General features: G+C 64.9%; 50 protein-coding genes (2 of these 50 cut by a window edge). 21 read left to right on the top strand and 29 right to left on the bottom strand.

Annotation, left to right across the window (positions count from 1 at the left end):
* A protein-coding gene (locus tag CJ028_RS11995; protein WP_105035467.1) for a 2-hydroxyacid dehydrogenase crosses the window boundary here: on the top strand, nucleotides 1–381 show its end. 540 nt of this gene lie to the left of the window's left edge; 381 of the gene's 921 nt are visible here — the last part of the coding sequence; the start codon falls outside the window, past its left edge; the stop codon is at nucleotides 379–381.
* Here CJ028_RS11995 and CJ028_RS12000 read toward each other — a convergent pair.
* Together CJ028_RS12000 and CJ028_RS12005 are read right to left on the bottom strand one after the other, a co-directional pair.
* The gene (locus tag CJ028_RS12000; RefSeq protein WP_240607225.1) at nucleotides 378–1646 is read right to left on the bottom strand and encodes an ABC transporter substrate-binding protein; all 1269 of its coding nucleotides are present in this window, start codon (nucleotides 1644–1646) and stop codon (nucleotides 378–380) included. The genes CJ028_RS11995 and CJ028_RS12000 overlap by 4 nt on opposite strands.
* A gap of 114 nt (nucleotides 1647–1760) precedes the next feature.
* Nucleotides 1761–2504, bottom strand: coding sequence for a dienelactone hydrolase family protein (locus CJ028_RS12005; RefSeq protein WP_105035469.1), 744 nt, complete (start codon nucleotides 2502–2504; stop codon nucleotides 1761–1763).
* 90 nt (nucleotides 2505–2594) lie between these two features.
* Between CJ028_RS12005 and CJ028_RS12010 the strand changes: the two genes are divergently transcribed.
* Both CJ028_RS12010 and CJ028_RS12015 read left to right on the top strand, forming a co-directional pair.
* On the top strand, nucleotides 2595–3305 hold the full coding sequence (locus CJ028_RS12010) for a FadR/GntR family transcriptional regulator (protein WP_105035470.1): 711 nt from the start codon (nucleotides 2595–2597) through the stop codon (nucleotides 3303–3305).
* Nucleotides 3306–3317: 12 nt separating this feature from the next.
* Nucleotides 3318–4691 carry an alpha-hydroxy acid oxidase gene (locus CJ028_RS12015; protein ID WP_105035471.1) on the top strand — a complete coding sequence of 458 codons (1374 nt, stop codon included), beginning with the start codon at nucleotides 3318–3320 and terminating at the stop codon, nucleotides 4689–4691.
* Nucleotides 4692–4751: 60 nt separating this feature from the next.
* Here the strand turns inward: CJ028_RS12015 and CJ028_RS12020 are convergent, their stop codons facing one another.
* From CJ028_RS12020 to ddaH, 10 genes are all read right to left on the bottom strand, one after another.
* Nucleotides 4752–5123, bottom strand: a complete 372-nt coding sequence (locus CJ028_RS12020) for a type II toxin-antitoxin system death-on-curing family toxin (RefSeq protein WP_105035472.1) — start codon at nucleotides 5121–5123, stop codon at nucleotides 4752–4754.
* The gene (locus CJ028_RS12025; RefSeq protein ID WP_240607226.1) at nucleotides 5120–5326 is read right to left on the bottom strand and encodes a ribbon-helix-helix protein, CopG family; all 207 of its coding nucleotides are present in this window, start codon (nucleotides 5324–5326) and stop codon (nucleotides 5120–5122) included. The genes CJ028_RS12020 and CJ028_RS12025 overlap by 4 nt, the downstream gene beginning before the upstream one ends.
* Before the next feature lie 53 nt (nucleotides 5327–5379).
* The gene (locus CJ028_RS12030) at nucleotides 5380–8199 is read right to left on the bottom strand and encodes an NHLP bacteriocin export ABC transporter permease/ATPase subunit (protein WP_105035473.1); all 2820 of its coding nucleotides are present in this window, start codon (nucleotides 8197–8199) and stop codon (nucleotides 5380–5382) included.
* Nucleotides 8196–10358: an NHLP family bacteriocin export ABC transporter peptidase/permease/ATPase subunit gene (locus CJ028_RS12035; protein WP_105035474.1), complete on the bottom strand. Its 2163-nt coding sequence runs from the start codon at nucleotides 10356–10358 to the stop codon at nucleotides 8196–8198. Before CJ028_RS12035 ends, CJ028_RS12030 begins: the two co-directional genes overlap by 4 nt.
* 3 nt (nucleotides 10359–10361) lie before the next feature.
* Nucleotides 10362–11195 (bottom strand): biotin/lipoyl-containing protein, encoded by an 834-nt coding sequence (locus CJ028_RS12040; RefSeq protein WP_161498972.1) that lies wholly within the window; start codon nucleotides 11193–11195, stop codon nucleotides 10362–10364.
* Nucleotides 11196–11331: 136 nt separating this feature from the next.
* Nucleotides 11332–11829, bottom strand: coding sequence for a hotdog family protein (locus tag CJ028_RS12045; RefSeq protein WP_161498973.1), 498 nt, complete (start codon nucleotides 11827–11829; stop codon nucleotides 11332–11334).
* A 40-nt stretch (nucleotides 11830–11869) separates the two neighbouring features.
* The gene (locus CJ028_RS12050; protein ID WP_161498974.1) at nucleotides 11870–12145 is read right to left on the bottom strand and encodes a Nif11-like leader peptide family RiPP precursor; all 276 of its coding nucleotides are present in this window, start codon (nucleotides 12143–12145) and stop codon (nucleotides 11870–11872) included.
* Between the two features lie 641 nt (nucleotides 12146–12786).
* The gene (locus tag CJ028_RS12055) at nucleotides 12787–13755 is read right to left on the bottom strand and encodes an acetylxylan esterase (protein WP_105035478.1); all 969 of its coding nucleotides are present in this window, start codon (nucleotides 13753–13755) and stop codon (nucleotides 12787–12789) included.
* Between the two features lie 226 nt (nucleotides 13756–13981).
* Entirely contained in the window at nucleotides 13982–15247 is a 1266-nt protein-coding gene (gene rocD, locus CJ028_RS12060) for an ornithine--oxo-acid transaminase (protein ID WP_105035479.1), read from the bottom strand.
* Nucleotides 15248–15276: 29 nt separating this feature from the next.
* On the bottom strand, nucleotides 15277–16131 hold the full coding sequence (ddaH, locus tag CJ028_RS12065; RefSeq protein ID WP_105035480.1) for a dimethylargininase: 855 nt from the start codon (nucleotides 16129–16131) through the stop codon (nucleotides 15277–15279).
* 225 nt (nucleotides 16132–16356) lie between these two features.
* On the opposite strand from ddaH, the gene CJ028_RS12070 reads away from it, so the two are divergent.
* Nucleotides 16357–16794: an Lrp/AsnC family transcriptional regulator gene (locus CJ028_RS12070; RefSeq protein WP_092106650.1), complete on the top strand. Its 438-nt coding sequence runs from the start codon at nucleotides 16357–16359 to the stop codon at nucleotides 16792–16794.
* A gap of 73 nt (nucleotides 16795–16867) precedes the next feature.
* On the opposite strand, the gene CJ028_RS12075 is transcribed toward CJ028_RS12070, so the two are convergent.
* Nucleotides 16868–17632 (bottom strand): ABC transporter permease, encoded by a 765-nt coding sequence (locus CJ028_RS12075; RefSeq protein ID WP_105035481.1) that lies wholly within the window; start codon nucleotides 17630–17632, stop codon nucleotides 16868–16870.
* Nucleotides 17633–17745: 113 nt separating this feature from the next.
* Between CJ028_RS12075 and CJ028_RS12080 the strand changes: the two genes are divergently transcribed.
* From CJ028_RS12080 to CJ028_RS12090, 3 genes are all read left to right on the top strand, one after another.
* Nucleotides 17746–18123, top strand: a complete 378-nt coding sequence (locus CJ028_RS12080; RefSeq protein WP_105035482.1) for a GntR family transcriptional regulator — start codon at nucleotides 17746–17748, stop codon at nucleotides 18121–18123.
* Nucleotides 18124–18191: 68 nt separating this feature from the next.
* On the top strand, nucleotides 18192–19187 hold the full coding sequence (locus CJ028_RS12085; RefSeq protein WP_129590476.1) for a hypothetical protein: 996 nt from the start codon (nucleotides 18192–18194) through the stop codon (nucleotides 19185–19187).
* Complete coding sequence (locus CJ028_RS12090; protein ID WP_439099042.1) at nucleotides 19184–19546, top strand: GntR family transcriptional regulator; 363 nt, start codon at nucleotides 19184–19186, stop codon at nucleotides 19544–19546. Before CJ028_RS12085 ends, CJ028_RS12090 begins: the two co-directional genes overlap by 4 nt.
* 106 nt (nucleotides 19547–19652) lie before the next feature.
* Here the strand turns inward: CJ028_RS12090 and CJ028_RS12095 are convergent, their stop codons facing one another.
* From CJ028_RS12095 to CJ028_RS12110, 4 genes are all read right to left on the bottom strand, one after another.
* Nucleotides 19653–20642: an NAD-dependent epimerase/dehydratase family protein gene (locus tag CJ028_RS12095; protein ID WP_105035484.1), complete on the bottom strand. Its 990-nt coding sequence runs from the start codon at nucleotides 20640–20642 to the stop codon at nucleotides 19653–19655.
* A gap of 10 nt (nucleotides 20643–20652) precedes the next feature.
* Nucleotides 20653–23364, bottom strand: coding sequence for an alpha/beta fold hydrolase (locus CJ028_RS12100; protein ID WP_105035485.1), 2712 nt, complete (start codon nucleotides 23362–23364; stop codon nucleotides 20653–20655).
* Entirely contained in the window at nucleotides 23364–24386 is a 1023-nt protein-coding gene (locus tag CJ028_RS12105) for a 3-oxoacyl-ACP synthase III (protein ID WP_105035486.1), read from the bottom strand. The genes CJ028_RS12100 and CJ028_RS12105 overlap by 1 nt, the downstream gene beginning before the upstream one ends.
* 204 nt (nucleotides 24387–24590) lie before the next feature.
* On the bottom strand, nucleotides 24591–28172 hold the full coding sequence (locus CJ028_RS12110; RefSeq protein WP_105035658.1) for a proline dehydrogenase family protein: 3582 nt from the start codon (nucleotides 28170–28172) through the stop codon (nucleotides 24591–24593).
* A 157-nt stretch (nucleotides 28173–28329) separates the two neighbouring features.
* Between CJ028_RS12110 and CJ028_RS12115 the strand changes: the two genes are divergently transcribed.
* The gene (locus CJ028_RS12115; protein WP_105035487.1) at nucleotides 28330–29304 is read left to right on the top strand and encodes a LysR family transcriptional regulator; all 975 of its coding nucleotides are present in this window, start codon (nucleotides 28330–28332) and stop codon (nucleotides 29302–29304) included.
* A gap of 187 nt (nucleotides 29305–29491) precedes the next feature.
* On the opposite strand, the gene CJ028_RS12120 is transcribed toward CJ028_RS12115, so the two are convergent.
* Nucleotides 29492–33205, bottom strand: coding sequence for a choice-of-anchor I family protein (locus CJ028_RS12120; protein ID WP_240607227.1), 3714 nt, complete (start codon nucleotides 33203–33205; stop codon nucleotides 29492–29494).
* Nucleotides 33206–33340: 135 nt separating this feature from the next.
* On the opposite strand from CJ028_RS12120, the gene CJ028_RS12125 reads away from it, so the two are divergent.
* Both CJ028_RS12125 and CJ028_RS12130 read left to right on the top strand, forming a co-directional pair.
* On the top strand, nucleotides 33341–34906 hold the full coding sequence (locus CJ028_RS12125) for a phytoene desaturase family protein (RefSeq protein WP_105035488.1): 1566 nt from the start codon (nucleotides 33341–33343) through the stop codon (nucleotides 34904–34906).
* Between the two features lie 47 nt (nucleotides 34907–34953).
* The gene (locus tag CJ028_RS12130) at nucleotides 34954–35484 is read left to right on the top strand and encodes an SRPBCC domain-containing protein (RefSeq protein ID WP_205684011.1); all 531 of its coding nucleotides are present in this window, start codon (nucleotides 34954–34956) and stop codon (nucleotides 35482–35484) included.
* Between the two features lie 85 nt (nucleotides 35485–35569).
* On the opposite strand, the gene CJ028_RS12135 is transcribed toward CJ028_RS12130, so the two are convergent.
* Entirely contained in the window at nucleotides 35570–36127 is a 558-nt protein-coding gene (locus CJ028_RS12135) for an acyl-CoA thioesterase (protein ID WP_105035490.1), read from the bottom strand.
* Nucleotides 36128–36446: 319 nt separating this feature from the next.
* Here CJ028_RS12135 and CJ028_RS12140 point away from each other — a divergent pair, with 319 nt between their 5' ends.
* Nucleotides 36447–36911, top strand: a complete 465-nt coding sequence (locus CJ028_RS12140; RefSeq protein WP_105035491.1) for a MaoC family dehydratase — start codon at nucleotides 36447–36449, stop codon at nucleotides 36909–36911.
* Between the two features lie 31 nt (nucleotides 36912–36942).
* Here CJ028_RS12140 and CJ028_RS12145 read toward each other — a convergent pair whose 3' ends face one another.
* A complete protein-coding gene (locus tag CJ028_RS12145) occupies nucleotides 36943–37509 on the bottom strand; it encodes a nuclear transport factor 2 family protein (RefSeq protein WP_105035492.1) in 567 nt (188 codons plus the stop codon).
* 165 nt (nucleotides 37510–37674) lie between these two features.
* Between CJ028_RS12145 and CJ028_RS12150 the strand changes: the two genes are divergently transcribed.
* The 10 genes from CJ028_RS12150 (at nucleotide 37675) to CJ028_RS12195 (ending at nucleotide 47134) form a co-directional block, all read left to right on the top strand.
* Nucleotides 37675–38214, top strand: a complete 540-nt coding sequence (locus tag CJ028_RS12150) for a MarR family winged helix-turn-helix transcriptional regulator (protein WP_205684019.1) — start codon at nucleotides 37675–37677, stop codon at nucleotides 38212–38214.
* 122 nt (nucleotides 38215–38336) lie between these two features.
* Nucleotides 38337–39119 carry an electron transfer flavoprotein subunit beta/FixA family protein gene (locus CJ028_RS12155; protein WP_105035494.1) on the top strand — a complete coding sequence of 261 codons (783 nt, stop codon included), beginning with the start codon at nucleotides 38337–38339 and terminating at the stop codon, nucleotides 39117–39119.
* Nucleotides 39120–39133: 14 nt separating this feature from the next.
* Nucleotides 39134–40108 carry an electron transfer flavoprotein subunit alpha/FixB family protein gene (locus CJ028_RS12160; RefSeq protein WP_105035495.1) on the top strand — a complete coding sequence of 325 codons (975 nt, stop codon included), beginning with the start codon at nucleotides 39134–39136 and terminating at the stop codon, nucleotides 40106–40108.
* 26 nt (nucleotides 40109–40134) lie between these two features.
* Nucleotides 40135–41040, top strand: coding sequence for a cytochrome b/b6 domain-containing protein (locus CJ028_RS12165; protein WP_105035496.1), 906 nt, complete (start codon nucleotides 40135–40137; stop codon nucleotides 41038–41040).
* 113 nt (nucleotides 41041–41153) lie between these two features.
* On the top strand, nucleotides 41154–42653 hold the full coding sequence (locus CJ028_RS12170) for a CoA-acylating methylmalonate-semialdehyde dehydrogenase (protein WP_105035660.1): 1500 nt from the start codon (nucleotides 41154–41156) through the stop codon (nucleotides 42651–42653).
* Between the two features lie 2 nt (nucleotides 42654–42655).
* Entirely contained in the window at nucleotides 42656–43798 is a 1143-nt protein-coding gene (locus tag CJ028_RS12175) for an acyl-CoA dehydrogenase family protein (RefSeq protein ID WP_105035497.1), read from the top strand.
* Nucleotides 43795–44883, top strand: coding sequence for an enoyl-CoA hydratase/isomerase family protein (locus tag CJ028_RS12180; protein ID WP_105035498.1), 1089 nt, complete (start codon nucleotides 43795–43797; stop codon nucleotides 44881–44883). The genes CJ028_RS12175 and CJ028_RS12180 overlap by 4 nt, the downstream gene beginning before the upstream one ends.
* Before the next feature lie 41 nt (nucleotides 44884–44924).
* Nucleotides 44925–45851 carry a 3-hydroxyisobutyrate dehydrogenase gene (gene mmsB, locus CJ028_RS12185; RefSeq protein ID WP_205684023.1) on the top strand — a complete coding sequence of 309 codons (927 nt, stop codon included), beginning with the start codon at nucleotides 44925–44927 and terminating at the stop codon, nucleotides 45849–45851.
* Nucleotides 45848–46618 (top strand): enoyl-CoA hydratase, encoded by a 771-nt coding sequence (locus CJ028_RS12190; protein ID WP_105035499.1) that lies wholly within the window; start codon nucleotides 45848–45850, stop codon nucleotides 46616–46618. Before mmsB ends, CJ028_RS12190 begins: the two co-directional genes overlap by 4 nt.
* Nucleotides 46619–46906: 288 nt before the next feature.
* Complete coding sequence (locus tag CJ028_RS12195) at nucleotides 46907–47134, top strand: MBL fold metallo-hydrolase (RefSeq protein WP_105035500.1); 228 nt, start codon at nucleotides 46907–46909, stop codon at nucleotides 47132–47134.
* A gap of 491 nt (nucleotides 47135–47625) precedes the next feature.
* Here the strand turns inward: CJ028_RS12195 and CJ028_RS12200 are convergent, their stop codons facing one another.
* The 9 genes in view from CJ028_RS12200 to CJ028_RS12240 are tightly spaced (at most 52 nt apart) and all read right to left on the bottom strand, a layout consistent with a single transcriptional unit that may run on beyond the window.
* Nucleotides 47626–48642, bottom strand: coding sequence for an NADPH:quinone oxidoreductase family protein (locus CJ028_RS12200; RefSeq protein ID WP_205684025.1), 1017 nt, complete (start codon nucleotides 48640–48642; stop codon nucleotides 47626–47628).
* Entirely contained in the window at nucleotides 48639–50210 is a 1572-nt protein-coding gene (locus CJ028_RS12205) for a class I adenylate-forming enzyme family protein (protein WP_129590477.1), read from the bottom strand. Before CJ028_RS12205 ends, CJ028_RS12200 begins: the two co-directional genes overlap by 4 nt.
* Before the next feature lie 9 nt (nucleotides 50211–50219).
* Entirely contained in the window at nucleotides 50220–51380 is a 1161-nt protein-coding gene (locus CJ028_RS12210) for an acyl-CoA dehydrogenase family protein (protein WP_105035503.1), read from the bottom strand.
* 50 nt (nucleotides 51381–51430) lie between these two features.
* A complete protein-coding gene (locus CJ028_RS12215; protein ID WP_105035504.1) occupies nucleotides 51431–53008 on the bottom strand; it encodes an AMP-binding protein in 1578 nt (525 codons plus the stop codon).
* A gap of 52 nt (nucleotides 53009–53060) precedes the next feature.
* Nucleotides 53061–54392 carry an MmgE/PrpD family protein gene (locus CJ028_RS12220; protein WP_105035505.1) on the bottom strand — a complete coding sequence of 444 codons (1332 nt, stop codon included), beginning with the start codon at nucleotides 54390–54392 and terminating at the stop codon, nucleotides 53061–53063.
* The gene (locus CJ028_RS12225; protein WP_105035506.1) at nucleotides 54389–55441 is read right to left on the bottom strand and encodes a zinc-binding dehydrogenase; all 1053 of its coding nucleotides are present in this window, start codon (nucleotides 55439–55441) and stop codon (nucleotides 54389–54391) included. Before CJ028_RS12225 ends, CJ028_RS12220 begins: the two co-directional genes overlap by 4 nt.
* A complete protein-coding gene (locus tag CJ028_RS12230) occupies nucleotides 55438–56232 on the bottom strand; it encodes an enoyl-CoA hydratase/isomerase family protein (protein ID WP_105035507.1) in 795 nt (264 codons plus the stop codon). Before CJ028_RS12230 ends, CJ028_RS12225 begins: the two co-directional genes overlap by 4 nt.
* A gap of 3 nt (nucleotides 56233–56235) precedes the next feature.
* Entirely contained in the window at nucleotides 56236–57102 is an 867-nt protein-coding gene (locus CJ028_RS12235) for a branched-chain amino acid ABC transporter permease (protein WP_105035508.1), read from the bottom strand.
* A 1-nt stretch (nucleotide 57103) separates the two neighbouring features.
* Nucleotides 57104–57468, bottom strand: partial view of an ABC transporter ATP-binding protein gene (locus CJ028_RS12240; RefSeq protein WP_105035509.1) — the 3' portion only. The gene runs 352 nt beyond the window's last position; only the last 365 of its 717 coding nucleotides appear in the window; its start codon lies beyond the right edge, outside the window; it ends in the stop codon at nucleotides 57104–57106.

Raw genomic sequence — 57468 nt, forward strand, 5'->3', positions numbered from 1 at the left:
CCCGACCTGTTGCCGCAGGCCGACATCGTGGTCGTTGGCGTTCCGCTCACGGCGGAGACGACGAACCTGGTTGACGATGCGTTCCTCGCCCGAATGCGTGATGGAAGCCTGCTCGTGAACATCGCTCGCGGCTCGGTCGCCGACACGGAGGCGCTGCTCGCGCATGCGACGAGCGGCCGCCTCAGGCTCGCCCTCGACGTGACCAGCCCGGAACCGCTGCCGGCGGGGCATCCGCTCTTCGCGCTGCCGAACGTACTCATCTCCCCGCACGTCGGCGGCGCCTCGAGCGCCATGCTCCCGCGCATGGCCCGGCTCGTGCGAGCGCAAATAGAACGGATGCTGCGCGGCGACCCGCCGCTCAACGTCGTGTTGACGACTTAGCGGCCGATGGCCGCGTTCGCGGCGGCCTGCGCCGTGCGCAGCGCCTCATCGACCGGAATGCGGCCGAGGAACATTTCAGCGAAGGTCGACTCGAACGCGTCAGAGGCCTCGGCCCACTTCGCGCCCTGCGGCGCCTGCACACTGCCGTTGGCGAGCACGTCGATGAACGCGCTCACGTCGATGCCCTGCTTCTGCCACGACGCGACATAGCTGGCCTGCGCCCCGATGACGGCCGGCGACGCCGAGCCGTCGGCGCCGATGGCCGCACTGCCCTCGGTGCTGCCGAGCCACTCCAGCAGTTTGCGTGTCTGTTCCGGATGCTTCGAGTCGGCGTTGCCGGCGGCCACGACGCCGTTGGTCACGCTGATCGCCCCGGTCGGGCCGGACGGAATCGCGGCGACACCCCAGTCGAAGCCGGCCCCCTCGCTCACGTTGCTGAGGTTGTACACACCGCTCTGGAACAGGGCCATCTTGCCCTGCAGAAACTGGTCGAGGGCGAAGTCGCCATTGAGGTTGGTATCGGCGGCCGACGGAGCCACGTGATATTTGTTCATCAGGTCGATCACGTACTGAAAGGCCTGGGCGCCCTCGGCGGTATCGAAGACGAACTCGTCGCCGTCCTGCAGGGCGGCCCCATTCGAGCCGAGATAATTGAGGTAGATGGCGTTGAGGTCGTTGGCCGCGTTGTAGCCGTACTGCACGATCTGCGCGGGGTCGAAGGCCGCGCTGTCGGCGGTGTTGCCGTTGACATCAACGGTGAGTTTCTGCAACACGGGCAGCAGGGTGTCCTCGCCAGAGGCGGGATCCCAGTGCAGGTCGCCGACTGTGGCCGGGTCGATGCCGGCGGCCGCGAGGAGTTCTTCGTTGTAGTAGAGCCCGATGCCGGGGTCGGCGAGCTGGGGCACTCCCCAGAGCGCGCCGTCCAGGGTGTACTGGCTGATGACGCTGGGCTGCCAGTCGGCCTGCGCGGTCGTGCCGAGGGCATCCGTTACGTTCACGAGGTTGCCGTTGACGGCGTAGTCGGCGAAGTTGCCGGCGTTCACCCAGAACACGTCGTCAGCGGTCTCGCCGGCCACGTCAACGCGTAGTTTGGTGAAGTAGTCGGCCCACGGCACGACGTTGACCGCGACGTCGATTCCCGGGTTGGCCTTTTCGAACGCCGCGAACGATGTCTCGTACGACTGCGCCACCTGTTCGTCCCAAACGCGCACGGTGAGCGTCGTGTCGGAGCCGGTCTGCGGCGTCAGCGCGAGCGCGGCAGCCACTCCGCCGATAGCGACTACGGATGCGACGGTGACGATGGCGATTATGGTTGAGCGTTTAGCGATGGGGTCCCCTTGGGTCTGTTGGAGGCTACCAGCCGCTGGCCCACCCTAACGCTACCGTGACGTCCCGAGATGCTCGCCGAAGAAGGCCTCGATGCGCGTCCAGGCGTCGGCGGCGGCCACCGGATCGGGTCCGGCGCCGAGAATACGCTTCAGCACGGGGCGCAGCACCCGCGGCCCGGTCTCGGCGTCGTTGAGAAAGGCGTGCCCGGCGCCCGGGTATTCCTTCACGTCGTGCGCGATTCCCAGCCTAGCCAGGGATGAATCGAGGGTGGCCGCCGCGCCGACCAGGGAGCGGTCCGCGCCGCCGAAGCTGCCGACGATCGGGCAGGCACCGAGCAGGTGATCATCGAGGTCCTTCGGGAGCCGACCGTAGTTGACCGAGGAGACGTCGAAGCCGCGCGTAGCCGTGGCGAGCGCAAACCCGCCACCCATACAGAAGCCGAGCACGCCGATGCGTCCCGTGCAATCGCCGCGTTCGCGCAAAAACGTGCGGGCCGATTCGATGTCGACGAAGGCCCGGCCGGCACCGGCTGACAGGGCGCGAAAGGTAGCCACGAGACATTTGCGGGTTCCGCCCTCGGTGAAGAGGTCGGGCATAAGGGCCAAATAGCCGGCCTCGGCCATGCGCACTGCCTGGCGGCGCATGACATCGGTGAGCCCGAACGCCTCGTGCACGAGCACGACGCCCGGCCAGGGGCCGTCGCCGGCCGGGATCGCGAGCACGGCCTTCAGGCCGGCACTGCCGCCCGGTCCGTCGGGAAGCTGCAGGTCGATGAGCTGGGGCACAGCGGTCATGGTCTCTCCCGGGTTGGCTGAAACTGTATCCCGCCACAGCCGAAAAGTCGTGTAGCCTGTGGTCAGACCACACTCGATCGGGAGGACAGCGTGACCGAAATCACCCCGCGCGCCTGGCAAGTCGTGCTCGACTCCGTGGAACTCGACCTGCTCGAGGGGCGCCTCAGCCCTGGCGACCATTTGCCGCCGGAGCGTACCCTCGCGGCCGACCTCGGCGTGGGCCGATCGAGTGTACGTGAAGCGCTGCGCGTGCTGGAGGTGTTGGGCCTGATTCGCACCGCCGTCGGGTCAGGGCCTTCGGCGGGCGCGATCATCGTCGCTCGCCCCGGCGGCGGCATGTCGGCACTCATGCGCCTGCAGGTCGCGGCGCAGGGCTTCGACGTCGCCGACGTCGTGAAGACCCGCCTCGTGCTGGAGGGGTCGATCGTCACCGAGCTGGCTCAGGCCTGCGCCACGGTAGATCTGGCCGCATCCGCCCAGATTCTCACCGCCATGGAATCCCAGCCCCTCACCCAGGCCGAATTCCTCGCCCTTGACGCCCAGTTTCACCTATCGCTCGCTGAAGCAAGCGGCAACCAGGTGATCACGGCGACCATGGCCGGGCTCCGCAGCGCGATCGAGGGGTACGCGCGGGCCGGCGCGGCCGGTCTCACGAACTGGCCAGCGACATCCGCTCGCCTGATGCGGGAACATCGCGGCATTCTCACGGCCATTCTGGCCGGTCAAGCGGATGCCGCCCACCTCGCCGTGCACGCCCACATCTCGGGCTACTACGCCGAAACGCACCTCACTTCCGACTAGATAAGGACGACCATGGTTCAACGACGCATCCCCAAGATCGCAGATCTCGCTCCGCTAATGAAGTTCAAGAGTCCGGAGCTCAACGCCAAGAAACGGCGTCTCGCTGCCGCGCTCACGATCAATGATCTGCGCGCCATCGCCAAGAAGCGCACCCCGAAAGCAGCATTCGACTACACCGAGGGCGCAGCCGAGGCTGAGATCTCGCTGGGTCGGGCCCGGCAAGCCTTCGAAGACATCGAGTTTCATCCCTCGATTCTGCGCGACGTGTCGACCGTGTCGACCGGCTGGGACGTGCTCGGCGCGCACGTTTCGCAGCCGTTCGGCATCGCGCCAACCGGCTTCACCCGCATGATGCAGACCGAGGGTGAGATCGCTGGCGCGCACGCTGCGGCCCGTGCCGGCATTCCCTTCGCGCTCTCGACCATGGGCACGACCTCGATCGAAGACGTCAAGGCTGCCAACCCCAACGGCCGCAACTGGTTTCAGTTATACATGTGGAAGGATCGCGACCGCTCGATGGCACTCGTTGATCGGGCCGCCAAGGCCGGGTACGACACGCTGCTGGTGACCGTGGACGTGCCCGTCGCTGGCGCGCGCCTCCGCGACAAGCGCAACGGCTTCTCGATTCCGCCGGCGCTCACCCTCGGCACCGTCGTGAACGCGCTGCCTCGCCCGGAATGGTGGATCAACTTTCTGACCACCGAACCGCTCTCGTTCGCGAGCCTCGACCGCTGGAGCGGCACGGTGGCCGACCTGCTCGACACCATGTTCGACCCCACCGTCGACTTCGAGGACCTCGCCTGGATCAAGGCGCAGTGGCCAGGCAAGGTCGTCGTCAAGGGCGTGCAAAACGTCGAGGATGCCAAGCGTCTCGTCGACCTCGGCGTTGACGGCATCACCCTGTCAAACCACGGCGGTCGCCAGCTCGACCGGGCACCGATTCCATTCCACCTGCTGCCGCAGGTCGCCCGCGAGGTCGGCGCCCACACCGAGGTGCACCTCGACACCGGCATCATGTCGGGAGCCGATATCGTCGCCTCGATCGCCCTCGGCGCCCGCTTCACCATGATCGGCCGCGCCTACCTGTACGGCCTCATGGCCGGCGGCGAAGCCGGGGTCGATCGCACGATTCAGATTCTCTCGGAGCAGGTGGCCCGCACCATGCGCCTGCTCGGCGTGAACGCGCTCGAGGAACTGAACCCTGGTCACGTGACCCAGCTGGCTCGGCTGCAGCCCGTTGCAGCTCCCCTGGTCGCCGCGGCCGAGGTGGCTCCGGTGCGCAAGGCGCCGGTGCGGAAGCCGGCCGTGCGCACAGAGTCGGTGAATGCATCCGCTATCGTCACGACCACGCCGGTGAAGCGGGCGCCACGGAAGACCGTCTCGTAAGTAGCAACCCGGTCCGCGGCGCGCCCCACTGAGGTGCGCCGCCGACGCATAATCAGCGAACTACGGCCGCTTGACGCGATGCGATGCGATCCGCTTTTCTGATTCGTCGAGGTCGATGACTCCTTCGGCGACGCCGATCACGAAGTCGAAACCCTCATCGTTGGTGAAATCGTGGGCGTAACCGTTGATCCAGAGAAAGAGCACCATGAGGGTCCAACCGGTGCGCTTGTTGCCGTCGACCAGCGGATGATGGCGCACGAGAGATTCGAGAAGGGCCGCGGCCTTGCGATCAAAGCTTGCGTAGGCATCCGTTCCGAACATGGACGCCGACGGCCGAGCCAGCGCAGACGCGAGCAGGCCGGCGTCCCGCACGTAGAATCCGTAACGCTCGTTGACCTGAAGCGCGTCGGCGACCTCCAGGTACTGCGTCATGCGTCTTCGAGGCGCTGCAGCAACTCGGCGTCGTGGGTGAGTACGAATTGCAAGCCGGATTCGATCTCGTTTCGTCGCGAATATCGGTCGACAATTAGGGTTGCGCCCTGCAGGAGCAGTGCGTGCTTCGACACGTGTTGCGCCGTCGCGAGCTCTTCGAGCTGACGGTCGAGCTCCTCGGGGATGCGGACATTTATGGCCATACCAAAATGGTACCATCACAGGTTTTGGCCGGCAACGACCGACCGACCCGTCGCTAGGCCTGCTGCCGAGCGGCGAGGGTGCGAAAGGTACCCTCCTGGGCGCAGAGCTCGGCGTACGAACCAATCTGCACCACTCGTCCGCCGTCAACGACGACGATGCGATCGGCGTCCATGACCGTACTCAGTCGGTGAGCGATCACTATTCGAGTGGCGTTGAGCGTGCGGGTGCTCTGGGTGACGATCTCCTGCGTGCGATTGTCGAGGGCGCTGGTGGCTTCATCGAAGAAGAGGATGCGCGGGCGGCTGATCAGCGCCCGTGCGATCATCAGCCGCTGCCGTTGGCCACCCGACAGGGTGGCCGCGCCCTCGCTGACAATGGTGCTCAGCCCGAGCGGCATCGCTGCGATGTCCTCGCCGAGCCCGGCCAGGTTCGCGGCGGCGAGGATCTCCTCGTGGCTGAAGGCGCCGGACCCCCCGATGTTCGACGCGAGGTCACCGGCGAACAGCGCCCCATCTTGCAGGACAACGCCGCACTGTCGGCGCACCGTACTCACATCGAGGGAGGCCAAATCGCGACCGTCATAGAGTACTGCCCCGCTCTCGGGCTGCTCGAAGCCGAGCAGCAGCCGCAGCAGCGTAGATTTTCCGGATCCGCTCGGTCCGACGATGGCGATGAATTCACCAGGCGCGACCTGAAAGGACACGTCAAGCAGGGCGGGTGGCCCCTCGGGGGTGTACCGAAAGGTGACCTGGTTGAGCTCGATGTCACCGACCAGCTCTCCGGCGTCGAGTTTGCTCGAGCTCACTTCTGGTTCTGTTTCCAACACGGGTGACAGGCTCTCGAGGTACGGCACGACCATCACGACGGTGGCGACCGTGTTGGACACGACGACGACGGCCCCCAGCACCTGGGCAAAGGCGGTGTAAACGATGAGGAACGCGGTGATCTCGATCTCCACGACCCTGCTCGCAAACAGGAACAGGGCGATCGTGCCGCCGAGGGTGAGAGTCGCGTTGAAGACGGTCAGGCCGTTCTGCACGACGCGCGCGCGGAAAGTCGCCTGCCGGTGAGCAGCGAAGGCCGGCGCCCAGTGGGCGAATGCTCGATCTTCCGCCGCGGCTGCGCGCAACTTCGCCAATCCACGCACCAACTCATAGGTCTGCGCGTTGAGGCGCTGCGAGGCGGCGAAGGCGGTGCGTTGGCGGCGAACCTGGGTGGAGTTGGCGACCGCGGCGATCGCGATGGCGATGACCACCACCACGAGTGTGAGCAGGCCAAGTGGAACGCTGTAAAAGTAGATCAGCCCGATATTGGCCAGGCCGACGATGAAAGCGAACACAGTTTGCACACCGGATGCTGCCAGGATCTCGCGCACCGCACTCACCGAAAGAATCGACGTGGCCAGTGCTCCCACCGTGCGACCGCGAAAGAACGCGCCGGGCAGGGAGATAAGCCGATCCCAGACGGCCGATTGCAGCAGCGAGTCCAGGTGACCTTGCAGGCGCAACAGCACCAGGTTTTGGCTGACCGACAACAGACCACTCGCGACGGCGGCGGCGAGCAAAATGAGGCAGAGGTCCACAATGAGCGTGTATTCGCCGCGCGGTACCAGCGTTCCGAGAATGGTGCCGGTCACGACGGGTACGAGCAGTCCGATCAGGGCTACCCCGATGCCGGTCAGCAGGATCTTGGCGAGCGAGGATCCGGCTCCCTTGGCCGCAAATCCCGCCAGGTCTTTCACGGCCAGCGAGCGTTCCGGCAGTCCCCGGTAGAATACGTGGGCACGTTGCACGAGAGTTCTCGCGTGCGCCGGGCTCAGGCGCACGACAGAACCGTCCGACGGGTCAATCAGGTCGACCCCGCCGCGGCGGGGCAGCAGCGCCACCGGGCGGGCACCGTCGACAAGTTCGCCGATCATCGGCTCGGGTCCCGTCTTCCACCACGTACCTTCCAGACGCACCGCGCGAACGCGAACGCGGGATGCCTGGGCTATGGCCTCGAGGGCGGTAACGCGCGACGACCCGGAGTTCGGTGCCGGGCGCTCCAGGTCAACGCCGACCGCGCGTGCGACGAGGGCTGCCGCAGCGTAGACGGCATCGTCGCCATCCGGCTGGAATGCGGTGGTGTCGTCCAGGTCACCACGGTCGTTCAAGAGCGACGCCAACACTCGGTCCGGCAATTCTGCGCCGCGATCATCGACGCCGTGGCGGCGCTGCAAACGGGATTCTTCTTTGCCGCGGGCAACCAGCACGCGTTGCTCGGCATCGACGAAAGCGCGGGCGGCCATGGTGGCAAGTTGCTCCCATCCCCCCGGCGTCCGCAGCACCGCTTGCAGCGCTCGTGCTTCGACGTCGGCACCAGTAACTGCGACGACCCAGTCGTCCCGTCGCACAAGCACAGCCTCGCCCGGCACCAGTGGCGATGTGCCATTACCGCGAAGAGTGACGAGTCCGGACCGAACCACGATCACAGCGAGGTCATCCAGGGGCCGCAGCGCTGCTCCCTCGGCCAGCGTGACGACACCGCCGGCACTCAGCGGCACGAAATCGCGCGGTGGTGCGTCATCATGCCCAGTGGCCAGCAGGCCGTTGAGCCAGGGAATGACGGCACCGGCCGCGTCCGGCAGCAATGCCATCTCGTGAAGGCCGATCGGTTGCATCGAAGCACCGAGCGCCGGCAGCGCCACCTGCGCACGTCCAGCTTGCGTTTGCGGCAGCCCACCCACCAGCGCTCCCGGCACGAGTGAAACAAGCGGATGCAGTCGGTCCCGAGTGCCGACCGGCGGCGCGAGAAACACGTTGACCGCATCGCCCTCAACCTGCCAGAACTGCCCTGATGCCAGTGACATTGCCTGGGCCGGCAGGGTGGTCATGCCTGGGCAATCAGAGCGGTATAGGCGCCATCGGCGAGCATAAGAACGTGGTGGGTTCCACGCTCTACGATTTTTCCCGATTTCAACACAATGATCTCCTCGGCGTCACGAATGGTGCTCAGGCGATGAGCCGAAATGACACATGTGCAACCGCGTCGGCGCAGCGCCGCGTCGATGAGGCGCTCAGTCTCCGAGTCCAGCGCGCTGGTCGCCTCGTCAAGTACGAGGATGCTCGGATCGCTCACGAGCGCTCTGGCGATTTCGAGACGTTGGCGTTGCCCCCCGCTGAGGTCGCCACCGCCCTCGGCCAGAACGCTGTCGAGACCTCCGGGGCGTGCCATGACATCGTTATACAGCTGGGCGTCTCTGAGCGCCCGGATGAGCACCCGGTCATCGACGGTGTTGTCCCACAGGGTGAGGTTGTCCCGGACGGAACCCGCGAACAGAACGATTTCCTGATCGACGAATCCAATGGCGGCTGCGAGCATCCGTCGTGGGTACGCGGGTCGCGGCAAGCCGTCGAACCGTACTTCACCGGACCACGGCTCCTGACGCCCCGTGATCAGGCGCGCCACGGTGGACTTGCCGCTGCCGGAGCCACCGACCAACGCGACCCGAGCGCCAGGGGGCAGCCGCAGCGAAAAGTTTTCAATCAGCGGCGGCAGGTGCGGGGCGTAACCGAAAGCAACCTCGTGCAGCTCCAAACCACCCGAGAGCGGCCGAGACTCGGGATCGGCGACGGCACTGAACTCGGTCGCCTCAGCGTAGCGTTCCACGTCGGCGAGTCGAGCTACTTCGGCGACCGCGGTCTGGGCGGTACCACCGATGGCGGCGAGTTGGCCGATGGGTGAGATAAAACTGGTGACCAAAACCTGGAAGGCCAGCAGGAGGCCGAGCGAGATGCTGCCCTCGATCACCAGACGACTGCCCAAGAGCAAGATGAAGGCGGTATTGACCAGGGCGAGCATGCCCGGCACGGTGGCCATGATAAGTCCGGGACGGGCAACCGCTTGCTCACCACTGATCAGCTTTGCCAACGAACTCGCCCAGCGGGAGAAGAAGTCATTCTCCCGACCGGTGGCCTTGATGGTCTCGATCATTTGAATGCCGTTGTAGGTTTCGGTGACGAACCGCCCGCGGTCCACCTGCAACTTGGCGTTGGCATCTTTTCGTGAGCGCGCCACAGCACGGATCGCCAGCACATTGAGCAGTGCAACGCCGATAGCGATCAGCGCCAGGTAGAGATCCAGGCGCAGCAGCAAAACTGCGTAGAAGGCGGCTGCTAGAGCGCTGACCACCGCCGTGGCCAGGCTGCGGGACAGAAGTTGCGCAACTTTATCGTTGAGCCCCACGCGGTTGGCGATATCCGCGGCCTGGCGCTGGTCAAAGAAGACCATGGGCAAGCGAAACACGTGGCGCAGAAACGCCGTTGACGTGCTCACCGCAATGTGCGTTTCGATGCGCAATAGCTGACTGGTCAGAAGCGCGGTAAAACCGGCCGTGAGCAGGGCAACCAGACCCATCAGCAGGAGCAACTGCCATAGCCAGTGATCCTGCGGGCCAAGCACGCTGTCTACGAAAACCGCGGTGAATCCGGCCGTCGCTGTGCCGGGAATGAGCAGCAGCAGGCTGGCCAGCATGGCCAGCATGAGCCCGCCACGCACGCCGTGCAACCGCGATCCCAGGCTGCGCAGCTGGTTGGGCTGCTCGCCGCCGCGCGTGAAGTTCGGCCCAGGAGCGAGCTGTAAGACCAACCCGGTGAAAGAACTGTCGAATTCGGCTGCGGTCACCGTTCGCGGACCCTGCGCCGGATCGTTCAAGTAGATCTCGTTGTTCTTGCTGCCCTCGAGCACCAGAAAATGGCTGAGGTTCCAGAAGAGGATGCAGGGCTGCTGGAGCGCACGAACCTTGTCGGGGCTGAAACGGTACCCCTTGGCCTCGAGTCCGTAACCGCGGGCAGCGCGCACGATTCCGCCGGCGCTGGCTCCGTCGCGGGACACCCCGCACTGCACACGGAGTTCCTCGAGGGGGACCCAACGCCCGTGGTGCGCGAGAATGATGCCCAGCGCGGCAGCTCCGCATTCCGTTGCCTCCATCTGAAGGATGGTGGGAGTGCGCACACGACCCGATTTGGGGGTCGTCGGGGTGGCCAACGTCATGGGCTAACCGCCAAACATGAGGTCAATGGGACGAATGGTTCCCTGATGAATCTCCAAGGTCACGGGTGTGTCCGCAGCCAGCAGGAATGAAGGGCCCGAGCCGTTCGACCACCGCACGCCCGACGCGTTGCTGGCGTCGGCCTCCAGTCGAATCTGAGCAACGAACGGGTCTGCATCACGGGTGAATTGGTCGGCCAGCCCGTCGTTTCGCAGGAGTCGGCCGATATCGGTCTCGGATGATGGCGTTGAATTGACCGAGACCACCTCGCCGCGAATCACGCCGAATTGCCGGAGCGCGAGCGGGATGACATCGACCGACATCCCCGGAACGACGCTGCCGACGTCCTCGGCATCGAGGAATGCGTACGCCAGGAGCCCGTCGGACGCAACGTCGGAACGTGCCATCGCGAAAACGTCGTCGCCAACGAACACGATATTTCCCGGAGCTATAAATAACTCGGCCACGCGACCAGCGAACGGCGAGACGATGGTAAATCGCGCGCCGTCAGCGTCGGAAAGTTCCAGAATCGGATCATTTTCGGCTATTTCATCACCGGGCGTCACGAGAATACTGCGCACCTGACCCTGGGTGATGCTCTGAATGGTGGCGTCGTTGCCACCGCGCTCGACGATTCCCACCGCCTCAAGCTTCTGCGGTAGCTTTCCGGCGAAGCCGAAGACCAACAGCGTGACGGCGATCACACCAAGCGCGCTCAGCACGATCCAGGTGCGCGGCCGGTCTACGCGGAGCGGATCGTCGTTTCCACTGCGCACCGTGCGACGCGCGAAAACCTCGGCACGGAGTGCGACGGGTGGCTCCGCCTTCGTGTTGGTCATGACCATTCCAATCGGAGCAGGCGGATCGTGTTTCTAAAGGTCAACGGGGCAGAGGCTGCACGCCCGGTTCCAGTGATGGACATAATGCAGGTCATCCCTGACTGCGATGATCGCAATCAGGGATAACCGTCACGCTTTAGGGTGTGCAACCCTGCCCAGGGTGGGTACGCGTTTCATAGCCGCGCCCGATCCATTCCGCCCAGCAGACGGGCTTCTGTGCTCCATCCCTTTCGAAGACCAGCTGAGTCACGACGTCAATCGCCGCGGAGACCTCACGGACTTCCATAATTTTCACGCGAGCTCGCACCCGTTCACCAACCATGAGCGGATGCGGCAGCCGCATCCGGTTCACGCCGTAGTTCAGGAAGGACCCGAAACCCTGAACGTCAAACGTGTCAAAGAACAGCTTGACGGTGAGTCCCAGGGTCATGAAGCCGGGAACGACCGGTTGGCCGCGGGCACCCGGCTCTTCACAGGCGGTTTCGAACGCATCGATGGCTTCCTGGGTGATCAGGTGCCACGAGTCCAGAACGAATTCCTGTCCCACGTTTGCTTGAAACCCGGCGCGTCCCCGCACCGCGAACTTCTCAGCCAAAACATGGAGCGTTACTGCGCCAGTCTGCGTGTCAGTCATAATCATCAGTTTTTCAGATACCGGACGGCTGGATCATGTCCTAGAAGTTGACCGACCCACCAAAGCCCGGAAGCCCGATGACAATGCTGCCACAGGAGCCGCCGGAGACGTTCGCGAGCTGTGCGTCGGAAACTTCACCGTCGGAAGTTGCCAGAGCGTTCACGATGACGTCGCGGTCATCCGCGGTCACCGTGAAACCGGCGGCGTTGATGATGTCGAGCCGCGCAGCGTCATCGGGCGCACCCGCGATCTCGTCCCGGAAGGCCTGATCGGTCGTGATTCGTGCGGCGCATGCTTCTGCTGATACTTGAGACATTTGGTTCCCCTCGTTGAACGTCAAATTTCTATGTTGTGAAGACCGTATCGAAGGCCCAGCGCGCAGAGCAAGGAAGATAACCGGGTGCCCTACCCCCATTTCGGGTTCGCCGGAACTAGATTGTCGGTTGACTCAGTGAACGCCAGGCGTCGTTCGCGCCTGTCGAGATTGACGAAAATTTCACCGATCGGGTTGGCACGCGGCCCGGACAGTGTGTGCACTTGTGCGCCAGGAAGTTAGCATTCCAGTCGACGTTGGGTCAAAGACGCGGCCATCGATGCCGCCGAAAATCCCCGGCAACTGCGCGTCGGAGACCTCTCCATCCGAGGCCGTGAGCGCATTCACAATGACATCTCGGTCGTCGGTCGTGACATCGAAGCCGGGTCCATTGATGATCTCGAGCCGCGCGGCATCATCGGGCGTACCGGCAATCTCATCGCGAAATCCCTGGTCGGTCGTCTTACGCGCCGCGCACGCCGTTGCTGATTCTTTCGACAGTGAACCCCCCGGTCAGGACTCCCGTGCTGCGTTAACTCAACGTAAACATGTCCACGTTGGGCCTGCAAGGAATCGGTCGGATGTCTGGCCCCCACTTCGCGGGCGTGCAGTCCGTCCGGTTATGGTCATTTGACCCGGTTCGGCTATGCGTCCTTCAGGTGCTCGCGGAAGGCCCGCAGGGCGAGGGCGTCGTCTTCCCAGGCGCCGCCCTCGTGGCCGTTGTAGGGCCAGACCGTGATTTGCTTCGGGCCGGCATAGTTGTTGTAGGCCGCGAACACGGTCGACGGCGGGCAGATAGGGTCCATCAGTGCCGCCGTCATGGTCACCGGCGCAGTGGCCCGTTTCGCGAAATTGACCCCGTCGAAATAGGAGAGCACGTCGTGCACCCGCGCTACCTTCAGCCGATTGGTCGCGAGGTACTGTCCGAGCTCACGGTACGGCAGCGCGTCGGTGATGACGGATGCGCGCGGAAAGTCGCAGAGAAACGGAACCCGCGCGACGACCGCGGCCAAGTCGGGTACGAGCCCGGCCACGGCGAGGGCGATGGCGCCGCCCTGGCTGGTGCCCGTGACGCCGACCCGGGCTGCGTCGACGAGTGCGAGGCTGCGAGCCGCAGCAACCGCCCGCACCGCGTCGGTGAACAATCGGCGATAATAGTACGTCTCGCGAGAATCAATGCCGCGGGTCAGAAACCCGGGTACCTGCGGGCCGCTCCCGACATCGTCGGCGGTATCGCCCGTGCTGCCGCCATATCCCTGCCCGCGCACGTCCATCTCGAAATGCGCGAAACCGGCGGATGCCCAGAGCAGGTTCTCGAAAGCCTGCCCGCGGCCCCGACCATAACCGTGAAATTGCACGATGGCCGGCAACGTGCCCGTCGCTCCGGCTGGAACGCGCAACCAGGCCTTGACCGGCTGCCCGCCGAACCCGGCGAAGGTCACGTCGAACACATCGAGCGTGCGGAGGCCGGCATCGACCTTCCGGACGGTGAGATTGAGCGGATGCTGGTGCGCCTCGGCGAGCGTTTCGGCCCAGAACGCGTCGAAGTCGGACGGATCAGCCTGACCGCTGCGATAGGCACGGAGTTCGGCTTCGGGCAGGTCGGTGTACATGCCTGCCAGCCTAGAGGCCCCTGAGCGTTGGGCCGGGGCCAACCGTCACGCGCGTCCAGGCGCTTGCTACAGCTGCGAACCCGCAGATCAGCACCCAGTGTGGCTGATTCAGGAAAACTGCGTCTACACGGACACGGCGCCCGCGGAATCAGACGGCTGAACCGGATCCGCCGATGGATTTCCTGAATTAGCCACGCACAGAAGACTTGATGGAGGTGCCCGAGGCCTACTTCGCGGCGGCGAGGTCGGCCAGTACGAGGCGCAGCTGCTCGATGGCCCAGTCCACGTCGTCGGCGGAGACTACGATCGGCGGCGCGAGGCGGATGGTCGATCCGTGCGTGTCCTTGGCGAGCACGCCGCGGGCCAGGAGCGCCTCGCAGACGACGCGGCCCGGGGCGAGCGACGGGTCGATATCGATGCCGGCCCAGAGCCCGACGCCGCGCACCTCGACCACGCCATGTCCGATGAGCTCGGCGAGCCCGGCGTGCAGGCGGGTGCCGAGTTCGGTCGCGCGCTGCTGATATTCGCCGGTAGCCAGCATTTTCACGACGGCGAGGCCGACTGCCGCGGCGAGCGGGTTGCCGCCGAAGGTCGAGCCGTGCTCGCCCGGGTGCAACACACCGAGGATGTCGGTGTTGCCGACGACGGCCGAGACGGGCACGATGCCGCCGCCCAAGGCCTTGCCGAGCAGGTACAGGTCGGGCACGACGCCCACGAGGTCGCAGGCGAAGGTCGAACCGGTGCGGCCGAGCCCCGACTGAATCTCGTCGGCGATGAACAAGACGTTGTGCCGTGTGGTGATCTCGCGCACGGCGGGCAGGTAAGCCGCCGGAGGCACGACGATTCCGGCCTCACCCTGGATGGGCTCGAGCAGCACGGCGACGGTGTTCTCGTCGATCGCTGCCTCGAGCGCGGCGGCATCGCCGTAGGGCACGGTGCGAAAGCCAGGCGTGAACGGTCCGAAACCGGCGCGGGCAGACTCGTCGTCGGAGAAGCTGATGATGGTGGTGGTGCGGCCGTGAAAGTTGCCGGCGGCGACGATGATGTTGGCCTGGTCTGGCGCGACGCCCTTGACCCGGTAGCCCCAGGCACGGGCTACCTTGATGCCGGATTCGACGGCCTCGGCGCCGGTGTTCATCGGCAGCACCATGTCTTTACCGGCCAGTTCGGCGAGCGCGGTCACAAAGGGACCGAGCTGGTCGTTGTAGAACGCCCGGCTGGTGAGCGTGATCCGGCCGAGCTGCGCGCGGGCGGCATCCAGCAGCACCGGGTTGGAGTGCCCGAAGTTCACGGCGGAGTAAGCGGCGAGGCAGTCCAGGTAACGGTGACCGGCAACATCCGTTACCCAGGCGCCGTCGCCGGAGGCAACGACAACCTCGAGCGGATGGTAGTTGTGCGCGGCGTGCGCGCTCTCCTGGGCGATGAGTGCGGCGGCCTCAGGTGAAACGGATGCCGCGGCTACGGCCTGCGCGTCGGTCAGGTTCGTGGTCATGTCGTTCTCCTTCAGGTTGATTGGGGCGGTTATCGGCGCAGCTCGAGCGTGCAGCACTTGACGCCGCCGCCGCCCAGCAGCAGCTCGGACAGGTCGACGCCGATCGGGTTGTAGCTGCGGGCGCGCAGCTGTCGTTCGAAGTCCTTGGCGCGGGCGGCGATGACGACGTTGTAGCCGTCGGAGTAGGAGTTGAGGCCGAGAATGGCGGCGTCTTCTTCGGTGACGATGATGGCGTCGGGGTAGCGTTCCTGCAGACTGGCCAGACTCGGCGCGTCGAAGGCGCTGGGTAGGTAAGCGATGTTCGTGTCGTCCAGCACGGCGATGGCGGTGTCGAGGTGGTAGAAACTCGGGTTGATCAGGCGCAGGGTGATGACCGGGCGTCCGGCGATAATCGAGAGTTCAGCGTGGCTGTTCGAGTCGCTGCGAAAACCGGTGCCGGCCAGGATAACGTCGCCGACCAGCAGAAAGTCGCCCTCGCCCTCGTTGGTCTCGACGGGCACGCGCACGTCGAAGCCGTTGGCGCCGAACCAGTCCATGTAGGCGGGACCCTCTGGCTGGCGCTCGACGTGGGTGAATTTGGCTCCGTAGGCCTGGTTATCGATGACGAAACCGCCGTTGGCCGCGTAGACCATGTCGGGCAGGCCATCTATCGGGTCAATCAGGTGCACATCGAAGCCGAGGCCAATGTAGGCGTCATAGAGGGTCTGCCACTGCTTGACGGCGAGGGAGGTGTCGGTGGGCAGGGCCGGATCCATCCACGGGTTGATGCGATAGACCACGGTGAAAAACTGCGGCTTGCACATGAGCACGGTGCGCTTGGTGGCGATGCGCACGGGGACGGCTGGCTCTTCGGCAAGAACGGGGGCGGCTGAGTTGATCGACATGAGACTCCTTCGGGGATCCGCGGGCCTTCGAGCCGACGGAACTCGGGGTGGATGGCGGACCAGGTCGCTCACGAGAGCCCGGCTCGACCAAACGTGATCGATCCGGGACGCCGCCCTCAGTCTCACACAGCATGATTCAACATTTCACGCTGATCTGCGCAAGAAATCTTCGAGAATTGCCATAGTGACGCAATTTTGCGCAGCACGGTCGCCTAGACTCGCCCCATGGACAACCTCGACCACAGCATTCTCGACCTGCTGCGCCAGAACGCGCGCGCCGGCTACGGTGACATCGGTTCCGTGGTGGGGCTGTCGGCATCCGCTGTGAAACGCCGCGTCGATCGGCTGGTAGCCGACAAGGTGATTCGCAGCTTTACGATTCAGGTCGACCCGGCGGTCGACGGCATGAGCACGGAAGCCTATGTGGAGCTGTTCTGCCGCGGCACCGTAGCGCCAGATGAATTACTGCGCATTCTCTCCGGCGTGCCCGAAGTCGTCGATGCGGGAACCGTCACCGGCAGCGCCGACGCGATGGTGCACATTCGCGCCCGGGACATTCCGGGGCTGGAGGCGGCCCTCGAGAAGGTGCGCCTGGCCCCTAACGTGGACCACACTCGCAGTGCGATCGTCTTGTCCCGATTGATCCATCGCTCAATCGAGTAGCAATTCTTCACGCGAAAGCGGGAAATTCGTTGCTTCGCGGGAGCTGAAGCAGCAAATTTCCCGCTCTCGCGGGCTAGGCGACCGGCTTTTGGCGCACGGGCGAGATCAGGTGCAGCAGGGTGACCGCAGCGATCGAACCGGCGCAGAGGATGCCGGCCAGCACGACGATCTGGAACCGGCCAGCCTCCAGCGGTGAGGCTCCCCCGAAGATCGCTCCGACGAACGCGCCCGGCAATGTCACCAGCCCGGTGGTCTTGGTCTGGTCGGTGGAGGGAATGATGGCGAAGTAGACGGCCTGCCTGGCCAAGTCGCGGGTGGATTGCCGCGGCTTGGCCCCGAGCGCGAGCCAACCCTCGACTTCGTCCCAGTGATCGCCGACCGCCTCGTCGAAGCGGCGTCCGCTGAGCGTGGCGATCGACATGGCATTGCCGATGATGATCCCGCCGATCGCAAGCACGTAGCGTGGTGAGAATTCGATCGCCCCGGTCGTGAACACGATGGTGAGCGTCACGCCCACTCCGAGCGCCATCGCGGCGGCCACGCGGACCAGGTGCGAGCGGCTGAAGCCGATGCGGCGGGTGACGGTGCCGACGGCCGCCGCGAACATGACGAGCAGTCCGACGCCGACCCAGAGCGGATCGTTGATGATGCCGCTGAGAATGAGGCTGATCGCGGCGAGCTGCAGGGTGCCACGCAGCAGCGCGAGTGCCGGGGCGAACGGATGCTGCGTGCGATAGACCCGCAGCACCGTCGCGACCACCGCGAGCAGCAGCACAACGCCGACCAGCGTCGGCACCAGCCCGGCAAGCTCTGCGGGGAGATCGGCCGGAAAGGTCATGCCCCGAGCCTACGGGCCCTGAGGAACATTCCCCAGGAACGTACCGTGGGTATGCTGTTGCGGCATTCGTTGTAGCGAGGCAAAATTGTTCATAACGTTGAACGGAGAGTCCCGTGCCCGCTTCCTTTATTGCCATTGATTCGCATTCGAGCACGCCCCCGTTTGAACAGCTGCGCAGCCAGGTGATTGCGGCTGTGCGCTCCGGCGAGCTGGAGCACAATACCCGCCTGCCGACCGTGCGCGCCCTCGCTGCAGAGCTCGGCTTGGCGACGAACACGGTCGCTCGCGCTTACCGCGAGCTCGAGCGCGACAGTGTTATTGAAACGCGCGGCCGGTTCGGTTCGTTCGTCGCTCCCAACGGCGATGCGGCGGAGCGGAATGCACAGGCCGCAGCCGACGCATTCGCTGCCCGCATCGAGCAACTCGGTGTTGGCCCGGGCGAGGCCCTCGCTCTCGTCACCGATGCTCTGAGTCGCCGATCTGACTCCTGAATATCGGCCTTGCGGCCTGAGTTTTGTATTGCTACTCTGGTACAAAACGCGCACAAAGGGAGGGTTTCGTGGATCCAGTAACAGCCACCTTTGCGGCCCTGATGGTGGCGGGCGTCGGCATCCGCTTGATTCGAAGCGCGCGTGCCGAACCCCGCAAGCGGATGCTCAATGCGTACTCCCAACAGGTCGGGCTCGCGTTGGTTCCCGAGATCGTTCCCGAGCTCTCCCTGCGGCTGTATCGCCGCGAGCGTGCCTGGATCGTCGGGTCGATGGTCGGCCTCGTTGCGGGAGTCACGACTTTGGTGGTGACAGACAGTAGCCAGAGCCCCTGGAACGGGCTCCTGGTCGGTATCGCGATGATCGTCGGGTCAACGATCGCGATGATCGTCAAAGATTCCCGCTCAGCTTTCACACCTGTTCCCGACGCACCCCGGCTGGCCCGCAGCGTCTCACCGGGACTGGCCGACTACGTAACGCGGGTCGACCGCACCTTCTCACTGGGTCTGCTCGCTCTGGCCACCCTTGGTTATATCGCTGTGCTCGGGGTCATCGCCATCAACCCGAGCCGGGTGTTCGACGACGTGTCAGTGCGATCCATTCTCTGGCCGGCCGGGCTGCTGCTGGCGCTGGCGACCGCCGCAAGCCTGGTGACCTGGGCGGCGGCCGGCGCGCTGCTCAGCCGTGGCCAGCCGGCCAGTACGTTCATCGAGCTGGCCTGGAGCGACGCCTTTCGCAGCAGCACCCTGCGGAGCCTGATCTACATTCCGGGCATCATTGCCGCCGTCAGCTCTGGCGTTCTGTTTCTGTCCCTGAGCTGGGAGATCAAGCTCCCGGCCCCGGGCTCGGTTGGCGAGATTCTGGTGAATTCCTTCACGATCATGGGGCCGATTCTGCTCGGCATCGTTGCCGCCTGGACCATCACCAGCCTGCGCAATCGCAGCACGACGCACTACCTGCGCCGGCTCTGGCCCGAAACAGCCGTCGAACTCGACCGGCGCCGGAGCGCGCGCGGTGCCATCGACGATCAGCCTGATGCGGACAGCCGAACGAGATCCTCGGCATGATGCTGCTGGTCGATCCGCGTTCGGCAACGCCGCCGTACGAACAATTACGAGTGCAGGTGCTCGCCGCGGTACAGTCGGGCGACCTGGCTCCCGGCGACAAGCTGCCGACCGTGCGCAAGCTGGCCGAAGACCTGGGGCTGGCCGCCAATACCGTAGCCCGCACCTACCGCGAGCTCGAGCGCGACGGGGTCATCGAGACGCGCGGCCGCAACGGATCCTTTATCGCCGCGAGCGGCAACGCTGCCCAGCAACAGGTGCAGGTCGCGGCGGCCCTGTTCGCCGGCAAGGCGCGCCAACTGGGCGTCGCACCCGAGGAAGCGCTGGGGTTTGCGCGCGCGGCCCTCGGCATCCACTTGTAGCTGCCGCTACTTCGGACGGGGCCCAGGCCCCGTCCACGGGCCCAGTTTACAAACTGGGCCCACGGTCCGGGCCCAGGCCCCGTCCGGACTAGATCCGGGTCGGACGTTACCGAGCGGAGCGGTAGTGGGCCGCGAGGCGCTCGAAGCCCTCGTCGAGGGAGACAGCGGGGGTCCAATTAAGGTCGGCGCGCGTGCGACGCTGGTCGAACCAGTGCGCGGTCGAGAGCTGCTCGGCCAGAAACCGGGTCATTGGCGGCTGATCGCCCCCCGGTCGACGCCGCCAGATGGTCTCAATGACCGAACCGGCCACCCGGGCAGCGGATGCCGGCACCCGCCACCCGGGCGCGGCCACGCCTGCTGCCCCGCAGATTCCGGCGAGGAGTTCAGCGACCGGGCGTGGTTCACCGTTGGTGATCACGTAGGACTGACCGTGAACCGACACAGCGGCGTCGAGCGCCGCGTGGATCGCCGAGGCCGCATTGTCGATGTAGGTCGTGTCGATGAGCGCCGCGCCGTGTCCGAGCAGCGGCAGCCGTCCGCGGCGGGCGCGGTCGACGATTCGGTCGATCAGCTGGGTATCGCCCGGACCCCAGACCAGGTGCGGGCGCACGGCGACCACGCTGAATCCGGAAGCATCAGCGGCGAGCGCGAGCAGTTCGGCCCGAGCCTTGGTTCGGGCATAGTCGCCGCGGGCGTGCTCGGGCGAGGCAGGCAGTGCGTCGGAGCCCGCGATCGACGAACCGGCGTGCGCAACCGAGGGCGACGAGACGTAGACGAAACGCGAGACGCCGGCATCCTGGGACGCCTGCAGCACGGTACGAGTGCCACCGACGTTGACCGCCTCGAACTCGGCCGGGTCACCGGTGAGTGAGACCTTGGCGGCGAGGTGCACGACCGCGTCCATGCCGCTCACGGCGTAAGCGAGGCCGGCATATGGGATGTCGGCGGCCGTCGTGATCGAGCCGTGCACGTCTTCGATGCCCGGCAGGCCCGACGACCGACGCTGAAAGGTGCGCACCTCGTGCCCGGCCGAGCTGATGCGGTCGGCGACGGCGCGACCGAGAAAGCCGCTGGCTCCCGTCACCAGCACTCTCATAGCGCGCCCCTCATGGCTTAGTCCAGCGACCACCCGCGAGGATGCCGGTCGCCCAGCGCGAGAGCCGGCTGCGGTCGATCTTGGAGTTGTGCCGAATGTCGGTCGGCAGACCGGAAACGACGAGCACGGCGGCGACCGGTGAGCCCACGGCCGCGCGCACTGCGGCAGCGAGGGGCTCTGCAGCTCGGTGCACCCGGCGGGCCGGCGGTACCGTTTCGATCACGGCGACCTGCTGTTGGGTGCCGAGTGGGCCGACACCGACGAAGGCCGCGCGAAAAACGTCGGGCAGGTTTTCGATGCGCTGCTCCGGCCCGACCGGGGTGGTGACGCCGGCGGCCGTCACGATGATGTGCGGCATTCGCCCCTCCACCCAAAGGCGGCCTGCACTGTCGAGGTGACCGACGTCGCCGGTGCGATGCCACCGTTCGCCCGCCACTGCGCTGCGGCGCGAGGCACGCTCGGTGAGCCAGAGCCGGTCGTAGTGATCCTTGACATGCGGCGCCGACACGACGATCTCGCCGGTCACGTCGGGTTCCTCCGACAGGTCGCCAACGGATGCCCCACTCGCGTCGAGCGCGCTGATCCGGATGCGAGTGGTCGCGGTCGACCCGCCGACGCAGACTCCCCCGGCGGGGTTCGCGGTGTCACTCAGCGACTCCGCGGCGGCGCGAATCCCCCCGAGCGTGATGTCGGCCATGAGCAGGCCCTCGGTCATGCCGTATGGCGTGTGCGCGGTTGCCCCCGGCATGAGGTGGGCGGCCTCCGCGAGCAGGCTCTCCGAGATGGGGGCGCCGGCTGAGAGAAAGCGCTGCACGCCAGCGAGCGCGGCGTGATCGGCGGGGGTGAGCGCGTCGGCGGTCGCGACGACATTCACCAGGGCGGCGGGCGAAAGAAAGACGACGGTCGCGTCAATCGCGGCGACGGCGGCCGCGACCGCGGTGGCGGTGAGGGTCTTGGGCGCCGTCACGTCCATGTCGGGGGTGACCGACCGAGCACCGAGGGCCGGACCGAGCAGCGCGAACGGAGCGAATCCGGCGACGAGGCCGGTGCCGACGCCGACGCCGTACTGCAGAAAGAGGGCGCGGCTCACAGCGGAGAGCTGGCCGTGCGTGTAGACGACACCCTTGGCCGGGCCGGTCGACCCGGAGGTGAACAGCACGGCGGCCGGGTCGGCGGGCACCGGCTCGACCGGGAGTTCGTCGCCAGCTGCGAGCCGCGCCTGACCCAGATCGATCAGCTCGGCGAGGGTGTGCTCGATGCCGAGCAGCCGGGCCATCGGCGCCGGAAAGCGGGCGACCGAGATCTTACGTCCGGGCCAGCCGAGCGCGCGGGCGGCCATCAGGCCGGGAGCTGCTCCGATCACGAAGTCGGGGCGGGCACCGCGCACGGCGCGGGTGAGGCCGGCCAGGCCGAGGCCGGCATCCGCTACGACGACGATCGCGCCGATGCGCACGCAGGCGTAGAGCACCGCGGTGAGGTCGGCGCTCGGCGGCACGAGGAGGGAAACGCGGTCGCCGGGCCCCACGCCAATGTGCACGAGACCGGCCGCGATCTGGCGCACGCGCCGAGAGAGTAGCCGCCAGCTGACCGTGCGCGGGGCCGGCTGCATGTCGACGAGGGCGGTCTCGTCGGAGTCCTTGAGAGTGTCTAGGTAGTGCCAAAGCGGATGCGTCCCCACGGCTTGCCACGCGGCCGTCGGTCCCTCTGTGGCGGTCTCGCTCGCAGCAGACTCGCTGTCCGCAACGGCATCGCCCAACCAGAGCAGCGCGGTGGCGGCGTAGTCCGCGTCTTCGGCGATCAGGTGCCCCGCGCCCTCGAACCGGTGAACGTGGGCGTGCGGCATCCGTTCGACCAGGTCGTCGAGGTAGCGGTCGCTGAAAATCGGATCCCGGGGGCCCCAGAGCAGCAGCGTCGGCACCGCGAGCGACCGCACGGTCTCGGCGATGCGGTCGAGTTCCGGACGACTCTCGTGCGTGAGCGCCACCGGGATGTCGGCGACGAAGCCGCCAATTCCGCCACGGCGGTCGCTCGTCAGGTACGGAGCGTGGTAGCCGCGCTTGACCTCGGTCGACAGTGGCGGATGTGCCAGCGCCAGCGTCGTGGCGAGAAAGGCCGGCGTGGCCACGGTCGCCGGTCCGAGAATGCCGCGCCCGAGCGCGAGCCGCAACGGCCCCGGAATCTTGTCGCTGACGCTCTGGTGCACCGCGGTGTTGAGCAGCATGATGCCGGTCAGCAGTTCGGGGTGGTCGACGGCCCAACCGAGCGAGACGACGCCGCCCCAATCGTGACCGAATGTGATCACCGGGCCGGCCAGTTCGAGGGCGTCGGTGAGGTCGCCGAGGTCTTGCACCCGGCGGGCGAGCGGGCGGAACACTCCAGTTCGCGCCGAGAAGCCCATGTCGAGCTGGTCCACAGCGATCACACGCCAGGCGGGCGCACCCGACTGTGCTGCATCCCTTGCTTCAGACAACAACCTGCGCCAGAGATACGACCAGGTCGGGTTGCCGTGCACGCACAGAATCGTTCCGACCGGAATCACTCCGAGCGCATCAAGCTGCGGCCCGTTGTCGAGCAGGTGCCAGCCGTGGGTCACGCCGCCCGCAGTACCGTTCTCCTCGACGTCAATGAGCCGTGACCACCCTGCGTCCAGCCCTGACAGGCCCGTCGGCGGCAATGCGGCCGGGACCGAGGTAGCGACGGGCAGGCGACGGGGGCCCACCATCACCAGACGAGTTCCATCATGGCGGTGTTGAGCCCGGAGCCGACGCCCATGAGCAGCACCCGGTTGCCCGGCTCGAGCTTCGACGTCTCCTGCGAGAGCGTAATCGGAATCGACGCCGGGCCAACGTTGCCGAGCGTTGGATAGGTCAACGGCACCTTGGTTTTATCCATGCCGGTGGCCTTCACGATGGCGTTGGTGTGCACGTCCGAAACCTGGTGCACGATGTAGCGGTCCATGTCCGACCAGCTCCAGTCGCGTTTGGCTTCGGTCCAGGCCGAGACGACCAGTTCCATGCCGCCCTTGAGCAGCGCCTTGGCGTCGGTGAACATGCCGTCGACGCTGCCGACGCAGAGTCCGTTGAACTGGGTGGCCGCGCGGGTGACCCCGCCAAGGATGCGGTGTCCGGCGGGGTGGGCATCCGCTGGGCCGAGCACGGCAGCGGCGGCGCCGGAACCGAGGGTGAGGCTCGCGAACTCACTCATGAAGTCTTTGCGCTTGATACCCGGGCGGCCCAGGCGGTCGATGGTGTTGGCCTGGATCTCGTCGGCGTCTTCGCCGTCGATGATCACGGCGTACTTGACCTGCCCGCTGTCGATGAGCTGCGCGGCGAGCGTCATACCGTTGACGAAGCCGAGGCAGGCGTTGGCGATGTCGAAGTTGATCGCCGACGACGGCAGGCCGAGTCCGTGGTGGATACGCACGGCCACCGAGGGTTCGAGGTGCTTACGAGTGACCGAGGTGTTGATGAGCAGGCCCACGTCGCTCGGCTTGATGCCGGCTTCGTGCAACGCGATCTTGCCTGCCTTGACCGCGGCGTCGTCAAAGGTCTCGTTCGGGCCCCAGTTGCGTCGCTCGTAAACACCAGCCACGCGCTGCAGCAACCCGGTGGGCAGTTTGAGGCGCGTCAAAACGGGCTTCAGGCGTCGGTCGATTTCTTCGGACGTCGTGATGAGGGGCGCCATCAGGCTGGCTACCGACAACAAAGCGACGTTTCGATGCGTCGTCGTCGCGTTTCCGTTCAAGCGTGAACCCCTGTCGAATTGTGGACAGCGGTAATCATACGTCCCCTATAAGTTTGCCCCATGAAACTGTATGCAAACCGCATGCGACCTGTGAGCGCTCGGGGGGGCCGTGCAAAACTGCGGAGATTGCGCTGGCGACCGCCCGAAATCCAGCAGCTAGGGGCGATAGGACGAAATCTCCGCAGATCTGACCGCTGATTCGGTTTAGATCACGCCCTCGGAGAGTGTGCTCGGGTTGCCGAACCGGTGCGCGGTAATCGAGATGGCCTGTTCCCGCATAAACGGCAGCACCTCGATGCGGCCGGCCTGGGTGACCGCGTTTGAGTACACCGCGAGGTCTGGGCTGCCGTTGACCGCTTCGGCCAACGCGGATGCCTCCACCCGCGCTCCCAGCACTGGGTCGCTGCCGATGAGGCGCACCCGGCTGGCCGTGATTCCGCCTGAACGGGCGCGGCCCAGCCATTCCTCGTCGGTTTCGACGACCACCGGGATCTCACGCTGGGCGAGGATATTGCGCACGGCTGGCGGCACCGGAACGCTGCTCGACACGTCGTAGCGTGACGTCGACAGTGTCGCGGCGGCGATCACGCGCAGCAGCTGCGCGAGCGTTCCGCTCTCGGACAGGCGTACCGTGACCGGCAGCGCGCGGTAGCGGAACAGGTTGCGCTCCACTCCGAGACCGGTCGCGTCGCGCACGACGTTGAATTCCTCGCGCCAGGCGAGGGCATCGCTCACTGCCGAACGACGCAGCACGTCGAAGTCGGCGTAGTCGAGGAACGGCTGGCTGGCTTCGATGATGTCGGTGACCCGCTGCTCGAGGCCGCGCAGGTGCAGGGTCGAGCTGTTGCGGCCCGGTTCGTTGACCCAGCTGCCGAGGCCGTAGAGGTAGTTCGGTCCGCCGGCCTTGGTGCCGGCGCCCACGGCTGAACGCTTCCAGCCGCCGAACGGCTGGCGCTGCACGATGGCGCCGGTGATGCCGCGGTTTACGTAGAGGTTGCCGGCTTCGATCGTGTCAACCCAGAGTGCCAGTTCATCGGCGTCGAGCGAGTGCAGTCCGGTGGTCAGGCCATAGTCGACCGCGTTCTGAAAGCGGATGGCTTCTTCCAGGTTGCGCGCGTGCATCACGCCGAGCACCGGTCCGAAGAACTCGGTGAGGTGAAAGTACGATCCGGGAGCGACACCGGTGCGAATTCCCGGTGACCACAGCTTGCCGGTCTCATCGAGCTGCTTCGGCTCGACCAACCACTGCTCTTCGGCGCCGAGGGTGGTGAGGGCGTGCAACAGTTTGCCGTCGGCCGGCATCATGATCGGACCCATCTGGGTCACCGGGTCGCTCGCCGGGCCGATCTTGATCGAGGTCGCGGCGTCGACCAACTGGCCGAGGAAGCGCTCCGATTTGGCGACCGATCCGACCAGGATCACTAGGCTCGCGGCCGAGCACTTCTGGCCGGCGTGACCGAAAGCGCTCTTCACGACGTCGGCGGCGGCCAGGTCGAAGTCGGCCGACGGGGTGACGATGATGGCGTTCTTACCGCTCGTTTCGGCGAGCAGCGGCAGGTCGTGCCGGAACGAACGGAACAGCTCGGCCGTCTCGTAGCCGCCGGTGAGAATGACGCGGTTCACCGCGGGGTGCGCGATGAGCTTGGCTCCGAGGTCACGGTGCGGCAGGTTGACCAGCGCGAGCAGCTCGCGCGGGATGCCGGCTTCCCAGAGGGCTTCGACGACGACCGCGCCGGTGCGCTGGGCGACGGTGGCGGGCTTGACGACGACGCCGGCACCGGAGGCGAGGGCGGCGAGCATGCCGCCGGCCGGGATAGCGGTCGGGAAGTTCCACGGCGGGGTGACCACGATGAGCTTGGACGGCACGAAGATCGCGCCCTGCACTCGGTCGAGGTCCTTCGCCCGCTCGGCGTAGTAGTGGGCGAAGTCCACGGCCTCGCTCACCTCGGCATCGCCCTCTGTGATGGTCTTTCCGCACTCGCTCGCCATGACCTCGATCAGGCGATCGCGGTTGGCGGCGAGCGCCAGCCCGGCACGGTGCAGCACGGCGGCGCGTTCGGCGCCGGTCTTCTGGCCCCAGGCGGCTCCGGCCTCGAGCACACCGTCGATGATCAGGTTGAGTGCGGCCTCGTCGGGAACGGCGGCGGCCTCAATCGTCTCGGTACCGAGAACGGATGCGTCAGCCCGGGCCAAAATCCGTCGGCCCCAGGCGCGGTTGGCGGGCAGCGAGGGGTCGGTGTCGGGTTCGTTGTGGAAGGTCGAGTGCAGGGGAACCGAGCCGCGGGTGATGCCGAGCAGCGCACTGGTCAGTTGCGGGTCGGCGTCGGAAGCGGTCTCGATGCCCGTGCTGCGGGCATCCGTGTGGGCGGCGGCAAGCCGATCAAGGTCGTAGCTGCTGGAGCGGTCCTGCACGCGGTTGGGCGTGGGTACCCGGTCGTCGAGCGCGTCGAGGGAGGCCTGGAAGCGGGCCTTTTCGCGGTTGAACAGCTCGGGGTTACTGGTCAGCTCGAACACGGCCGACATGAAGTTTTCCGAGCTCGCGTTCTCTTCGAGACGGCGAATGAGGTAGCTGATGGCCACGTCGAACTGGGACGGGTCGACAACGGGCGTGTAGAGCAGCAGTTGCCCGACGTCCTTGCGCACGGCTTGGGCCTGGCCGGTCGCCATGCCGAGCAGCATCTCGAACTCGACCCGGTCGTCCACGCCGCGGGCGACGCTGAGCAGGTGCGCCCAGGCCACGTCGAACAGGTTGTGGCCGGCGATGCCGAGCTTGACGGCGTCGGTGTTCTGCGGGGTAAGCGCCCAGTTGAGCACGCGCTTGTAGTTGGTGTCGCTGTCCTGTTTGCTCGAAAAGGTGGCGAGTGGCCAGTCGTGCAGGGCAGCGTCGACGTGCTCCATGGCGAGGTTGGCTCCTTTGACCAGGCGCACCTTGATCGGCGCTCCGCCAGCGGCGCGCCGGTTCTGGGCCCAGCGGGTGAGTCCTTGGATGGCGCTCAGGGCGTCGGGCAGGTAGGCCTGCAGCACGATTCCGGCCTCGAGCTGGGCGAGTTGCGGCTGGTCGAGCAACCCCTCGAACACCGCGATGGTGAGGTCGAGGTCGCGGTACTCCTCCATGTCGAGGTTGATGAACTTCGGGGTAGCGGATGCCGCAGCGAGCTCGAACAGCGGCGTCAGCCGCTCGATCACGCGGGCAACGGTCTCATCGAAGGCCCACATCGACAGCTGACTGGCGATCGAGGACACCTTGATCGAGACGTAATCGACGTCTGGGCGTTCGAGGATGCGCTTGGTGCCCTCGAGGCGTTCGAGCGCTTCCTTCTCACCGAGCACGGACTCACCGAGCAGGTTGATGTTGAGGCGGTTACCGCCCTCTTTCAGGTGCACGAGCGCGGGGCCGAGCTTGTCGGGGGTCGCGTCCACGACGAGGTGACCGACCATCTGGCGAAGCACGGTGCGGGCGGCGGGAATGACGACCCAGGGCAGCACGGGGCCCAGGATTCCGCCGAGCCCGATGGCCGCGCGCATATGCGGCGGCAGAAAACCGGGCGCCTTCTTAGCGACTTTCTGCAGGCTGTAGCCGGCTACCATCTTATCTTCGGGGCGCATGACACCGTCGACGAAGCCCACCGTGAAGTCCAGGCCGTTCGGATCCTTCAGCACGCCGGCGAGCCGCTCGGCCGCGGCATCCGCTGGGATGGTGGCGCTTTCGTCGAGCCATTTCTTAACGAGCGCGACGACCTCCGTACTGAAATCCTCGTTGGCGGGGCGGATGGAGGCGTTGGTCATGGTCACGAGACTAGTCTTTCGTTCGCGGATGGGTTGCTCTGGTGGTTCAAGTCTGGGGCCAGCCTATATTTAGCAAAAGCAATTGTTTATGCATGATATTCGTTACAATTTCTAATGATTTGGTTTCGGGTGGGGCAATGGGTGTAGGGGGCAGCGGATGCTGGATGTCAGACGGTTGCGGCTGCTGCGCGAGCTAAAGATTCGTGGCACCCTCGCCGGGGTCGCCGAGGCCCTCGCCTACAGTCCTTCTGCGGTGTCACAACAACTCGCGCTCCTCGAAAAAGAGGCCGGCGTCGTGCTGCTGAAGAAGGTCGGCCGGCGCGTGCAACTCACCCCGCAGGCCGAGATACTGGTCGAGCACACCACCCACCTGCTGGAGCGGCTCGAACTCGCAGAGGCCGACCTGCGGGCCAGCACCACGACGGTTTCTGGCACCGTGCGGGTGGCCGTGTTCCAGTCGGCGGCCCTCGCCGTGATTCCGCGGGCACTCACCTTTCTGGCCGAGGAGTACCCGGCGCTCCGGGTCGAAGTGACCGAACGTGAACCCGAGCGCGGTCTGTTCGAGGTGGCCGCACGGGACTTCGACCTCGTGCTGGCCGAGCAATATCCCGGCCACACTCGCGCGCACTGGCCCGACCTTGACCGAGTCAACCTCGCGACCGATGCGCTGCGGCTCGCGGTACCGCCCGCGGAGAGTGCCCAGGACGGCGCAGGGCGGGTCAGCGCGGCAACCCTCGAAGAGACCGCCGGCCTGCCCTGGGTGATGGAGCCGGTGGGTACGGCGTCCCGGCAGTGGGCCACGCAGCTGTGCCGCTCAGCCGGGTTCGAACCCGACGTGCGGTTCGAGACCGCCGACCTGATCGCGCACATCCGCTTGATTGAATCAGGCAATGCGGTGGGCATCCTTCCCGACCTGGTCTGGGCCGGGCGCATGCCGGCCGTGCAACTGCACGACCTGCCGGGCACCCCGCACCGCACCCTGTTCTCGGCCGCGCGCCGCTCGAGCGCGCAGCGCCCGGGCGTGGTCGTGGTACGCGCCGCCCTCGACCGGGCGGTGAGCAAGGTGGCCAAACCCACCGAATCCGACCCGCTGGAGCCGCCGCGCCCGTTCGAGCCACTAGCGCCGCTCTAGTCGCCCCACTCCCCCTCCGCCTCCGCCTCCGCCTCCGCGAGAGCGGGAAAAGTGTTGCTTCAGCCAGTGCGAAGCGACACTTTTCCCGCTTTCGCGTTCGGATTGCGCCCGGCGATCAGCCGCGTCGCATGACCGCCCAGTCAAACGGATGCCCGGCGCGAGCACCGGGGCATCCGCTCAGTGAGACTTACGCCTGCAGGGCCTGGCGCTTACGACGGACCAGAACGAGTCCGGAACCGAGCAGCAGGAGCAGCGCGGCGAGGCCAGCCGGGGCCAGCGAGGCGCCGAGTGCCGGGATGGCGCCCAGTGCGCTCGTGCTGGCTGCTGCGACGACGGTGACCGCACTACTGATCGGCTCGAGGCCGATCGAGCTGATCACGAGCGTGTGCGCTCCGACCGGCGTGTTGGCCGGGATCACCGCGGAGAACGTCGCGACTCCGGCAGCGTTGGCCGCGAAGGTGCCGAGGTTCACCGGCGTGGAGTAGAGCGTGCCGGTGACCTCCTGGCCGGGGTTCAGCCCGGAGACCGTGACGGTGACCCGCTCGCCCGGGGTGAAGACGGCGTCACCCACATCGATGCTGGCCCAGTCGGTGCCGGCCAGTACTGCGCGGCCGAGCGGTGCCGGCATGACGAGCGCGTGCTCCTCGAAGTACCCGACGGTCGCGGCGAGGTCAGCCTGGCCGGTGTCCGCGGCGCTGGTTCCGGCGGCGAAGGTCGTGAATTGATCGCCGCCAGAGGCCAGGAACGAGTTCACCGCCACGCGGAACACGTCGGTCGGGGCGATGGCCACACCGTTCAGCGACATGCCGACGATGTGCTCGCCCAACGCTGCGTCGGGCTCATAGCGGTAGCTGAACCCCTCCGAAACACCGAGGTGCAGCTTGGCGCGGCTGGACTGCCACTGCTGTTCGAGCACCGCGCGAAGCTGGGTACCGGTGAGGTCCATCGTGACGAGGGTGTTGGCGAAGGGCTGCACCGTGGCGACCTCTTTATAGGTCACCTTGCCATCTTCGCCGTAGACCAGGTCGGTGCGCACGCCGCCGGGGTTCATGAATGCGATCTCGGCCGGTTCACCGCCGAAGCCCGCGTTCGAGGTTGCCCAGAGCTGAATGTCGGCCACGAGGTTACCGAGGCTCGATTCCGACCCGCGGTCCTCTGCCACACCGTTGTAAGCACGTTTGATGTCGGCGCTGATGGCACCGACCGGGGCGGATCCGACAATGTCAGCCTGTGCGGCGGCATCCGTCACGATTTGCGCCACGGCGGTGTCGGCCGGGTAGAGGCCGGTCGTTCCATTGTGCAGGTCCACCAGGGCGCTGGTCATCGAGACGACCTCTTTGGACGCCGGGTCAACCGCGATTTTCAGCTGATCGAGGTTCATGCCGTACTGGCCGCTTTGCAGGACCGGGCGATTGAGCCCGTCTGCCCAGCCATCGACCGGGTAGGAGCAGTTGTAGGTGGCGTGGGTGTGGCCGGAGAGGATCGCATCGATACTGGCTGATGCGCCGCGGATCAGGTCGCCATAGAGGGTGTCAGCGTCACCGATCGCGGCGCAGTCGGTGCCGACGCCACCCTCGTGGGTGAGCAACACGATGACATCGGCTTCGCCGTTGGTCGTGTTGCCGTCCTGCAGCTGCGCGGCCACCCGGTTGGCGGCCTCGAGCTGGTCGCCGAACTCAATCTCGGCAATACCGGCCGGGGAGACCAGCGAGGCGGTAGCTGCGGTGACGGTGCCGATGAAGCCGACGTTCACGCCGTCGATTTTCTTCACCCAGTATTCCTGCAGGGCGGGAGTTTTCGTGCCCGTCAGGTAGACGTTGGCACCGAGCGCGTAGCGCGGGTCGCCGAACGATGACCGAACCCGGCCGCTGAGGTCGTCCCAGCCCGCATCAAACTCGTGGTTTCCCACAACGGATGCGTCCAGCCCCGCCGCGAGGAGCGCCTTGATCGTCGGTTCGTCCTGCTGCGAGAATGACGTGAAGGTGGAGGCGCCGATGTTGTCGCCGGCCGAGACGAACAGGGTGTTCGGGTTTTCCGATTTCAGCTGGGCAACGGCTCCGGCCAGAACGGCCGCGCCGGCCTCCTGGTTTCTGGCGTTGGCTTCGAGGCGACCGTGAAAGTCGTTGATGCCGAGCACCTGAATTTCGGTGGGGATGGTGTTGATCGAGAAGATCGTGGTGGTTCCGGAGACCTCGTTCCCGACGGCGAGCATCGGCTCACCGGTCGGCGAGTCGGTGGCCGAGATGAACGTGACGCCCTCGGGGCCGAGGTCGCCGGCCGAAGGCAGGTCGGCGGCGCCTGTACCGGCGTCGACGGAGGCTTCCATCGAGACCGCGAAGTTGCGGTTGTTGAGGTAGGTCACGAACTTCGCGTCGGTCGGGTCGGTGATGTCGTAGGCCATGATGCCACCAACACGTTCCAGGCCGATGAAGGCGTAGGTGCGGCCGTCGATAGCGCCGATGGCGAGGTTCTCCGGCTCCGGGCCCTTGTCGTCGCTGCGGCCCTCGAGGTTCGACTCGCTGTGGTTGGAGTTGAAGTACGCCGGGTTGGCCGCGGAGGTGATGCGCTCGAAGTCTTCACCCGAGTCGAAGGTCTGGGCGCCGTCGGTGTCCCAGATCGAGAACGAGCGGGAGCCAAAAGCGTAGAGCTCGTCGTAGCAGCTGTTTGCAGTGTTGTAACCGTTTTCCTTGGTCACATTTAGGCGGCCCAGGGCGGCATCGGTGTTGAGGCCGAACAGCGGGCTGTCGGCGCAGATCGTGAGGTTCTTGGCATGATCACCCTCGACGTAGCTGCCCCACTCGCGGGCGTCACCCTCGTTGGCGGTGACCAGGTAGGTCTCGCCGGACCCTGCCCTGTACGCGTTCATGCCGTCGGGCATGTACATGCCCTTGAGGCCCGGGTAGGTCTGAATGTTGACGGCCAAGTCCTTGTCCGAGGCGTCGATGCCGTGGCCCGCGAGGCCGTGGTCCTGAAAACCGAGCGATCGCACTTCGGTGACCTCGGCAGCTGCGAGGTTGACCACAGCGACCGCGTTGGCCTCCTGCAGGGCTACGTAGGCGGTAAGGCTGTTCGGGTCGATCGCGACATACTCGGGCTCGAGGTTGCGGGAGACCGGAAAGTCCGCTTCGGGGGTCGGTCCGAAGATGCGGACATCGGAGCCGAGCGTCTTGGAGCCGCCGGCCTCGAAGTCGTGAAAGTCGGCGGTAGCGACGATCGTCGGCAGGGCGATTTCGTCGAGAGGCAGCGTGACGACGCTGATGGAGCCTTGGGGGTCAATCGTGAAAGGAACCGCTGCGCCCGGGTCGTTGGGTTCGCCCTCGTTCGCCGAGACCGCATACTTGCCGTTGGCCGAGATGCTCACCATGTCGGGCAAGGCGCCGACAGTGACCGCACCGAGAATCGCGCTTTCCGCGAGTTCGTTGGCGTTGAAGAAGACGAGCCAGCCGGCATCCGTCTTGGTGGGAGATTCGATCGCGATTGCGCCGAGACCGTCGGCGCGCACGGCGACCGAGTTGGCGGTGGAACCGGTGGGAATGAGCGAGGTGCCGCCGTCGATGGCGGTCCCCGCGACACTGAGGGAGAACTGCTTGACCGGGGTCGTCGGGTCGGCGATGCTCAGCACGTCCACGGCGCCCTGGGCTGCGTTGACCACGAAGAGTCGCTTACTGGTGGCGTGGTAGGTCACGATCTCGGCGGCGGACTTGTCAAAGGTGCCGGTCTCGTACGTTCCCAGCGGTGCCAGGTCGAAGTACGGGTCGGTCCCCGATGCGGTCACCGGTGCCGCGACGATGGCAGCGGATGCCGTGGGCACCGCCGGAACCATCGCGCCCAGGGCGAGTGCGGCGCAGGCCGCGACGGCCATTCCAACAACGGGAAGGCGGCGGCGTGTGGGGCGTCTCATGCGGTGGATCCTCCTGTTGCAGACAATGGATGCCCTTCTGTGTACGGGTTGCAGGTGACTCACGGGTGAATACCAGGTGACTGATAGGTTCGGCCGGTCATTCGATGGGCGCGGCGCACTGGCTAGGCTCTGCTCATGAGCGAATTCAGACACAACGTCGTGATCATCGGCGGAGGCCACAACGGCCTCGTCGCCGCCACCTACCTGGCCCAGGCTGGCCGCAGTGTGCTCGCGCTCGAGCGGGAGAAGCAGGTGGGCGGCGCCGCCATTTCAGCGGATGCCTTCCCCGGCTCAGGCGCGCGCCTCTCGCGCTACTCCTATCTGGTGAGCCTGCTGCCGACCAGAATCATCCGCGAGTTGGGCCTCGATATCGAGCTGGCCAGACGTCGGTACTCGTCGTACACCCCGGGGCACGCTGGAGGGCTGCTCGTAGACCAGGGCGACCCCGAGGCGACCAGGGCATCGTTCGAACGCCTCGGCGCCGCGGCCGATTTCGAGGCTTGGAATTCCTTCTACGACGACACCGCCCGGCTGGCGCGCGCCGTATTTCCCACGGTCTGCGAACCCCTGCTCACCCGCTCGGAGGCTAAGCGGCTGGTCGGCGACGACGCACTCTGGACCGCGCTGATCGAGCAGCCACTCGGCGACACGATCACCGACCGGTTCACGAACGACCTCGTGCGCGGCGTTGTGGCAACCGACGGCCTCATCGGCACCTTCACGAGCCTCGATGACTTCACCCTCGACGCCAACCGCTGCTTTCTATATCACGTGATCGGCAACGAAACCGGGGACTGGGACGTGCCGATCGGCGGCATGGGCGCCGTGACCGGGGCACTCGAACGCGCGGCACGCGAGGCCGGTGCGCGGCTCGAAGTCGGTGCCGACGTCACGTCGGTCACCCCCGACGGCGCCGTGGAATACCGTCAGAACGGGCGCCTGGAGACGGCGAACGGCGGCGTGCTGCTGGCTAACGTTGCACCGTGGGTACTGCGGGGGTTGCTGGGTACTGGAGGCGGGGCATCCGCTGCAGAAGTGAAGCCCGAGGGCGCCCAGGTGAAGGTCAACCTGCTGCTTAGGCGCCTGCCACGCTTGAAAGATGCGAGCGTGTCGCCCGAAGCCGCATTCGGCGGCACGTTTCACATCAACGAGAGCTACGAGCAACTGCAGACCGCGTATGTTCAGGCGGTGTCGGGCGAGATTCCCGAGCCGGTGCCGTGCGAGATCTACTGCCATTCCCTGACCGATCCGAGCATCCTCTCGCCGGAATTGGCCCAGACCGGTGCGCACACCCTCACCGTATTCGCCCTGCACACGCCGAATCGGGCGATCGCCGAAGCGAACAACGACCAGATGCGGGCGCAGCTGCAGGCCGCCGTGTTGCGCTCGCTCAATTCGGTGCTCGCCGAGCCCATCGAGCCGCTCTTGATGACGGATGCTGCCGGTCGCCCCTGCCTCGAAACCAAGACCACGCTTGACCTCGAGCACGCACTGAATCTGCCCGGCGGCAATATTTTTCACGGCGGGCTATCCTGGCCGTTTCTGGAGGATGACGCGCCGCAGGGCACGTCCGCCGAGCGTTGGGGAGTCGCCACCGAGCATCCGCGCATCCTCATTTGCGGAGCCGGAGCCAGGCGCGGCGGCGGGGTCAGTGGGCTCGGCGGCCATAACGCCGCGATGGCCGTGCTCGAAGGGGCCTAGCGTGTAGCCGACCCTCTCAATGTGGCCTAACCTGAGGTTATTAGCGCATGTCACTCACAGTGGAGGTCCCCATGTCAGCCAAGCCCACCGGACGCCTCGTACAGCGCGAGGACGGCCTGTATCTCATGCTTAATCGGCTGTTCAACGCGCCCATCGAGCAGGTGTGGGCGAGCCTGACCCGCCCAGCCGAACTCGAGAAGTGGATCGGCACGTATTCCGGGTCGCCGGCGACCGGCGCAGTCAAATTCAAGATGACGGCGGAGCCCGACGCCAAGTGGGAGTACGTGTGTATTCGCGAGTGCCAGGCTCCGCACCGCTTCAACGGCGACTTCGGCGAGGGTGAAGATTCCTGGCGTGCGCTGTTCCACCTGGTCGAGGGCGACGGCATGACCAATCTGACCTTTGGGCAGCGCCTGCGCTCGGCGAGCGAGGCCGCCACGGTCGGCCCCGGCTGGGACTACTACCTTGATCGCTTGGTCGCCTCCCGCGCCGGCCTGCCCCTGCCCGAGTGGAATCACTACTACCCAGCGCACGCCCAGTTCTACAAAGACCTGATCGTTCCGGTGCGCACAGCCTGACTGGGCCGCGAGAGCGGGAAATTCGCTGCTTCACGGGTGCTGAAGCAGCAAATTTCCCGCTCTCGCGATCCGTGGAGTGAGAGCGCTAGCTCCAGACGCTCGGGGCCGGGGCGCGCGTGGGCGGCGCTGCCGCTGCGCGCGCCCACTCGAGCAGCCATTCGGGCACCGTCACGTCAGCGGGGGCTACGCCGATCGCCTCGAGCAGCTCGTCAATCGTGACGATTCCGCCGGTGCGCTTGAGAAAGCGACCACGGATATAGCCGTGAGCGTAGATCTCGAGCACGCCGTCGGCATCCGGTCGCACGAAACGCTGCTCGACGTAGACGGCCTTCTCGTCGAAACCGAGGATGCGAGACTCCACCGTGAACTTCTGTCCGACCGTGAGCGACTTGCGAAAGCTGATGGTCTCGGAGACCACGACCGGGTACCAGCCGCGCTGTTTGAAGATGGCCCAGACGCCGGTGCGGTGCAGCATGTCGAAGCGGGCTACGTCCATGATCGACAGGTAGACGCCGTTGTTCATGTGCCGCAAAATATCCTGGTCGGTGGGCAGGGTCACGAAGTTGGTGCGCGCGACATCGAAGTGACCGAGCCTCGGGCCGAACTTCGACAGCAGGGCGTGGAGGAGGGTTCTGAAGAACATATGCACGAGACGATATTAACGAAGCGGGCGTGATCGCGAGCAATCCGTTGTGGATGGGCACCAGCATCCGTCGCCTCAACGGGGGTTGCCTGCACGATGTGCCACAGTCAGCCGTGGTTTCCCGATCGCCGCCGGCAACACCGCCGCAACTTCGGGTGTAACTCATGGGGTTTTGTCATAGCCTCGAGGGTGACATCGGAAGACAACCACCTGGAGGGACCACCGCGTGCACGAGGAAACGCTCAGAAACGTGTTTGCGCCTGGCCAGGCACCCGAGGGCACCCCCCGGGGGGATCCACAACCTGAGAGTCCTCCTCGCGTGTTCAGAAGCGTTGAAGAAGTGCGCAATGAAATCGGAAAAATCGTTGGGTTCAGCCCTCCATTTCGCGTCACGCAACAAAAGGTAGACGCGTTCGCCGACCTGACCGGCGACTACGAATGGATCCACGTCGACCCCGTCAGAGCCGCCTTGGGGCCATTCGGAGGTACGATCGTGCACGGTTACCTCACGCTGTCGCTTATCGCCCGCTTCGCGAGCGAGGTTTTTCGACTCGAGTTCGAGTCGGCAACGCTCAACTACGGATTAGACAAGGTACGTTTTCCCGCGCCGCTGTCGACCGGGTCGCTGGTGCGCGCGAAAGTGTCTTTCACGAGCATCACTGATCATCCTGCAGGGTCACTGGTCGCGGTGCGGTACATTCTTGAGGCCGAGAATGTCTCCAAGCCGGTGTGCATCGCCGATACGTTGTTGCTCGCGTTGTCGGCATCGGATCCAGCGAGGTAGGTCCTGATTTGAACCCTGACCGTACGTGTGCTCAGCCGCGTTTGTCCTGGTAGGGCGCGTTCGACGCCTTATGTTCGGGCCTCTGATACAGGTCAGCGGGAGTCGGTTCATACGGATAAGTTGTGGTTTGGCTCGACTCGAGATAGGTCGTGATGCGCCGACGGATCCGCCAGCCCGCCGGCGTGCGCACATATGCGGTGTCGTAGTAGCCCGACACGGAGCGGGCTTGGCTGCGACCATACTCATTCGTCCCAGAACCCTCGAACTTGAAGTGGACTCGCCCGACGGCAGTGTCCCCGGCCAGAGTGAAATGCGGAACGTGCAGAAAGTGCATGCCGCTGAGCGGCTCATTCTCGCAAAAGTCAGCCAGGTTACTGCGACCCTCCACCAGATTCTGCGCTGCCATTCCCACGAGCTGACGCCCCTGATAGATCCCGTCCTCCGTAAACAACTCTGACCACGGTCCAGACTGTCGGCTGTCATAGAGGAAGCCGTATTCCCCTTCGAGATCAAGGAGAGCGAGTCGATCTTCGGCGGCCTCCAGGCGCTGCTCAATGTCGAGCGTGTCGACGTTTTGCGTGGCGGCTCTGGCCATCATTTTGCTCCTGAAATCCAGCGTGAACAAAATTGTCTAGGACGCTAGTCGACATAAGCGCTGCCGTCGACACTTGTGTTAATCCACCAGGTAGTGAACGCTGCCGCCGATGCACCAGACGGGGTGATGTATCCGTGTACCGTGGAAGGAATTAACCGAAGGATGTACATGGTGGCTAATTCAACACCGCTGACCATAGATCCCATTGCGGAAGCTCGTCGCCAGTGGGCCGAGCACGGGTGGGGCGATGCCGCCGACGGCATGGCGGCAGTCACATCCATCATGCGGGTGCAGCAGCTCATGCTGGCGCGGGTCGAGGCCACGCTGAAGTCCTTCCGACTGTCTTTCGCGCGGTACGAGATGCTCACGCTGCTCAGTTTCACCAAGGACGGAGCTCTCCCGATGACGAGTGCGAGTGTGCGACTGCAGGTCCACCCAACGAGCGTCACCAACACCGTAGACCGGCTGGAACGTGATGGGCTGGTCAGGCGCGCGGCACATCCAACAGATGGTCGTGCAACCCTGGTCGTTCTAGAAGATGCCGGACGCGAGCTGGTCGCTCAAGCATCGGCCAGCCTTAACGAAGAGGTGTTCGTCCGGCCCGGCCTCGTGCCAGACGACATGACTCAGCTCATCCACATCCTGGCGCGCTTCCGGCGCAACTCCGGCGATTTCGTCGACCCTCCAGTGCAGCCCAATCCGCTCTAGCGCACAGAAAGATGTAACTAAGTCCTAGTAAATACTTGATCTTCCTAGTATATTTCTCTAGAAGGCGCATCCGCTCATCGATGCATCTCGCCATCTGGAACGCAATAGCAGGGAGTGAACTAGTGAAGATCGTTGTTCTCGTGAAGCAGGTCCCGGATACCTATGGTGAGCGCATTTTGGATCCAGCAACGGGATTGGTCGATCGTTCCGGCAGTGACGCCGTCATCGACGAAATTGACGAACGCGCGCTCGAGGTGGCACTGAGCTACAAGGACGCCCACAAGGACGCCGAAGTCGTCGTGTTGTCGATGGGGTCAGCGGCGGTGACGGTGGGCCTGCGTAAGGGGCTGGCGATGGGAGCCGACTCTGCCGTTCATGTTCTTGACAGCGCCCTGCGGGGCGCAGACGTCGGGTGGACATCTACCGTGCTCGCTGCGGCGCTGACGGCAACTGGTTTCGATCTGGTCATCGCTGGCAACGAGTCGACGGATGGCGGGGGTGGGGTGGTTCCGGCGATGGTCGCCGAACGATTAGGGGTTCCGCCTATCACGTACCTCGAATCGGTACAGATCTCGGATGACGAGGTGGCCGGGGAGCGTGGCACCGGGCAGGGAAAGCTCCGCGTGCACGCCGCACTGCCCGCGGTCATCTCGATAACGGAGCGCTTGCCCGAGGCGCGCTTTCCGAAATTTAAGGGAATCATGTCGGCTAAGAAGAAGCCGTTCACGGTCCTATCGCTCGAAGACCTGGGCATTGACCCGGCCGTCACCTTCGCCGGCGTGGGGCGCTCCGTGGTACTGCAGACAACCAAGCGTCCTGCCCGCGCTTCGGGTAAGAAAATCGTCGATGAGGGAAACGCCGGCGTTGAGCTCGCGGACTTCCTTGTTGCCGGCCACCTGATCTAAGAAAGGAATCGTCAATGTCGAACATTCTTGCGCTCATCGAAGTTTCTCACCACGGCGACCTTGCGGACTCGACTCCCTCGTTGCTCGCTGCCGCCGCCAAGCTCGGCACTCCCGTTGCCGTCGTGGTCACTGTGCCGGGAGCGGGGAGTGCCCTGGTAGAGAAGCTCGGACAACTCGGTGCCGCTCAGGTGTATCTTGCCCAAAGCGAGCAGGTGGGCACGTTTCTGGTCACGCCGCAGGTAGACGCGTTGGCTTTGGCCATGTCGACCTTCAATCCTGGCGCCATTCTGACGGTGAATTCGGTTGAAGGGCGTGACGTTGCCGCTCGCTTGGCGGCGCGAATTGATGCTGGCCTCGTGATCGATGCCGTCGACCTGCGCTCTGAAGGCCCGAGCATCGTCGCGACCCACTCGGTGTTCGGCGGCGCCTACACGGTTGAGTCCACGGTGCAGGGCGGCCGGGCGATTGTCACCGTTCGCCAGGGAGCGATCGAGGGGCAAGCGGATGCCGCCGTGCCCGTCGTCACGACAGTGTCGCTGGAGAGTGACACGGGTCGTTCCGCCGTGATCGATGAGGTCATTGACAATGTCGTCGTGTCGGCCAGACCGCCGCTTCGCGGTGCGAGCACAGTCGTCTCGGGGGGTCGAGGGCTGGGCTCGCAGGAGAAGTTCGCCCTCGTCGAGCGGTTGGCGGATGCGCTCGGCGCTGCTGTCGGGGCGTCGCGCGCGGCGGTCGATGCCGGCTTCGTCTCGCAAGCCTCTCAGGTGGGCCAGACCGGCGTTACCGTCTCGCCGCAGCTCTATGTGGCGCTGGGGATATCGGGCGCGATTCAACACCGTGCGGGAATGCAGACCGCGAAGACGATCGTGGCCATTAACAAGGACGCGGACGCACCTATTTTCGATATCGCAGACTTCGGCATCGTCGGCGACGTTTTCACGGTTGTCCCGCAGCTCATTGAAGCTATCGAATCCCGCAGCAAGAAGTAGGACGCGCAAGATGTGGGGAGTAAGCAATGCGCACGAGTAAGTGGTTCAAGCTGGTCTGGATCGTTCCTGCAGTCCTGGTGCTGCTGGCGGCGGTGGTTCTGGCCGCCCAGGGGCTGCGCACACTTGACGGGGTTCGGGCGTTCCTCGACAGGTATCCCGGTGAGTCAGAACTGCGCCCTGGGGCGCCCGTCGGCTTTCCGGCCTGGCTGGCCTGGCAGCACTTTCTGAACTCGTTCTTTATCTTGTTGATCATCCGCACCGGGTGGCAGGTACGCACGGAGGCGCGGCCCACTGCGCACTGGACGCGCAACAACACCGGTCTGCTCAAAACCAAGAACCGCCCGTCTAAAATCAGTTTGACTCTCTGGTTTCACCTGAGTCTGGACGCGCTCTGGGTACTCAATGGAATCATCTTCTATATCCTGATTTTCACGACCGGTCAGTGGCTGCGCCTGGTTCCGCAGAGTTGGGACGTGTTTCCCAACGCGCTCTCGGCCGGTCTGCAATATGCGTCGCTGAACTGGCCCACCGAAAACGGGTGGACCAACTACAACGGTCTGCAGCTGCTCACCTACTTCATTACGGTGTTTATTGCCGCGCCGCTAGCCATCATTACCGGCCTGCGAATGTCGGGGGCGTGGCCGAAAAACGCCACCAGAATCAACAGGGCCTATCCGGTGGAACTTGCGCGGGCCATCCACTTTCCCGTCATGCTCTACTTCGTGTTCTTCATCATCGTGCACGTGATCTTGGTGCTGACCACCGGCTTGTTGCGCAACCTGAATCACATGTATGGCGGAAGCGACAACGAAAGCTGGGTCGGGTTCTGGATCTTCGCAGCCTCACTCATCGTCATGGCCGCCGCCTGGATCGCGGCCAGGCCCCTCTTTCTCCGCTCGATCGCCGCCCTGACCGGGTCCGTCACCCGATAAAAAAATTACTTGCTCTCCCTAGTAAATACTTGTACTTCCTAGTACATTGATTTTGAGGCAGTCACCATGGCGGTGACGAGAAAGCAGGAAATTCGATGGTTCAGGAATTGACGCTGGTTCGGGAATTGACCCACTTCGTCGGGGGACAACACATCGAGGGCACCTCTGGCCGTTTCAGCGAGGTCTTCGACCCCAGCACGGGAGCGGTGCAGGCTCGGGTCCCGCTGGCGTCCAAGGCCGAAGTCGAAGCGGTTATCGCCAATGCCGAAATTGCGCAGGTCGAGTGGGCGTCCTGGAACCCCCAGCGCCGCGCCCGAGTGCTCCTGCGCTTCCTCGCGCTGGTTGAGCGCGACATGGATTCTCTCGCCCTTCTCCTCTCATCTGAGCACGGAAAAACGTTCGAGGATGCCAAGGGTGACATTCAACGCGGGGTCGAGGTAGTCGAATTTGCTGCGGGTGCTCCGCATCTGCTGAAGGGCGACTACACGACCGGAGCTGGAACTGGAATCGACGTGTACTCGATGCGTCAGCCGCTCGGTGTCGTCGCTGGAATTACCCCGTTCAACTTTCCCGCGATGATTCCACTGTGGAAGGCTGGCCCCGCCCTCGCAGCCGGCAACGCTTTCATTCTCAAGCCGTCGGAGCGTGACCCTTCCGTTCCCCTGGCCCTCGGCGAACTGTTCATCGAGGCCGGAATGCCCGCCGGTGTGTTCAACGTGGTCAACGGCGACAAGGAAGCCGTCGACACGCTACTGACCGACGATCGGGTCAAGGCAATCGGCTTCGTGGGTTCGACCCCCATCGCCCAGTACATTTATGAGACGGCCGCCGCCCAAGGCAAACGTGCCCAGTGCTTCGGCGGTGCGAAGAACCATATGATCATCATGCCCGACGCAGACCTTGATCAGGTTGCCGATGCCCTCATCGGCGCCGGATATGGTGCAGCGGGAGAACGGTGCATGGCCATTTCTGTCGCGGTGCCCGTCGGAGCGGCCACGGCCGATGCCCTGGTGGCGAAACTGGTCGAGCGGGTCAAAAAACTCAACGTCGGACCGTCCTTCGATCCGAAATCGGACTACGGCCCGCTCGTCTCGCAGGCCGCCGTCGAGAAAGTCTCCGACTACATTCAGATCGGAATCGATGAAGGCGCCGAATTGCTCGTAGACGGCCGCGGCCATGTCGTGGACGGCTACGAGAATGGTTTCTACCTCGGGCCGACTCTGTTCGATCACGTCACGCCGTCGATGACGATCTATCTGGAAGAAATCTTCGGCCCCGTGCTCATCATCACTCGCGCGGAGGACTACGAAGCGGCCCTTCGTCTTCCGTCGGAACACATGTACGGCAACGGCGTGTCGATCTTCACCCGGGACGGCGACACCGCCCGCGACTTCGCCGCACGGGTGAATACCGGCATGGTCGGAGTGAACGTTCCCATTCCGGTTCCCATCGCCTATCACAGCTTCGGCGGGTGGAAAAAGTCAGGATTCGGTGACCTCAACCAGTTCGGTACCGATTCGTTCAAGTTCTACACGAAGACCAAAACGGTAACGTCGCGCTGGCCGTCCGGCATTAAAGAAGGCTCCAGCTTCGTCATGCCCCAGATGCACTGACCATGTACGCACTCACGGAGGAACAAGAGTCACTGGTCGACGCCGTTCGGGATTTTGCCAGCTCCGCGCTGGCGCCGCACGCAATCGAATGGGACCAGAATAAGCATTTTCCGGTCGATGTGCTGCGGGAGGCCGGCGAGCTGGGCCTCGGCGGAATTTATGCCAAGGAGGACGTCGGCGGATCCGGCCTGACCCGCAGTGATGCCGTATTGATTTTCGAGGAACTGGCCAAGGGCGACACGACGATCGCGGCTTACATCTCGATCCACAACATGGTGGTCTGGATGATCGACACCTTCGGCAACGATGAACAACGCCACCGGTGGGTTCCACCGCTGGCATCAATGGAACAACTCGGCAGCTACTGCCTGACCGAACCCGACGCCGGATCAGACGCGGCAGCGCTCACCACATCCGCCGTGCGCGACGGAGACGACTACGTCATCAACGGCGTGAAGCAATTCATCTCCGGCGCCGGTTCCTCCAGCGTCTATGTCGTCATGGCGCGTACCGGCGGCGCCGGACCACAGGGGATCAGCGCGATTGTCGTACCGGCCGGCACCGCCGGGCTCTCCTATGGCGCGAATGAAAAGAAAATGGGCTGGAATGCCCAGCCCACCCGCCAGGTGATATTCGACAACGTACGCATTCCGGTCAACAACCGACTCGGCGACGAAGGAACCGGCTTTCACATCGCCATGAAGGGCCTCAACGGCGGCAGAATAAACATGGGCGCCTGCTCCCTCGGCGGCGCCCAATGGGCCCTCGACCAGGCCGTGCACTATCTCAAGGAACGCAAGGCCTTCGGCAAACTCCTCGTCGAACTACAGTCCCTGCTGTTCACCCTCGCCGACATGGAAACCGAGCTGCAGGCCGCGAGAGGGCTGCTTCGACGCGCGGCCTGGGCTCTCGACACGAATGCTCCCAACGTTGTGTCGCTCTGCGCGATGGCCAAACGATTTGCAACGGATGCCAGCTTCACCGCCGCCAACGCCGCGCTCCAACTGCACGGCGGCTACGGCTACCTGGCCGACTACGGCATCGAGAAAGTCGTGCGTGACCTTCGAGTACACCAAATTCTCGAGGGGACAAACGAGATCATGCGCCTCATCGTCGGTCGCGCCCTCGTGGACGACGCGGCATGACCCCATCGGCCCCAGCAGAGCCCGAAGTTCTCTTCACCCGCAACGGCCAAGTCGGACACATCACCCTGAACCGCCCCAGATCGATCAATGCCCTCACCCACGGCATGGTCAACGCCATCCAGAAAGTGCTCGACGAGTGGGCCGACGACCCCACGCTTGGCACCGTGCTACTGACCGGAAGCGGAGAACGCGGCCTGTGCGCGGGGGGCGACATCCTCTCGCTCTACCGCGATGCCACCACCGGCGACGGATCGGCAGCGGCCGAGTTCTTCCGGGACGAATACCACCTCAATGCCAGCATCGCCAACTATTCAAAGCCCTTCGTTGCGATCATGGATGGACTCGTGCTCGGTGGCGGAATCGGCCTCTCCGCTCACGGCTCCCACCGGGTCGTCACCGAACACTCCAAGCTAGGGATGCCCGAAACCGGAATCGGCTTCGTGCCAGACGTTGGCGGAACCTGGCTACTCTCCCACGCGCCCGGTGAGCTAGGAACATTCCTCGCACTCACCGCCGGTACTGCGCGCGCGGGAGACGCGATCGCACTAGGGCTGGCCGACTCCTATATCGCCTCCGACCAGATCCCGGCACTGCTAGCGGGGCTAGCGACGACGGATGCCGACCCAGCGATCGCGGCGCTGACCCAGGCCCCGCCCGCCTCGACACTACAAGCGCAACAATCCTGGATTGACCAAGCTTTTTCGGGCGAGAGCGTCCCGGCCATAATCGACCATGTGCGCGCCTTGTCCACCGCCGAAGCGAACGCCGCCGCGGAGGCGCTGAGCACAAAATCACCCACGGCACTGGCCGTCACGCTGGCGTCGCTGCGCAGCGCCAGACAACTACCCAACCTCGAAGCCGCCCTCGAACAGGAATATCGAGTGTCAGTGCACGCCCACCGCGCGCCTGACTTCGCCGAGGGAGTACGCGCCCAAATAGTCGACAAGGACCGCCAGCCACACTGGTCACCCCCGACCCTCGACGGCGTGACCCCGGCGCAGGTCGATTCCTATTTTGCCCCGCTCGAACCCGGCGAGCCACAATTCACACTTTCTGATCGTGTAACAGGCACGTCAGCTTTCTGACATAGCCATTTGGGCGCCAGCGCAGGCGCTAAAAGAAAAGGATGACGATGAACACCTCAATAGCTTTCCTCGGTCTCGGACACATGGGCGGCCCGATGGCCCTCAACCTCGGCAAGGCGGGCTACACCGTCACCGGATTCGACCTCAGCCCCACCGCCATAGACGCGGCGCGAACGAGCGGCTTAACCGTGGCCGCAACAGCGGCAGAGGCTGTCGCCAGCGCCGACGTTGTCATCACCATGTTCCCCACCGGGCGCCACGTCATCGACGCCTACTCGGGCAACGCAAAAACCCCCGGCCTGCTGTCCATCGCGAAGCCCCACACCCTCTTCATCGACTCGTCGACCATCGCCGTCGACGACGCCAAGCGTGCACACGACCTCGCCGTTGCCGCCGGACACCGGAACATAGACGCGCCCGTCTCCGGCGGAGTCATCGGGGCGACCGCCGGCACCCTCGCCTTCATGGTCGGCGCAGTCCCGGAAGACTTCACGCTGGCCGAACCGATCCTGACCACGATGGGTGCGCGCATCGTGCACTGCGGAGCCCCCAGCGCCGGACAAGCCGCCAAGATCTGCAACAACATGATCCTCGGCATCTCGATGATCGCCGTCAGTGAAGCATTCGTGCTCGGTGAAAAACTAGGCCTCACCCACCAGGCCCTATTCGACGTCGCATCGACGGCATCCGGTCAATGCTGGGCACTCACCACCAACTGCCCCGTACCCGGCCCGGTACCCACCAGCCCCGCCAATCGGGACTACCAGCCCGGCTTCGCCGGAGCACTGATGGCCAAAGACCTCGGCCTAGCCCTAGATGCGCTCAAATCCACCGGCGTCGCCGCCGAACTCGGCCCCATCGCCGCACAAATCTACCGCCGCTTCGCCGACGAAAACGGTTCCGGAGTAGATTTTTCCGGAATCATCAACACAATTCGCGACAATTCGACGGCGCAGACCAACGCATGAGCGACACCATCCTGCTGGAACGTCGTGGACGCGTCGCCCTCATCACCCTTAACCGTCCGGAAGCTCTCAATGCCCTGAACGAGGCAATGATGAACGAGGTCGTCGACGCCGCACGCGAACTCGATCGCGACCCCAGCGTCGGTGCGATCATCATCACCGGTTCGGCCCGGGCTTTCGCGGCCGGCGCCGACATCAAGGAGATGGCGGGCCAGAGCTACCTAGACATGTATGCCGCCGACTGGTTCGCCAGATGGAGCGAGCTCGCCCGGGTGCGCACACCGCTGATCGCCGCGGTTGCCGGCTACGCCCTCGGCGGAGGCTGCGAACTGGCCATGCTCTGCGATTTCATCCTCGCAGCCGACACGGCCAAATTCGGCCAACCCGAAATCAAACTCGGAGTCATACCCGGAATCGGGGGCTCCCAGCGGCTGTCGCGCGCCCTCGGCAAGGCAAAAGCCATGGAAATGATCCTTACCGGACGCACGATGGACGCCGCAGAAGCCGAACAATCCGGCCTCGTGGCTAGGGTTATCCCGGCCGACCAACTGCTCGAGGAAGCGTTCGCCACCGCGTCCACGATCGCCAGCCGGTCATTGCCCGTGGCCATGCTCGCCAAAGAATGTGTCAATGCGGCCTTCGAAACGACCCTGACGGAAGGCGTGCATTTCGAACGACGGCTGTTTCACTCCCTCTTTGCCACCCAGGACCAGAAAGAGGGCATGGCTTCGTTTATTGAGAAGCGGGATCCCCGGTTCACCCACAAGTAAATATCATCATCCCGGTCTGCGTGATGTGCGCACTGATTGAGGTAACGGGCACCCTGGCGAGCAAGCGTGGATTGCCAAAACTTGCAATTGCATCGTTTCGGCTCGCACTTATGCTGATGGCCCTGCACAGTGAGTGCTGGCCACACCGAGCACGCCCAGCGACTCTCCTGGTCTCGAGGCGGGGCTCGCTTGACGGGTTAGACCGCCAACAAGAAGACGCAGGTCAATCGAATCGGTTTGCCTGGGTCTTCTTGTTGGCGTGAGCGCACCTGGTTGAAGCGTTGCGGAGTGCCAGACGATGACATTGCATCGCTTCTGACCAGCGAGGCTGAGCTGAGCTCGGCCGCCCAGTTCGCACGTCCGACCATGTTGTTGGCTCACAACGATCTGCTTCCGCTGCCGGGCCGCATTTTGCGTGTTCTGGAGACTCCCGGGCATACGGTCGGGCACCTCCGCATCGTTGACCTCGACAGTGACCTCATCTTCACCGGCGACCACGTTCTCCCACGAATTTAACCCAATATGGGTCTCGGGACGCTCAGCGGCATCCGCAACACCCTCGCGGACTACTCCGCGTCGCTGGAAATCATGCTTCCCTGGGATGCTTTCGAAATGTGTCCAGGACACGAATACCGTTTTCGCGGACTCGCGGACTCGCGGCACGATCACAGGTGCTTCGCGCACGTCACGAGACCAGGTCCCGTGAAATTTTCGACGTTTTGGCGACTTCGCCCGATCTTTCCGTATGGGAAACCGTCCAGCGACTCTCTTGGTCTCGTGGCTGGGGTGGCCTGTCCGGGATTCATCTGCGTGGTGCGCTGGCCGAAACCGTTGCCGATCTGGAGGACCTCGACCCGGATCGCCCGTCACTGGTCTGAAAACCCCGGCTTGCGATCGTCGAAAAGAAGTTGCCGGTCCGGACGCATCGTTCATGACCGGAGCCGTGCTCGCCGTGGACGGCGGGCGTCTTGCAGGGGTGAACGGACGCTCCGGCCTGCGCGCCGAGGTCAGCTGACCAAATCCGCCGCATCCTCGGGCATCTCCAGCACGATGCGACCGATCGACGTCCCGGCCGCAACTTCCGCGAGCGCCGCTGGTGCATCGCGGAACGGCCGCACGTCGGAGACGAGCGGCTCGATACCGAATCGTTCGACGGTGTCGCACAGCTCGCGGTAGCCGCGCTCGACGAGGTCGGGCCGTTTGGTGCGGTACAGACCGAAATGCACCCCGATGATGGAGTAGTTCTTGACCAGGGCACGCTCGGCGCGCACAACCGGAAAGACGCCGCTTGCGAAGCCGACGATCGCTATGCGTCCCTCGAAGCCGATGACGCGTTCCGAGATCTCGTGGGCCGTGCCACCGACCGGGTCTACGATGACGTCGACGCCACGGCCCGCGGTGAGTTCTTTGATGACCGCAACCAGGTCGTGCTCGCCCCGCACCAGCACGTGATCGCAACCGAGCCCGAGGGCTGCCGCGCGCTTTGCTGCGCTGCCGACGAGCCCAATCACGGTCGCGCCGTGCGCTTTTGCGAGTTGCACACTGGCCGATCCAACGCCCCCCGAGGCGGCGTGCACAAGCACTGTCTCGCCCGGTTGCAGGCCGCATCGGCGGTGCAGGGTGAACCATGCCGTCTGGTACGACACAGTGAAGGATGCCGCCTGGATGGCATCGAACGACGCCGGCACCGTCTGGGCGTCCGACCGGTCGAGCACGGCAAAGCCGGCGAATGCCCCGGCCATTCCGGTCACCATCCCCGCCACAAGAGCTCCCTGCACCGGTCCACCGCCGCCGGGATCTGCCACGGCCACGCACCCGGCAAGTTCGAGTCCAGCGATAGCGGGCAGCGGTGGCCGAACCTGATAGTTACCCTTCACCAACAGGCCGTCCGAGAAGTTGACCGCTGCGGCCGCCACACGCACGAGCACCTGGCCCGGGCGGGGGCGTGGTACGGGCACCTCCGCGAGTTCGAGCACGGCCGAAGGCTCGCCAAACTCACGGAAGGTCCACGCGAGCATGCTCATCCAGGCATCCCCGGGGCAAACATCGTGGGAAGGTCCCGCTTGCTGATCTTGCCAGAGGAGGTACGAGGAAGGGCAACAAGGAACTCGATGCGAGTCGGCTTCTTATAGCTCGCGAGGCTCGCGCGGCACAGTGAAGTCAGCTCGTCGGCACTCACGCTGTATCCTGACTCCAATTCGACGGCGGCGCATACCGACTCACCCCAGCGCTCGTGGGGCAGTCCGAACACAGCCGCCGCGCGCACGTGCGGATGCCGTTCGAGCACCGCCTCGATCTCGATCGGGAAAATGTTCATGCCGCCCGAAATGATCAGATCCTTCTTCCGCCCCGTAATGAAAAGGTAGCCCTCGGCATCGAGCAGGCCGAGGTCACCGGTGCGCAACCAGCCCACGTCGAAGAGTTCGGCTGTGGCGTTCGGATCCTCCCAATATCCCGCACATACGGTCGGCGCCTGCAGCTGGACCTCGCCAATCGCGTCCGGACCGAGCACGATGCCGGCCTCGTCGACGATGCGAATACTGGCGTGCGTCGAGGCACGACCCGCCGACCCAGCCTTGGCATCCGGCAATGACTCGGGAGCGTAGCTGACGGTCCCTCCGCCCTCGGTAAGACCGTAGACCTGCATTACGTGCACCCCCGGCAGCGCCGCCCTCGCCGCGGCGAGCAGTTCCCTCGAGACAGCGGCCCCGCCGGTCATGATCGTCCGCAGCGACGACATGTCGGTCGTCGCGAGCTGCGGAGTCGCAAGCAGGTCGTGCAGCATCGTCGGCACCAGCAGGATGTGACTGACCTGGTTCCGTTCGATGGCGGCCAGCACGTGCCCGGCATCAAATCCACCAGACTCCTTGATATGCACGGTTCCACCGCGGTGGAGGATCCCCCAGACGAACTGGTGGCGACCGCCGATGTAGTTCAGGTCGAACGAGACGAACGTCACGCTGTCCCAATCGATACCGAAGTCAACGATTTGTTGGAGCGCGTTCCAGATCACCCCGCCATTGGTCCAGACCGCGCCCTTCGGCACGCCCGTGGTGCCCGAGGTGAAGATAATCTCGTGAGCATCTTCGAGCGCACGCCCGGCGAGACGGATCGCCCCGCCCGCCAGCAGGGGGGCTGCTACGAGTTCGTCGTAGTCGAGATCTGCCGAAGCTCCGGGCTCAAAACCGACCAGCACCTCGAGGGCCGGGAGCTCCCCGGCCTTCCGCGCGTCGTCGAGTGCTCCTGCGAACTCGGCGTCAACGATCGCGATGCGGGCCCCGCTTCGCCGCAGCACCGAGACGCTCTCTTCCGTCGAGTAGCGCCAACTCATCGCGACGAGGATGCCACCCGCGTGCGTGACACCCAACTCGACCTCAAAGTACTCGAGCCGATTGCGGCACAGGATCGCGACACGGTCACCGGGCTGCAGGCCGCAACGCACCCCGAGCGCACGTGCGAGCGCGGCGGCGCGGCCGACGAGCTCTGTGTAGGTCAGCTCATCGCTGCCGAGTGACAGAGCGACCCGGGTCGGATCGGCCGCGTTCCGGGCGACAATATCGAGAAGGTCCAGCGAGTCCCATGGCGCGCCCACGTAGCGCAATCAGAAGGATCGGGGGAGCCCGAACGACTCCGCGATGATGTTTCGACCCATCTCATTGGTGATGGGTCCGATACGGTACAGCCGCACGTCACGCCAGTAGCGCTGCATGTTCGTCTCGAGCGCGTAGCCCATACCCCCGAGGATCTGGATGCCAAGGTCCGCAGCCTTCGTCGCATAGTCCGACGCGATGACTTTCGCCATCGTAGCCTCCACTCCGCACGGGAGCCCGTTCTGCTGGCGCCAGGCGGCGTCGTAGGTCATCAACTCCGCCTGCTTCTGCCACATCGCTATATCGGCGATGTAGTGCTGTAGGGCCTGGAAGGCACCGATCGGTTTGCCGAACGCCTCGCGCACCTTCATGTAGTCCACGGCATCCTCGAGCACGCCATCGAGCACGCCCAGACACAAGGAACTGACGATGATGCGCTCGTTGTTGAGGCTCTCGAGGATGTGCCGCCATCCGCCGTTGACCTCGCCAACGACGTACTTGTCCTCGACGAACACTTCGTCAAGGAAAATCTCGCATGAGCCTACGGACTTCATGCCGAGTTTGGGAATCTGGCGGATCTCAAGCCCCTTCGCGGGGTTCGGAACGAGGAACAAGGTGACTCCGCGACTGGGCTTCTCGGCTTCCGGGTCGGTGAGCGCGAGCAGCAGTAGATAGTCCGAGACATGCGCCGCCGTCGACCATATCTTCTGCCCCGTGATGCTCCAGCCGCCGTCAACCTTCACGGCCTTCGTTTTCATGGAGCCGAGCAGGTCGGTGCCACCCGAAGGCTCAGTCACTGCGATAGCGATCCGAATCTCGCCCTCGGCGAGCTTCGGAAGCAGATCCTGCTTAACCTCCTCGGTCGCGGAGTGCGCGATCGAACGAGCGCAGAAGGAAGAAAGACCCCAAATCCAAACGAGACCGCCAAGTGTGCGCGAGAGTTCGCGGCCGATGATGACCTGCGACATCACGTCGCCCCCGGCACCCCCGTATTCCTCGGGCAGGCCCACAGCGTGGAGGCCCTGCTCCGTCATGAGATCCCAGAGCTCGAAGGGATACTCACCCTCGCGCGCCTCCCAGTCCCGCGCCAAGTTTTTGGGCAGCTTCTTGTCAACCCAAGCGTGTAAGCCCGAGCGCAGCCCCTCTTGCTCTTCCGTGAGTGCAAAGTCCAAGGTGAATCTCCTTCTGGTGGGTGATGGTTTGGTGTGGCGAGTGTCGCCGGTCAGCTGCCCGACACGGACACGGACACGGGCTCGGAGCGCAGGTCGCCCTTCGAAACTTTGCCAATCGAGGTCTTGGGCAGGGCGTCACGAAACTCGTACTCCGTTGGCACCTTGAATTTCGACAGTCGTTTGGCGCAGAACTCCGTAAGTTCGTCGACGGAAGCAGTGACACCGACCACGAAGACAACGACCGCCTTGACCGCCTGGTCTCGGATCGGATCGGGAACGCCAATGACGGCAGCTTCGGCGACCGCTGGGTGTTCACTGAGCACGCCCTCGACCTCGAGCGTCGAGATGTTCTCTCCGGCACGCTTGATCACATCGACACGGCGGTCGAACCAGTACAGGTAGCCGTACTCATCGGCGAACGCGCTGTCCCCGGTGTAGAGCCAGCCATCCCTGATGGCCTTCGCGGTCGCTTCGGGGTTTTTGTAGTACCCCTTCATGATCGTGCGACCGGGGACCCCTGCTACTACGATCTCGCCGGGCTCACCGACTGCCACGTCTTGGCCGTCCTCCCTGACGAGGCGGACCACGCGACCGGCGCTCGGCAGGCCGATTGAGGGCCAGCGCTTCGGGCCAAACACCGGCGCGATCGTAACGAGCGTCATGGCCTCGGAAAGCCCATAGGCGTTGATGAGCTCGACCGCGAAGCGCTTCTCGAAACGATCCTTCTCTTCGACGGAAATGTTGAGGGCGTAGAAGGTGCGCCGCACCGTATGCTGTGAATCGGTCTCCCGCTCGGGTTGCGCGAGAAGTGTGCGCGCCTGCATCGCAACGATACTCACCTGGGTCGCGCGATGTTTGCGCACCTGATCCCAAAACTTCGTCGCGCGGTACTCCTCGAGGAGGATGCACGTCCCGCCGACCGAGAGGGTAGCCAGAACGGTGATGACTTGGGCGTTCACGTGGAACACCGGCAGGGAGGTGATAGCGCGATCAGTCGAGTCCATCGCGAGCCCGGTCGATTCACGCTGGCCGCCGTGGAGGGCGTTCGCGTGCGTCAGCAGCACCGCTTTGGGGCGGGAGGTCGTTCCGCTCGTGAACAGCATCTGCACGACCGACTCGGAGTCGACAGTGATCCCCGGGCGCACAGTCGTGGACGCCCGCACCTCGTCGAGGCTAATGGTTCCCGGCACTGCCTTGGCGCTGCGGACGAGGATGCGGTGGCGCACCGCAGGCACGCCGTCCGCGGCGGGGCCGACGACATCGAGAAATCGCGGTTCGGTGATGACCGCCACCGAATCGGAGAAGTCCAGCACATAGCCCAATTCCGAGACGGTATTAGCAATGTTCGACGGCACCATCGCCGCACCGATCGTGGCGAGCGCGAACCAGGTCTCGAGGATCTCAGGGCAGTTTGCGAGGAACACCGTGACACAGTCCCCCGGACGAATGCCGAGATCCCAAAGCCCAGAGGCGAGCCCGTCGACCCTAGCCTGGAACTGGGCGTACGAGAGCTCACTGACGTCACCGTCACGGTTCTCGTAGACGATGAAGGCCTTGTCGCCGTTTCGCTCCACTCGCTCATCGAGCAAGTCGCGCAGAGTGCGGTTGCCCACAATGTCAAGTGCCATCGTTGTTCTCATTCCTTTCAGGTTCGATCGCGATCGCGATCGATGGTGAACGTCAGTGCCCGTTAATGACAGCGTCGACGACCGAGGTCGCGGGCGTACCAAAGTCAGCGAAGCAGCGCTCAACGAGAACGTCGAGGTCGATGCCTTCTGGCACCTCGCCGGCGAGCCGCTGCACGTTCTGCTCGAGCTCGGCGCGCTGCCAGTTGAACGTCGTGCCATCGCCCACGTGTTCGACCCGACGGGTTCCGGCGGCGCCGAAATCGACGTCGAGCACGAAGCTCTGGCGACTGAGTGACTCGTCAGGGATGACCTTGATCCGGTGCGAGCGGTCCCGAAGTTCGTCCTCGTGGGAGCGGAATAGGTCGTCGGCACTGACAGTTCCCTCGGTAAGCGCAACCGCGAGACAGTAGCTGGCACTCATGAGGGCGGCTCCCGGGTCCTCGAAAGGAGCGCTTCCCTCGGTTCCGGGGTAGTGCGCCTCGGGGGGTGATAAGCGGATGCTCGCCGTTACGAACGGCGCGCCCGCAAGCTCCGAGTGAAGCTTGATCGCCTCGACGACGGGAGCCTGCAAGATCGCACAGACCGGGTAGGGCTTGAAGTTCACGGCCCGCGTGAACCATGTCCTGCCCAGTTTCGTGGCCAGGTCGCGCCCGGCATCGGCGTCGCGCGCGAACGCCGCGTAGAAACCCGATGCACCTTCGAACGCATCCACTGCTCCCACGCCGCCGGCGGCCGCGAGCAACGCGGCCTCCAGCCCGGAACGCGCGGCCTGGCCGACCTCAAACTGCCACTCCTGCGAGCTGTCGACCCAGGTCTGGTTCGTGCCGGCGGCGAAGGACGCGGCGATCGCGATCGCGTTCGCCGACTGCACCGCGTCGAGGGCGAGCAGTTTCGCGCAGGCAGCGGCGGAACCGAAGACCCCGTAGATACCACTCGCGCGAAAGCCAAAGCCCGTGGTCTGCTGAGCCGTGGGGGTACTCACGGCGCAGGCAACCTCGTATCCTGCGACGATTGCGAGCAGCACTTCCCCGAGCGTCGAGCCACGCTGCTCGGCGAGCGCGAGTACTGCCGGTATCGTAGTCGCCCCGACATGAGTCAGGCCGGGGAAGTACACATCGTCCTGCGCACGCGCGTGAACGAGGCATCCGTTGGCGAAGGCGGCGTCGGCGGGTGCCAGCTCGAGTCCGGAGATGAGCGCGCGCGCGCCCGTTCCGCCGGTTCTCGCGGCGGCCCACTGTGCGGCCACTGGCGCGAGGATCCCGCCGGCTGCGGCGACGCTGAGGTTGTGTACGAGCGCGCAACGCGCCTTCGCTACGACGTCCTCCGGCACGTCGGCCAGGCCGAGTCCCGCGACAAACGCTCCGAGCTTCGATGTCGCGCTCATTTGGCCGCTCCTGCCGGTTCCAGGAGGAGCTTGCCGAAGACACCGCGGTCGCGCAGCAGGGCCTGCGCTTCCTCCGCGCGTTCGAGCGGGAACGTCGCGTGGATGACTGGGGAGATCAGTCCCCGTCCCGCCAGACCCATGATGTCGAGGAAGTCCTGTCGAGTGCCCGCGTAGGAGCCGATCACGGTGAGCTCCTTAATGAAGAGATGCCACAGGTTGATGTTCACGTCGAAGCCCGCGTGGCCGCCCGACGTGACGAGGCGTCCGTTGCGGGCCATGGACGCCACGCTGCCATCCCACGTGGCCCTGCCAACGTGCTCGAACACGACGTCCACGCCGCGGCGGTCCGTGTACTCGCGCACTCTCGCTGGCCAGTCGGGTTCGTTGTGGTCGACGACGAAGTCAGCACCGAGGTCGCGGGCCTTCTGCACCTTCTCCGGCCCGCCGGCGGTGGCGATCACGCGTGCACCGGCGAGCTTGGCGATCTGTACGGCGACGACGCCGATGCCGGCGCCCGCGGCGATTACGAGCACCGTCTCGCCCGCGCGCAGTCCAGCACGACGGTGCAGCATGTGCCACGCCGTCGGTCCGGTAACCGCGAGTGACGCTGCTCCGACGTAGCTCAGGTTCTCGGGGATGCGCAGCAATTGCTTTGCAGGGACCGTCGTGTATTCTGCGTAGCCACCCTGGGTGAGCACACCAAAGATCTCGCCGTATAGGCATAGATTGTTGCGGCCGGTAATGCAGTATTCGCAGCTGCCGCAGGTAAGCACCGGGTCAACGACCACGCGGTCGCCGGGCTTCCAGTCCATGACCTCCGAGCCGACCACTATGACATCTCCGGCGACCTCGGTGCCGGAGATGTGCGGAAACTCGACGGGACGCGGCGTGAGGCCAGCGACGGTCAGCAAATCGACTTGATTGACGCCGCAGGCCCGCACCCTAATGAGCACCTCGTCGGGACCCGGAGACGGGATCGCGACGTTATTTTCGATCATGAGCTTCGGGCCACCCTCGGCATCCCAGATACGCGCAGCACGCATGGTCATGACTTCCCCTTTGTGTTCTTGGCTTCTAGGTACAGGGCTTTGCGGGCCTTGAACTCATCGGACTGGAAAGCGAGGCCGTTGGCGATCGCCTCAACCTCCAGCTGTTCCTTGAGGTTCGAGGTCTCACCGAGCCTCAGCACTGTCTTGAGCATGCGCACGGCGTCGGCACCCATTTCGTTAATCTGGGCGATGAACGCGTCGACGCGAGCCGCGAGCGCCGCGGCATCGTCATGCAGTTCATTCACGAGCCCCCATTGCGCTGCCTCCTCGGTGGGCACCTGGTAACCAGTGAGCGCCATATGGAAGGCACGCGAGGGACCGATGACTCGCTGCACAAGCCAGCTGAGACCGAAGTCCTGCACGACATCGAGGGCGCCGGGCACCATCCACATCCGGGCACCGCGCACCGCGAAGCGGATATCGCACGCCATTGCGAGTCCGAATCCGCCACCGCCGATGGCATGGCCGTTCATGGCGGCGAGCGTCGGCACGGGAAGGTCGAAAATCGCCCGAATCACCCGGTGCTGGGAGTCGAGGAGCCGCTTGCCGGAATACACCGATGGGTCGTCGACGTTCTCCATGAAGAACGGGGTCGAGAGGTCGACCCCCGCTGAGAACAGACGACCGCTTCCCGTGAGTACGAGCGCTTTCGCTGATGACGCTGCCACGTCGGCGAGCGCTTGAACGAGCTCCTCGAGCATCTGCGGGTCTAGCGCGTTGAGCTGCTGCGGGCGGTTGAGCGTGATGACGGCGACATCGCCGCGGCGCTCGAACTCGATTTTCTCGGTCATGTGCTACACCTTCACTTTTGTTTTGGATCCGAAGACGCCAGCCGGGCGCACAATCAGCACCAGGATGAACACCGCGAATACGAGAGTCGTGCGGTAGTCCTGCGACACGTATCCCGCGAAGAGCGTCTCGAGCAGGCCAAGCATGATCGCACCGATGATCGCCGTGCTGATGCGTCCGAGCCCACCGAGAATCGCCCCGACGAATGCAATGAGCGCGAGGCTCGTACCCATGTGCGGGCTCATTGAGAGGATCGGTCCGGTGAGAATTCCTGCAGCCGCCGCGAAGACACCGGAAAGCGCGAACAGCCCGATGACGACGCGGTTGGTGGGGATGCCGAGGGTCTCGGCCATCTCCTTGTCCTGGAACATGGCCCGGATCGACATGCCACCACGGCTGCGGAATACGAGCGCGAGTGCCGCGAACAGCACAATGCCAACGACGAGCACCGCCATGCTGTGGTTCGAGATTGAGAGGATGCCTATCTGCTGCACCCCGGACCCGAAAGGGCTCTCCGCCGGAAGCGGGATGCCGCCAGCGATGATGCGGACGAATTCGGCCATCACGATTGAGAAGCCGAATGACATGATCACCGCGGAGAGCATGTCCTTCTCTGCCACTTGGCGATAGAAGAAGGCCCACGATGCGACCGAGACGAGGATACTCACCACGATCGCAAGCAGCACGCGCACAATCAGCGGAAGCTCCGGAAGGAACACGTAGGTGAGGTATCCACCGATCATGGCCTGCGCGCCGAGTGCGAAGTTCACGAACCCGGTCGCGGTATAGAGCACCGCATAACCCGCTGCGATCAGCGCGTAGATGGTGCCGGTGACGAGACCGGCCGCGATGAGTTGCACGAAAGTTTCCATGTCAGTTCCCCTTCCCTAGTCCGCCGAGATAGAGCTCCCGCATCTCCGATTTGGTCTTGAGTTCCTCAACCGTGCCCTCGAGCACTGCTGTCCCTCGCGAGAGCAGGTAGCCGCGTGAACAGATCTTCATCGCGAGTACGGCGTTCTGTTCAACGAGCAGTACGCTGAGCCCATCTCGAGCGAGGTCGCGCACGGACTCGCCTACCTGCTGGTAGATCACTGGCGCGAGTCCCAGGGACAACTCGTCGATGACAAGCAGGCGGGGTTCCTGCACGAGTGCCCGGCCGATGGCGAGCATCTGTTGCTCTCCGCCGCTGAGAAGGCCTGCCTGCTGGCTGCGACGACCGGCGAGTCGGGGAAAGCGGT

Origin of the sequence: Cryobacterium aureum, from assembly GCF_002954245.1 — a bacterium.
Taxonomy (GTDB): domain Bacteria; phylum Actinomycetota; class Actinomycetes; order Actinomycetales; family Microbacteriaceae; genus Cryobacterium; species Cryobacterium aureum.

What these genes read in the sequence shown, in the direction of transcription:
- CJ028_RS12005 (WP_105035469.1), bottom strand. Translation starts at nt 2,504, where the DNA reads ATGACCGCTGTGCCCCAGCTCATCGACCTGCAGCTTCCCGACGGACCG.
- CJ028_RS12015 (WP_105035471.1), top strand. Translation starts at nt 3,318, where the DNA reads ATGGTTCAACGACGCATCCCCAAGATCGCAGATCTCGCTCCGCTAATG.
- CJ028_RS12020 (WP_105035472.1), bottom strand. Translation starts at nt 5,123, where the DNA reads ATGACGCAGTACCTGGAGGTCGCCGACGCGCTTCAGGTCAACGAGCGT.
- CJ028_RS12025 (WP_240607226.1), bottom strand. Translation starts at nt 5,326, where the DNA reads ATGGCCATAAATGTCCGCATCCCCGAGGAGCTCGACCGTCAGCTCGAA.
- CJ028_RS12030 (WP_105035473.1), bottom strand. Translation starts at nt 8,199, where the DNA reads ATGACCACCCTGCCGGCCCAGGCAATGTCACTGGCATCAGGGCAGTTC.
- CJ028_RS12035 (WP_105035474.1), bottom strand. Translation starts at nt 10,358, where the DNA reads ATGACGTTGGCCACCCCGACGACCCCCAAATCGGGTCGTGTGCGCACT.
- CJ028_RS12040 (WP_161498972.1), bottom strand. Translation starts at nt 11,195, where the DNA reads ATGACCAACACGAAGGCGGAGCCACCCGTCGCACTCCGTGCCGAGGTT.
- CJ028_RS12045 (WP_161498973.1), bottom strand. Translation starts at nt 11,829, where the DNA reads ATGACTGACACGCAGACTGGCGCAGTAACGCTCCATGTTTTGGCTGAG.
- CJ028_RS12050 (WP_161498974.1), bottom strand. Translation starts at nt 12,145, where the DNA reads ATGTCTCAAGTATCAGCAGAAGCATGCGCCGCACGAATCACGACCGAT.
- CJ028_RS12055 (WP_105035478.1), bottom strand. Translation starts at nt 13,755, where the DNA reads ATGTACACCGACCTGCCCGAAGCCGAACTCCGTGCCTATCGCAGCGGT.
- rocD (WP_105035479.1), bottom strand. Translation starts at nt 15,247, where the DNA reads ATGACCACGAACCTGACCGACGCGCAGGCCGTAGCCGCGGCATCCGTT.
- ddaH (WP_105035480.1), bottom strand. Translation starts at nt 16,131, where the DNA reads ATGTCGATCAACTCAGCCGCCCCCGTTCTTGCCGAAGAGCCAGCCGTC.
- CJ028_RS12070 (WP_092106650.1), top strand. Translation starts at nt 16,357, where the DNA reads ATGGACAACCTCGACCACAGCATTCTCGACCTGCTGCGCCAGAACGCG.
- CJ028_RS12075 (WP_105035481.1), bottom strand. Translation starts at nt 17,632, where the DNA reads ATGACCTTTCCGGCCGATCTCCCCGCAGAGCTTGCCGGGCTGGTGCCG.
- CJ028_RS12090 (WP_439099042.1), top strand. Translation starts at nt 19,184, where the DNA reads ATGATGCTGCTGGTCGATCCGCGTTCGGCAACGCCGCCGTACGAACAA.
- CJ028_RS12095 (WP_105035484.1), bottom strand. Translation starts at nt 20,642, where the DNA reads ATGAGAGTGCTGGTGACGGGAGCCAGCGGCTTTCTCGGTCGCGCCGTC.
- CJ028_RS12100 (WP_105035485.1), bottom strand. Translation starts at nt 23,364, where the DNA reads ATGGTGGGCCCCCGTCGCCTGCCCGTCGCTACCTCGGTCCCGGCCGCA.
- CJ028_RS12110 (WP_105035658.1), bottom strand. Translation starts at nt 28,172, where the DNA reads ATGACCAACGCCTCCATCCGCCCCGCCAACGAGGATTTCAGTACGGAG.
- CJ028_RS12115 (WP_105035487.1), top strand. Translation starts at nt 28,330, where the DNA reads ATGCTGGATGTCAGACGGTTGCGGCTGCTGCGCGAGCTAAAGATTCGT.
- CJ028_RS12120 (WP_240607227.1), bottom strand. Translation starts at nt 33,205, where the DNA reads ATGAGACGCCCCACACGCCGCCGCCTTCCCGTTGTTGGAATGGCCGTC.
- CJ028_RS12125 (WP_105035488.1), top strand. Translation starts at nt 33,341, where the DNA reads ATGAGCGAATTCAGACACAACGTCGTGATCATCGGCGGAGGCCACAAC.
- CJ028_RS12130 (WP_205684011.1), top strand. Translation starts at nt 34,954, where the DNA reads ATGTCACTCACAGTGGAGGTCCCCATGTCAGCCAAGCCCACCGGACGC.
- CJ028_RS12135 (WP_105035490.1), bottom strand. Translation starts at nt 36,127, where the DNA reads ATGTTCTTCAGAACCCTCCTCCACGCCCTGCTGTCGAAGTTCGGCCCG.
- CJ028_RS12145 (WP_105035492.1), bottom strand. Translation starts at nt 37,509, where the DNA reads ATGATGGCCAGAGCCGCCACGCAAAACGTCGACACGCTCGACATTGAG.
- CJ028_RS12150 (WP_205684019.1), top strand. Translation starts at nt 37,675, where the DNA reads ATGGTGGCTAATTCAACACCGCTGACCATAGATCCCATTGCGGAAGCT.
- CJ028_RS12160 (WP_105035495.1), top strand. Translation starts at nt 39,134, where the DNA reads ATGTCGAACATTCTTGCGCTCATCGAAGTTTCTCACCACGGCGACCTT.
- CJ028_RS12165 (WP_105035496.1), top strand. Translation starts at nt 40,135, where the DNA reads ATGCGCACGAGTAAGTGGTTCAAGCTGGTCTGGATCGTTCCTGCAGTC.
- CJ028_RS12175 (WP_105035497.1), top strand. Translation starts at nt 42,656, where the DNA reads ATGTACGCACTCACGGAGGAACAAGAGTCACTGGTCGACGCCGTTCGG.
- CJ028_RS12180 (WP_105035498.1), top strand. Translation starts at nt 43,795, where the DNA reads ATGACCCCATCGGCCCCAGCAGAGCCCGAAGTTCTCTTCACCCGCAAC.
- mmsB (WP_205684023.1), top strand. Translation starts at nt 44,925, where the DNA reads ATGACGATGAACACCTCAATAGCTTTCCTCGGTCTCGGACACATGGGC.
- CJ028_RS12190 (WP_105035499.1), top strand. Translation starts at nt 45,848, where the DNA reads ATGAGCGACACCATCCTGCTGGAACGTCGTGGACGCGTCGCCCTCATC.
- CJ028_RS12200 (WP_205684025.1), bottom strand. Translation starts at nt 48,642, where the DNA reads ATGAGCATGCTCGCGTGGACCTTCCGTGAGTTTGGCGAGCCTTCGGCC.
- CJ028_RS12215 (WP_105035504.1), bottom strand. Translation starts at nt 53,008, where the DNA reads ATGGCACTTGACATTGTGGGCAACCGCACTCTGCGCGACTTGCTCGAT.
- CJ028_RS12220 (WP_105035505.1), bottom strand. Translation starts at nt 54,392, where the DNA reads ATGAGCGCGACATCGAAGCTCGGAGCGTTTGTCGCGGGACTCGGCCTG.
- CJ028_RS12225 (WP_105035506.1), bottom strand. Translation starts at nt 55,441, where the DNA reads ATGACCATGCGTGCTGCGCGTATCTGGGATGCCGAGGGTGGCCCGAAG.
- CJ028_RS12230 (WP_105035507.1), bottom strand. Translation starts at nt 56,232, where the DNA reads ATGACCGAGAAAATCGAGTTCGAGCGCCGCGGCGATGTCGCCGTCATC.
- CJ028_RS12235 (WP_105035508.1), bottom strand. Translation starts at nt 57,102, where the DNA reads ATGGAAACTTTCGTGCAACTCATCGCGGCCGGTCTCGTCACCGGCACC.